The 55,935-nt window shown below is 70.5% G+C and carries 54 protein-coding genes (1 of these 54 only partly in view); 19 read left to right on the forward strand and 35 right to left on the reverse strand.

Annotated elements, in window-relative coordinates; genetic code table 11:
• Nucleotides 1-405: 405 nt before the first annotated feature.
• The gene (locus ACIPEK_RS23125) at nt 406-1,419 is read right to left on the reverse strand and encodes a GlxA family transcriptional regulator (protein WP_401999111.1); all 1,014 of its coding nucleotides are present in this window, start codon (nt 1,417-1,419) and stop codon (nt 406-408) included.
• A gap of 74 nt (nt 1,420-1,493) precedes the next feature.
• On the opposite strand from ACIPEK_RS23125, the gene ACIPEK_RS23130 reads away from it, so the two are divergent.
• Nucleotides 1,494-2,078 (forward strand): cysteine hydrolase family protein, encoded by a 585-nt coding sequence (locus ACIPEK_RS23130; RefSeq protein WP_383977930.1) that lies wholly within the window; start codon nt 1,494-1,496, stop codon nt 2,076-2,078.
• Between the two features lie 3 nt (nt 2,079-2,081).
• Here the strand turns inward: ACIPEK_RS23130 and proC are convergent, their stop codons facing one another.
• From proC to ACIPEK_RS23160, 6 genes are all read right to left on the reverse strand, one after another.
• Entirely contained in the window at nt 2,082-2,891 is an 810-nt protein-coding gene (gene proC, locus ACIPEK_RS23135; RefSeq protein ID WP_383067413.1) for a pyrroline-5-carboxylate reductase, read from the reverse strand.
• Nucleotides 2,892-2,983: 92 nt separating this feature from the next.
• Nucleotides 2,984-3,763 (reverse strand): ABC transporter permease, encoded by a 780-nt coding sequence (locus ACIPEK_RS23140; protein WP_401999116.1) that lies wholly within the window; start codon nt 3,761-3,763, stop codon nt 2,984-2,986.
• The gene (locus ACIPEK_RS23145; RefSeq protein WP_401999119.1) at nt 3,760-4,527 is read right to left on the reverse strand and encodes an ABC transporter ATP-binding protein; all 768 of its coding nucleotides are present in this window, start codon (nt 4,525-4,527) and stop codon (nt 3,760-3,762) included. Before ACIPEK_RS23145 ends, ACIPEK_RS23140 begins: the two co-directional genes overlap by 4 nt.
• Nucleotides 4,528-4,686: 159 nt before the next feature.
• A complete protein-coding gene (locus ACIPEK_RS23150) occupies nt 4,687-5,565 on the reverse strand; it encodes a class I SAM-dependent methyltransferase (RefSeq protein WP_401999122.1) in 879 nt (292 codons plus the stop codon).
• Nucleotides 5,566-5,650: 85 nt separating this feature from the next.
• The gene (locus ACIPEK_RS23155) at nt 5,651-6,238 is read right to left on the reverse strand and encodes a hypothetical protein (protein ID WP_401999125.1); all 588 of its coding nucleotides are present in this window, start codon (nt 6,236-6,238) and stop codon (nt 5,651-5,653) included.
• Between the two features lie 229 nt (nt 6,239-6,467).
• Complete coding sequence (locus ACIPEK_RS23160) at nt 6,468-6,800, reverse strand: SH3 domain-containing protein (RefSeq protein WP_401999128.1); 333 nt, start codon at nt 6,798-6,800, stop codon at nt 6,468-6,470.
• 123 nt (nt 6,801-6,923) lie between these two features.
• Here ACIPEK_RS23160 and ACIPEK_RS23165 point away from each other — a divergent pair, with 123 nt between their 5' ends.
• On the forward strand, nt 6,924-9,155 hold the full coding sequence (locus ACIPEK_RS23165; RefSeq protein ID WP_401999131.1) for a serine/threonine-protein kinase: 2,232 nt from the start codon (nt 6,924-6,926) through the stop codon (nt 9,153-9,155).
• Between the two features lie 48 nt (nt 9,156-9,203).
• Here the strand turns inward: ACIPEK_RS23165 and ilvD are convergent, their stop codons facing one another.
• The 4 genes from ilvD to ACIPEK_RS23185 form a co-directional block, all read right to left on the reverse strand.
• Entirely contained in the window at nt 9,204-11,054 is a 1,851-nt protein-coding gene (gene ilvD / locus ACIPEK_RS23170) for a dihydroxy-acid dehydratase (RefSeq protein WP_401999134.1), read from the reverse strand.
• Nucleotides 11,055-11,321: 267 nt separating this feature from the next.
• Nucleotides 11,322-11,963, reverse strand: a complete 642-nt coding sequence (locus ACIPEK_RS23175) for a TetR family transcriptional regulator (protein ID WP_401999137.1) — start codon at nt 11,961-11,963, stop codon at nt 11,322-11,324.
• Nucleotides 11,960-12,787, reverse strand: coding sequence for a sugar phosphate isomerase/epimerase (locus ACIPEK_RS23180; protein ID WP_351259788.1), 828 nt, complete (start codon nt 12,785-12,787; stop codon nt 11,960-11,962). Before ACIPEK_RS23180 ends, ACIPEK_RS23175 begins: the two co-directional genes overlap by 4 nt.
• Before the next feature lie 93 nt (nt 12,788-12,880).
• Nucleotides 12,881-13,837 (reverse strand): Ppx/GppA family phosphatase, encoded by a 957-nt coding sequence (locus tag ACIPEK_RS23185; RefSeq protein WP_401999140.1) that lies wholly within the window; start codon nt 13,835-13,837, stop codon nt 12,881-12,883.
• 40 nt (nt 13,838-13,877) lie between these two features.
• Between ACIPEK_RS23185 and ACIPEK_RS23190 the strand changes: the two genes are divergently transcribed.
• Nucleotides 13,878-14,747 carry a hypothetical protein gene (locus ACIPEK_RS23190; protein ID WP_401999142.1) on the forward strand — a complete coding sequence of 290 codons (870 nt, stop codon included), beginning with the start codon at nt 13,878-13,880 and terminating at the stop codon, nt 14,745-14,747.
• A gap of 186 nt (nt 14,748-14,933) precedes the next feature.
• Here the strand turns inward: ACIPEK_RS23190 and ACIPEK_RS23195 are convergent, their stop codons facing one another.
• The gene (locus ACIPEK_RS23195; protein WP_401999145.1) at nt 14,934-16,841 is read right to left on the reverse strand and encodes a hypothetical protein; all 1,908 of its coding nucleotides are present in this window, start codon (nt 16,839-16,841) and stop codon (nt 14,934-14,936) included.
• 210 nt (nt 16,842-17,051) lie between these two features.
• Between ACIPEK_RS23195 and radA the strand changes: the two genes are divergently transcribed.
• Both radA and disA read left to right on the forward strand, forming a co-directional pair.
• On the forward strand, nt 17,052-18,464 hold the full coding sequence (gene radA / locus ACIPEK_RS23200) for a DNA repair protein RadA (protein ID WP_266360532.1): 1,413 nt from the start codon (nt 17,052-17,054) through the stop codon (nt 18,462-18,464).
• 80 nt (nt 18,465-18,544) lie between these two features.
• Nucleotides 18,545-19,669: a DNA integrity scanning diadenylate cyclase DisA gene (disA, locus tag ACIPEK_RS23205; RefSeq protein ID WP_114245192.1), complete on the forward strand. Its 1,125-nt coding sequence runs from the start codon at nt 18,545-18,547 to the stop codon at nt 19,667-19,669.
• Between the two features lie 96 nt (nt 19,670-19,765).
• Here disA and ACIPEK_RS23210 read toward each other — a convergent pair whose 3' ends face one another.
• Nucleotides 19,766-20,587 carry a hypothetical protein gene (locus tag ACIPEK_RS23210; protein ID WP_401999149.1) on the reverse strand — a complete coding sequence of 274 codons (822 nt, stop codon included), beginning with the start codon at nt 20,585-20,587 and terminating at the stop codon, nt 19,766-19,768.
• 173 nt (nt 20,588-20,760) lie between these two features.
• On the opposite strand from ACIPEK_RS23210, the gene ACIPEK_RS23215 reads away from it, so the two are divergent.
• The 6 genes from ACIPEK_RS23215 (at nt 20,761) to cseC (ending at nt 26,107) form a co-directional block, all read left to right on the forward strand.
• On the forward strand, nt 20,761-21,405 hold the full coding sequence (locus ACIPEK_RS23215; RefSeq protein WP_401999152.1) for a phosphatase PAP2 family protein: 645 nt from the start codon (nt 20,761-20,763) through the stop codon (nt 21,403-21,405).
• Between the two features lie 145 nt (nt 21,406-21,550).
• Nucleotides 21,551-22,453, forward strand: a complete 903-nt coding sequence (locus tag ACIPEK_RS23220) for an A/G-specific adenine glycosylase (protein ID WP_401999155.1) — start codon at nt 21,551-21,553, stop codon at nt 22,451-22,453.
• Nucleotides 22,454-22,628: 175 nt separating this feature from the next.
• Nucleotides 22,629-23,279: a SigE family RNA polymerase sigma factor gene (locus ACIPEK_RS23225; RefSeq protein ID WP_401999158.1), complete on the forward strand. Its 651-nt coding sequence runs from the start codon at nt 22,629-22,631 to the stop codon at nt 23,277-23,279.
• Nucleotides 23,267-24,013 carry a hypothetical protein gene (locus ACIPEK_RS23230; protein ID WP_401999160.1) on the forward strand — a complete coding sequence of 249 codons (747 nt, stop codon included), beginning with the start codon at nt 23,267-23,269 and terminating at the stop codon, nt 24,011-24,013. The genes ACIPEK_RS23225 and ACIPEK_RS23230 overlap by 13 nt, the downstream gene beginning before the upstream one ends.
• 10 nt (nt 24,014-24,023) lie before the next feature.
• Nucleotides 24,024-24,728, forward strand: coding sequence for a two-component system response regulator CseB (cseB, locus tag ACIPEK_RS23235; RefSeq protein WP_401999163.1), 705 nt, complete (start codon nt 24,024-24,026; stop codon nt 24,726-24,728).
• Nucleotides 24,725-26,107, forward strand: a complete 1,383-nt coding sequence (gene cseC / locus ACIPEK_RS23240; protein WP_401999166.1) for a two-component system sensor histidine kinase CseC — start codon at nt 24,725-24,727, stop codon at nt 26,105-26,107. The genes cseB and cseC overlap by 4 nt, the downstream gene beginning before the upstream one ends.
• 139 nt (nt 26,108-26,246) lie before the next feature.
• Here cseC and ACIPEK_RS23245 read toward each other — a convergent pair whose 3' ends face one another.
• On the reverse strand, nt 26,247-27,812 hold the full coding sequence (locus ACIPEK_RS23245; RefSeq protein WP_401999169.1) for an MDR family MFS transporter: 1,566 nt from the start codon (nt 27,810-27,812) through the stop codon (nt 26,247-26,249).
• 124 nt (nt 27,813-27,936) lie between these two features.
• Here ACIPEK_RS23245 and ACIPEK_RS23250 point away from each other — a divergent pair, with 124 nt between their 5' ends.
• Nucleotides 27,937-28,521, forward strand: a complete 585-nt coding sequence (locus ACIPEK_RS23250; protein WP_401999172.1) for a TetR/AcrR family transcriptional regulator — start codon at nt 27,937-27,939, stop codon at nt 28,519-28,521.
• A gap of 36 nt (nt 28,522-28,557) precedes the next feature.
• On the opposite strand, the gene ACIPEK_RS23255 is transcribed toward ACIPEK_RS23250, so the two are convergent.
• Nucleotides 28,558-29,244 (reverse strand): M23 family metallopeptidase, encoded by a 687-nt coding sequence (locus ACIPEK_RS23255; protein WP_401999174.1) that lies wholly within the window; start codon nt 29,242-29,244, stop codon nt 28,558-28,560.
• Between the two features lie 489 nt (nt 29,245-29,733).
• Here ACIPEK_RS23255 and ACIPEK_RS23260 point away from each other — a divergent pair, with 489 nt between their 5' ends.
• The gene (locus ACIPEK_RS23260) at nt 29,734-30,081 is read left to right on the forward strand and encodes a trypco2 family protein (protein WP_401999480.1); all 348 of its coding nucleotides are present in this window, start codon (nt 29,734-29,736) and stop codon (nt 30,079-30,081) included.
• Between the two features lie 187 nt (nt 30,082-30,268).
• On the opposite strand, the gene ACIPEK_RS23265 is transcribed toward ACIPEK_RS23260, so the two are convergent.
• The gene (locus ACIPEK_RS23265) at nt 30,269-32,797 is read right to left on the reverse strand and encodes an ATP-dependent Clp protease ATP-binding subunit (RefSeq protein ID WP_093894034.1); all 2,529 of its coding nucleotides are present in this window, start codon (nt 32,795-32,797) and stop codon (nt 30,269-30,271) included.
• 428 nt (nt 32,798-33,225) lie between these two features.
• Here ACIPEK_RS23265 and ACIPEK_RS23270 point away from each other — a divergent pair, with 428 nt between their 5' ends.
• Nucleotides 33,226-33,834 (forward strand): SCO3374 family protein, encoded by a 609-nt coding sequence (locus ACIPEK_RS23270; protein WP_401999177.1) that lies wholly within the window; start codon nt 33,226-33,228, stop codon nt 33,832-33,834.
• Here the strand turns inward: ACIPEK_RS23270 and ACIPEK_RS23275 are convergent.
• From ACIPEK_RS23275 to ACIPEK_RS23320, 10 genes are all read right to left on the reverse strand, one after another.
• The gene (locus tag ACIPEK_RS23275) at nt 33,813-34,148 is read right to left on the reverse strand and encodes an Lsr2 family protein (RefSeq protein ID WP_093894032.1); all 336 of its coding nucleotides are present in this window, start codon (nt 34,146-34,148) and stop codon (nt 33,813-33,815) included. The genes ACIPEK_RS23270 and ACIPEK_RS23275 overlap by 22 nt on opposite strands.
• Before the next feature lie 144 nt (nt 34,149-34,292).
• Nucleotides 34,293-34,850 (reverse strand): amino-acid N-acetyltransferase, encoded by a 558-nt coding sequence (locus ACIPEK_RS23280; protein ID WP_327274511.1) that lies wholly within the window; start codon nt 34,848-34,850, stop codon nt 34,293-34,295.
• A 9-nt stretch (nt 34,851-34,859) separates the two neighbouring features.
• Complete coding sequence (locus tag ACIPEK_RS23285; protein WP_401999180.1) at nt 34,860-35,384, reverse strand: BlaI/MecI/CopY family transcriptional regulator; 525 nt, start codon at nt 35,382-35,384, stop codon at nt 34,860-34,862.
• Between the two features lie 110 nt (nt 35,385-35,494).
• Entirely contained in the window at nt 35,495-35,674 is a 180-nt protein-coding gene (locus tag ACIPEK_RS23290) for a hypothetical protein (protein ID WP_327274509.1), read from the reverse strand.
• Nucleotides 35,675-35,735: 61 nt separating this feature from the next.
• Nucleotides 35,736-36,314, reverse strand: coding sequence for a hypothetical protein (locus ACIPEK_RS23295; protein ID WP_401999483.1), 579 nt, complete (start codon nt 36,312-36,314; stop codon nt 35,736-35,738).
• A 138-nt stretch (nt 36,315-36,452) separates the two neighbouring features.
• Nucleotides 36,453-37,250, reverse strand: a complete 798-nt coding sequence (locus tag ACIPEK_RS23300) for a type III pantothenate kinase (protein ID WP_114245204.1) — start codon at nt 37,248-37,250, stop codon at nt 36,453-36,455.
• A complete protein-coding gene (gene nadC, locus ACIPEK_RS23305; RefSeq protein WP_383067361.1) occupies nt 37,250-38,293 on the reverse strand; it encodes a carboxylating nicotinate-nucleotide diphosphorylase in 1,044 nt (347 codons plus the stop codon). Before nadC ends, ACIPEK_RS23300 begins: the two co-directional genes overlap by 1 nt.
• A gap of 2 nt (nt 38,294-38,295) precedes the next feature.
• Nucleotides 38,296-40,041: an L-aspartate oxidase gene (locus tag ACIPEK_RS23310; protein WP_401999185.1), complete on the reverse strand. Its 1,746-nt coding sequence runs from the start codon at nt 40,039-40,041 to the stop codon at nt 38,296-38,298.
• The gene (gene panC / locus ACIPEK_RS23315; RefSeq protein ID WP_401999188.1) at nt 40,038-41,117 is read right to left on the reverse strand and encodes a pantoate--beta-alanine ligase; all 1,080 of its coding nucleotides are present in this window, start codon (nt 41,115-41,117) and stop codon (nt 40,038-40,040) included. The genes ACIPEK_RS23310 and panC overlap by 4 nt, the downstream gene beginning before the upstream one ends.
• A complete protein-coding gene (locus ACIPEK_RS23320; RefSeq protein ID WP_401999191.1) occupies nt 41,114-42,064 on the reverse strand; it encodes a Rossmann-like and DUF2520 domain-containing protein in 951 nt (316 codons plus the stop codon). Before ACIPEK_RS23320 ends, panC begins: the two co-directional genes overlap by 4 nt.
• A 199-nt stretch (nt 42,065-42,263) precedes the next feature.
• Here ACIPEK_RS23320 and ACIPEK_RS23325 point away from each other — a divergent pair, with 199 nt between their 5' ends.
• Entirely contained in the window at nt 42,264-43,478 is a 1,215-nt protein-coding gene (locus ACIPEK_RS23325; protein ID WP_401999486.1) for a threonine aldolase family protein, read from the forward strand.
• Nucleotides 43,479-43,551: 73 nt separating this feature from the next.
• Here ACIPEK_RS23325 and ACIPEK_RS23330 read toward each other — a convergent pair whose 3' ends face one another.
• Nucleotides 43,552-43,812 (reverse strand): hypothetical protein, encoded by a 261-nt coding sequence (locus ACIPEK_RS23330; protein ID WP_401999194.1) that lies wholly within the window; start codon nt 43,810-43,812, stop codon nt 43,552-43,554.
• A gap of 105 nt (nt 43,813-43,917) precedes the next feature.
• Between ACIPEK_RS23330 and ACIPEK_RS23335 the strand changes: the two genes are divergently transcribed.
• A complete protein-coding gene (locus ACIPEK_RS23335) occupies nt 43,918-45,030 on the forward strand; it encodes a DUF5937 family protein (RefSeq protein WP_401999489.1) in 1,113 nt (370 codons plus the stop codon).
• Between the two features lie 12 nt (nt 45,031-45,042).
• Here ACIPEK_RS23335 and ACIPEK_RS23340 read toward each other — a convergent pair whose 3' ends face one another.
• Genes ACIPEK_RS23340 through ACIPEK_RS23350 form a run of 3 tightly spaced genes read right to left on the reverse strand, consistent with a single transcriptional unit; the run spans nt 45,043 to nt 47,579 of the window.
• Nucleotides 45,043-45,651, reverse strand: coding sequence for an AAA family ATPase (locus ACIPEK_RS23340; RefSeq protein ID WP_401999197.1), 609 nt, complete (start codon nt 45,649-45,651; stop codon nt 45,043-45,045).
• 3 nt (nt 45,652-45,654) lie between these two features.
• Nucleotides 45,655-46,332 carry a response regulator gene (locus ACIPEK_RS23345; protein ID WP_401999199.1) on the reverse strand — a complete coding sequence of 226 codons (678 nt, stop codon included), beginning with the start codon at nt 46,330-46,332 and terminating at the stop codon, nt 45,655-45,657.
• A gap of 44 nt (nt 46,333-46,376) precedes the next feature.
• The gene (locus ACIPEK_RS23350; protein WP_401999202.1) at nt 46,377-47,579 is read right to left on the reverse strand and encodes a sensor histidine kinase; all 1,203 of its coding nucleotides are present in this window, start codon (nt 47,577-47,579) and stop codon (nt 46,377-46,379) included.
• Between the two features lie 96 nt (nt 47,580-47,675).
• Between ACIPEK_RS23350 and ACIPEK_RS23355 the strand changes: the two genes are divergently transcribed.
• Both ACIPEK_RS23355 and ACIPEK_RS23360 read left to right on the forward strand, forming a co-directional pair.
• Nucleotides 47,676-48,674: an SAM-dependent methyltransferase gene (locus tag ACIPEK_RS23355; protein ID WP_401999205.1), complete on the forward strand. Its 999-nt coding sequence runs from the start codon at nt 47,676-47,678 to the stop codon at nt 48,672-48,674.
• Between the two features lie 309 nt (nt 48,675-48,983).
• Nucleotides 48,984-50,126: an NADH-quinone oxidoreductase subunit D gene (locus ACIPEK_RS23360; protein WP_401999208.1), complete on the forward strand. Its 1,143-nt coding sequence runs from the start codon at nt 48,984-48,986 to the stop codon at nt 50,124-50,126.
• A 37-nt stretch (nt 50,127-50,163) separates the two neighbouring features.
• Here ACIPEK_RS23360 and ACIPEK_RS23365 read toward each other — a convergent pair whose 3' ends face one another.
• The 4 genes from ACIPEK_RS23365 to ACIPEK_RS23380 all read right to left on the reverse strand — a co-directional run bounded on the left by ACIPEK_RS23365 (nt 50,164) and on the right by ACIPEK_RS23380 (nt 53,740).
• Nucleotides 50,164-51,174 carry a hypothetical protein gene (locus ACIPEK_RS23365; RefSeq protein WP_401999211.1) on the reverse strand — a complete coding sequence of 337 codons (1,011 nt, stop codon included), beginning with the start codon at nt 51,172-51,174 and terminating at the stop codon, nt 50,164-50,166.
• A gap of 94 nt (nt 51,175-51,268) precedes the next feature.
• Complete coding sequence (locus ACIPEK_RS23370) at nt 51,269-52,246, reverse strand: ABC transporter substrate-binding protein (RefSeq protein WP_383067341.1); 978 nt, start codon at nt 52,244-52,246, stop codon at nt 51,269-51,271.
• Nucleotides 52,247-52,346: 100 nt separating this feature from the next.
• Nucleotides 52,347-53,021 (reverse strand): ABC transporter permease, encoded by a 675-nt coding sequence (locus tag ACIPEK_RS23375; RefSeq protein ID WP_327274498.1) that lies wholly within the window; start codon nt 53,019-53,021, stop codon nt 52,347-52,349.
• Between the two features lie 2 nt (nt 53,022-53,023).
• Nucleotides 53,024-53,740: an ABC transporter permease gene (locus ACIPEK_RS23380; protein ID WP_401999215.1), complete on the reverse strand. Its 717-nt coding sequence runs from the start codon at nt 53,738-53,740 to the stop codon at nt 53,024-53,026.
• A 128-nt stretch (nt 53,741-53,868) separates the two neighbouring features.
• On the opposite strand from ACIPEK_RS23380, the gene ACIPEK_RS23385 reads away from it, so the two are divergent.
• Complete coding sequence (locus ACIPEK_RS23385; protein ID WP_401999218.1) at nt 53,869-55,056, forward strand: ABC transporter ATP-binding protein; 1,188 nt, start codon at nt 53,869-53,871, stop codon at nt 55,054-55,056.
• 235 nt (nt 55,057-55,291) lie between these two features.
• Here ACIPEK_RS23385 and ACIPEK_RS23390 read toward each other — a convergent pair whose 3' ends face one another.
• Nucleotides 55,292-55,935, reverse strand: partial view of an alpha/beta hydrolase gene (locus ACIPEK_RS23390; protein WP_401999221.1) — the 3' portion only. Its footprint extends 478 nt past the window's final position; 644 of the gene's 1,122 nt are visible here — the last part of the coding sequence; its start codon lies beyond the right edge, outside the window — the gene reads right to left on this strand; its stop codon occupies nt 55,292-55,294.

Consider the following 55,935-nt stretch of genomic DNA (forward strand, 5'->3'; position numbering starts at 1 on the left):
TCACCCTCTCGGGCTTTCCTCCGGGCTTTTCCCTTCGGTCTTGCGTTTCCGACTCTATCAGACTCTTTCGTGTCCGATTCCCGGTCGAAGCGGGGCCGCTTTCCAGTTCTTCGCTTTCGCGTTTCCCTTTCCGGCGAGTCCGACTCTATCAGATCCTTTCGGGCCTGATTCCCAGTCAGCGGGGTTTGTCTTCCCGGCTGTTGGGCCGTTCCGACGAGTGAGACTTTAGCGAATCCTGGGCCCCGACGCTAATCGGGGTCACGCTCCTTCGAACGCGGATTCTCCATTTCGCAAATGCGCACAGAAAGTCTGACGACAGATGTCGCTGACCAGATGTGGTTACTGCGGAATGGCTGCCCGGGGACCGACCGGAGTCGGTGCTCACGTCGGACAACTCGGAGAACACTACGGATGTGGGCGTGTCGTGTCAACCTCGGGCCTGCCCGGGTTCCGATGGAAGGCCAGACGGTAGTCGCGGGGGCTGGTGGAGAGGTGGGTGGCGAAGTGCTGGCGCATGGTGATCTCGCTGCCGAAGCCGGTGCGGCGGGCGACCTCGGGGAGGGGCAGGTCCGTCTGTTCCAGGAGCTTCTGGGCTGCGGCGACGCGTTGGGTGATCAGCCACCGGAGCGGGGTCGTGCCGGTGCTGGCCTGGAAGTGGCGGGCGAAGGAGCGGGGGGACATTCCGGCGTGCGCGGCGAGGTCAGCGACCGTGTGGGGTTCGGCCAGACGGGTCAGGGCGAAGGCCCGTACCGAGGCGAGGGTGTCGGCGTCGCGGTCGGTGTGGGGCGTGGGGTGCTCGATGAACTGGGCCTGGGTGCCGGTGCGGAAGGGGGCCGTGACCATCGAGCGGGCGATTGTCGCGGCCGTCTCCGCGCCGTGGGCCGTACGTACGAGATGGAGGCAGAGGTCGATGCCGGCCGCCGTGCCCGCTGACGTCCAGATGTTGTCGTCGTGGAGGAACAGGGCGTCCTGGACGACCGTCACGTGGGGGTGGTGGGTGCGCAGGAGGTCGGTGAGGTTCCAGTGGGTGACTGCCTGGCGGCCGTCGAGGAGGCCGGCCTGGGCGAGGGTGAAGGCTCCGCCGCAGAGGGCCGCGATGGGGATGGCCCGTGCATGGGCGCGGCGCAGCGCTTCGAGGACCGGTTCGGGGGCCGGTGTCAGGTGGTCGTCGAGTCCGGGGACGACGATCAGGTCGGCACGGTTGAGCCAGGCGAGGGTGCGGTCGGGGGTGAGGGAGAGGCCGCCGCGCAGGGGGATGGAGGCCGAGTCGGTGGCGGTGCGGCGCAGGTCGAAGGATGGGACGCCGCGGTCAGTACGGTCCACGCCCCAGACCTCCGTGATGACGGAGACATCGAATGCGCGGATGCCGGCGAAGGAGACGAGCGCGATGCGGGTGGGCGGGCGGCCGGTCGTGGACATGGTGGCAGTAAAGCATCGATCGATGACTTTTTGACCTCTGGGCCACAGGGGTGCAACGCGACAGCATCGTTCGTATGGAGATCGCAGAGAACGCAGCGCTGGTCGTGGTGGACGTACAGGAAGGTTTTGAGGAAGAGGCGTACTGGGGGGCGCGGAACAATCCCGGGGCCGATCGGAACATTGCGGGGCTGATCGATGCCTGGCAGGCGAGTGGACGGCCCGTGGTGTTCGTACGGCATGACTCGCCCAAGCCGGATTCGCCGTTGCGGGTGGGGCAGCCGGGGAATGACTTCAAGGGGTACGTGGAGGAGCGGCGCGGGAAGGGTGGTGGGCCCGAGCTGTTGCTGACGAAGAGCGTGAACTCCGCCTTCTACGGGACGCCCGATCTCGGGGCGTGGCTGGATCGGGGCGGGGTGCGGCAGATCGTGGTGGCCGGGATCCAGACCAATATGTGCGCGGAGACGACGGCGCGAATGGGCGGGAACCTCGGGTACGAGGTGTTCTTCGCGCTGGATGCGACGTACACCTTCGACGGGGTCGGGCCGTGGGGGTGGACGCTGGGGGCGGATGAGCTGGCGCGGGCCACCGCCGTGTCGTTGCACGGCGGTGGGTTCGCGAAGGTGGTGCGCAGTGCGGAGCTGATCGAGGCTGCCGGGTAGCCGTCAGCCATTGCCGGAGGCGAGTTCGCGGCTGCGGTCGCGGGCTGCTTCGAGGGCGGCGATGAGGGCGGCTCGTACGCCGTGGTTCTCCAGTTCGCGGATGGCGCTGATGGTGGTGCCGGCCGGACTGGTGACGGCTTCGCGGAGCTTGACCGGGTGTTCGCCGCTGTCGCGGAGCATCACGGCGGCGCCGATGGCGGCCTGGACGATCAGGTCGTGGGCCTGGGCGCGGGGCAGGCCGAGCAGGATGCCCGCGTCGGTCATCGCCTCGACCAGGAAGTAGAAGTACGCCGGGCCCGACCCGGAGAGGGCGGTGGCCGCGTCCTGCTGGGACTCGGGGACGCGCAGGGTCTTGCCGACGCCGCCGAAGATCGCCTCGGCGGCGGCGAGGTGTTCGGTGGTGGCGTGGCTGCCCGCGGAGATGACGGACATGCCCTCGTCGACGAGGACGGGGGTGTTCGGCATGACGCGTACGACCGGGGTGCTCGCGCTGAGGCGGTCCTCGATGAAGGCGGTTGTGATGCCTGCGGCGGCGCTGATGACCAGGCGGTCGGCGGTGACGTGCTCGGCGAGCTCGTCCAGGAGCCGGCCCATGTCCTGGGGCTTGACCGCGAGGATGAGGATGTCGGCGCGCTTGGCGGCCTCGGCGTTGGTGACGGAATCGACGCCGTAGCGGGTGTGGAGCTCCTCGGCACGCTCGGAGCGGCGGGTGGTGACCAGCAGGTTCGCCGGGCGCCAGCCTGCCCGGATCATGCCGCTGAGCAGGGCCTCGCCGATCTTGCCGGTGCCGAGGACTGCAACTGTCTGGGTCATGCGGTTCACCCTCCGGGCGGTGCTCGCGCTTCTCGGTGCGTCGTGCTGACGGTTCTCGGTGCTCGTGTCCGTCATCCTCGCACCGGGGCCGGTCAGGCGGTACGTCGGCGGAGCGTGGCCGCGCCGAGGGCGAGGACGAGCAGGGCGCAGCCAGCGACGACCAGGACGTCGCGGATGAAGTCGCCGGTGACGTCGGTGTGGTGGAGCACCTCGTTCATGCCGTCGACCGCGTACGACATGGGCAGGACGTTCGAGATGACTTCGAGGACGGGCGCCATCCGGTCGCGTGCGATGAACAGTCCGCAGAGCAGGAGCTGCGGGAAGATCACGGCCGGCATGAACTGGACGGCCTGGAACTCGGATGCGGCGAAGGCGGAGACGAAGAGGCCCAGTGCCGTGCCGAGCAGGGCGTCGAGCAAAGCGACCAGGAGCAGCAGCCACGGTGAGCCGGTGACGTCCAGGCCGAGCGCCCAGACCGAGAGTGCGGTGGCCAGGAGGGACTGGGCGATCGCGACGGCGCCGAAGGCCAGGGCGTAGCCGCCGATCAGGTCGCCCTTGCCGAGCGGCATGGCGAGAAGGCGTTCGAGGGTGCCCGAGGTGCGTTCGCGCAGGGTGGCGATCGAGGTCACCAGGAACATCGTGATCAGCGGGAAGATGCCGAGGAGCGAGGCACCGATGGCATCGAAGGTGCGGGGGCTGCCGTCGAACACGTACCGGAGCAGCGTGATCATCACGACCGGGATCAGGAGGAGCAGCGCGACGGTGCGGGGGTCGTGGGTCAGCTGGCGCAGGACGCGGGCGGCGGTGGCGAGCGTGCGGGCGGGGCTGAGGGGCGGTGCGGCCGGGTGGGGCTGCGGGTGCGGGGTGCTCATCGGACGGCCTCCTGACGGGTGGCAGCTTCGTCGACCAGGTGGAGGAACGCCTCTTCGACGGTGGCGGCGTGGGCGGCGGTGCGCAGCGCCTCGGGGGTGTCGTCGGCGAGGATCTCGCCCTCGCGCATGAGGAGCAGCCGGTGGCAGCGCTCGGCCTCGTCCATGACGTGGGAGGAGACGAGGAGTGTGGTGCCGCGGTCGGCGGCGAGGGCGTGGAAGAGGTTCCACAGGTCTCGGCGGAGTACCGGGTCCAGGCCGACGGTCGGTTCGTCGAGGACCAGGAGTTCGGGGGTGCCGAGCAGGGCCACGGCGAGGGAGACACGGGTGAGCTGGCCGCCGGAGAGGGTGCCGGCCAGCGCGTCGGCGTGGCTGGTCAGGTCGACCTCGGCGATCGCGCGGGTGACGGCGGCGCGGCGGGCGTCCCGGTGGCGGTGGCCCGGCTGGAGGATCGCCGCGAAGTAGTCGAGGTTCTGCCGGACGGTCAGGTCGGTGTAGACGGACGGGGCCTGGGTGACGTACCCGATGCGCGGGCGGAGGGTGGGGTGTCCGGCGGGGCTGCCGAGCACGTCGAGGGTGCCGGTGACCTTGGCCTGGGTGCCCACGACGGCACGCATCAGGGTGGATTTGCCGCAGCCGGAGGGCCCCAGGAGGCCGGTGATCCTGCCGGGTTCGACGGTGAAGTCGAGGTCGCGGAGGACGGTGCGGTTGCCTCGTACGACGGTGAGGCCGCGGGCCGCGATGGCGACGCCCGAAGAATTCATCATGTGATGAATTTTGATCCTGGCGGTGTCTGTCCGTCAAGAGCACGACCGGGCCGTCGCGCTGGACCTCGGCGGGCTGCACCACACCGACCACGCATGCTCCGCGGCCCTGGAGGGCTGGACCGCGGAGCGGGAGGCGCGCGAGGCCCTTCGGCGTGCGGATCAGGAGCGCGGTGGGGCCGGGGTCGGGCCCGGGCGGATCGCCACGCTCAGGTCGACCACGTAACTCTCCTCGACCGTGCCGTCCGGGAAGAGCTCCGCCAGCCGGCCGCGCTCCTCATCGAGGAATCGGTGCGTGGGTTCCTCACCGAGGACGAGGAAGGCGGAGTGGCTGCCGAGGTTGGCGAGATGGGTGCCGAGAGACACCCGTCGGGTCCAGGGCACCACGCGGTGCACGAAGCCGAGCTCGGACGGCAGGTCGCGGGAGCGGACGGGCGAGCCGTGGGCGCCCTCGTCGGCACCGAAGAAGCGGCGGAGGCGGGCGTCCTGCTCGGCGATCCACGGGACGGAGTGGTCGGAGACATTCCACCAGAGGGCGAGTGCGCCGCCGGGGCGCAGTACGCGCCGGGCCTCGGGGGTGGCGCGGTTCCGGTCGGTCCAGTGCCAGGACTGGGCATACGTGATCAGGTCGGCCGACGCGGTGGCGAAGGGGAGGCGGTTGCCGTCGCCACGCACGACCGGCACGTACGGGAGTGCCCGGTGCAGTTCTTCCGCCATGCCGGGGCCCGGTTCGACTGCGGTGACCCACGCGCCCCGGTCGTGGAGAAGTCGGGTGGAGATACCCGTGCCCGCGCCGACGTCGATGGTGCGGGCGCCACGCAGGGGGCGGCCGGACAGTTCCTCGACGGTGTCGAAGAGGGCGGGCGGGTAGCCGGGGCGGGCCGCGGCGTACTGGGCGGCTGCGCGGTCGAAGGAGAGGGCGCGGGGTGGCGCCGGGGAGGCGGGTGAGGATGTGCGTGCCCGGAAAACGGAGTCGGATTCGGAGTCGGATTCGGAGCCGGAGCCGGAGCCGGAGCCGGAGCCGGAGCCGGAAGGAAGCATGGGTCCATCGTGGCCCGCGCGGGGGCCTTGCGCCGGTGCTCGCGGGACCTGACCCGCGCTCGTGGGGCCCTGCGCTCGTGGGGCGCTACTGGCGCTTGGGTCGCTTTCCCTTGGTGGTCTTGCGGGCGGCCGGGTTTCCGGTGCGGGCCGAGCGGCGCTTCGCGTAGCGGGCCAGGGCCGTCTCGTACTCCGTGCGTCGCAGTTGCTCGCCCGGTGCCTCCTTGAACGTACGGAGGAAGTACGCGATCAGTGAGCCGACGAAGCCAATGGTCTTGAGACCGCGCAGATTGGCCTCGCGCGCCGGATCGGCCGGGCGGCGGCTGAAGCCTTCCCACGTCTTGCGGAAGGCGATGGCGCTGCAGATGGCGAACATCAGGACGACCAGGATGCCGACGAGGTTGCCGACGTCGGCGATCTCCAGTCCCTGGAAGGCGAAGCGGAGTACGAAGCAGGCGGCGACCGCGGCCGCGAGGGAGCCCACCGCCGCCCCGACGCGTCGCAGCCCGTAGCCCCCGTCGTGGTCGACCCAGGTCGTACCGAAGAAGAGCAGGGGCTCGGGCTGCGGGCCGGGCGTGGTGGAGCCGGGCGTGGAGCCGGGCGTGGAGCCGGGCGTGGAGCCGGGCGTGGAGCCGGGCGTGGAGCCGGGGCCGGGGGCTTCGCTGTTCTCGCTCACGAGGTCGATTATCCCCGGGCGGTCCCGGTCCCGATCGCCGTCCCCGTCACAGCCCCGATCGCCGTCCCGTCGCGGTCCCGGTCCTGGTCGCCGTCCCGGTCCCGGTCGCCGTCCCGGTCGCCGTCCCCGTTCACGTCCCGATCGCCGTCCCATCGCGGTCCCGGTCGCGGTCCGGGTCCCGGTCGCCGTCCCGTCGCGGTCCCGGTCGCCGTCCCGGCCCCGGTCGCGGTCAGTCGCAGCGCGGGGCGATGTAGCCGTCGCTGCCCGTGTGGACGTAGGCGTCCGCCACGAACTGGCCGTTGGCGATGTTGTCCCAGAGGTTCGAGGTGCCGTACGGGCCGGTGACCCGCTCCCCCGGCTTCTGGCAGTAGACCGGAACCTTCATTCCGTACGGAAGCGTCCTGACGATGCCGTACTGGGTGCCCGGTCCCGTGCGGACGTTGACCCGGTAGCCCGGTGCGATGGGGTACCTGGTGACGTCGTCGGTGCCGGCGAGCGCGGCCACGTGCTCGGCCGCGTCGGTGGTGCCGGTGGTGATGTCGGTGTGCTCTTCCATGGCCATGAGGCCCTCCCCCGTTGAGAGACGGTGTGTACGACGCGCAGGCTACAAGCCCCGACCGTTTCGCACGCACCATCGACTAGGCTCCGTGCGTCGCGCTTGCGGACGAACACACGGGGGTGGGCGATGCCGCCGCTGCGAGGTACCGGAGCCAATCCGGAAGCGGAGCATCCGGATTACGCCGGTCACTACCGCCTTGAGGCATGTCTCGGCGCGGGTGGCATGGGTGTCGTGCACCTGGCGCGCTCCACCTCGGGACTGCAGCTCGCCGTCAAGGTGGTACACCGGCACTATTCGGCCGACCCTGAGTTCAGGGCACGCTTCCGGCAGGAGGTCGGGGCGGCGAGGCGGGTCAGCGGGGCCTTCACGGCGCCGGTCGTCGATGCCGATCCGGACGCCGCACGGCCGTGGATGGCCACTCTGTACGTGCCCGGCCCCACGCTCTCCGACCAGGTGAAGCGGAACGGGCCGATGGCCCCCGCCGAACTGCGCAGACTGACGGCGGGACTTGCCGAGGCGCTTCGCGACATCCATCGGGCCGGAGTGATCCACCGCGACCTCAAGCCGAGCAATGTGCTGCTCTCCGACTCCGGGCCGAAGGTCATCGACTTCGGGATCTCCCGGCCGTACGACAGCGATCTGCGCACCGAGACGGGCAAGCTGATCGGCTCGCCGCCGTACATGGCGCCCGAGCAGTTCCAGCGGCCGCGCGAAGTCGGGCCCGCCGCGGACGTGTTCGCCCTGGGGGCCGTGCTCGTCCATGCGGCGACCGGCCGGGGGCCCTTCGACTCCGACAGCCCGTACATCGTGGCCTACCAGGTGGTGCACGACGAGGCCGATCTGGCGGGGGTGCCGACGGATCTGGCGCCGCTGATCGGCCAGTGCCTGGCGAAGGACCCTGCGGAGCGGCCCACTCCGGACGACATCATGGCGGCGCTGCGCCCTCCTTCGTACGACGCCGCCGCGTTCATACCGTCGCAACGGCGGCCGGGTGCTGTCGAAGCCCCGGCGGTGTCCGGGCCTGAGATCGCGACGGAGGCGGATGCGGATGCGGACACGCATGTAGGCGCGGGCGCGGCGGCGCGGGGCAGGAAGGCGACCGCGAGCGGTGGCGGCAAGCGGCGGTGGCTGGCGGCCGCTGCGGTGCTGCTCGTCATGGGTGCCGGTGGGGTGTGGGCCGCCGGGGTGGTGGGCGACTCAGGTGGCTCGGGCGGGTCGGAAGGCTCCGGTGGGTCGGGTGAGTCAGGCGGCACGAAGGGCTCGGCAGCGGCGTTCGCGCCGTGGCGGACGCCGCTGCCGGCCTCGGGCAGCTCCACGCCGGTCTGTTCCTCGACGGGCGGTGCCGGCGAAGAGGCGTCCGGCCCGTCCGCCGCGCTGTACTGCGCGGCGGACGGTATCGGCGCCGCGCGGTTGGACCCTGCGGACGGCCGGGTGCTGTGGTCCCGCCACGGCCCCGCCGGGGACACCCCGTCGGTCGGCGTGGTGTCGGTCTCCGGCGGTCTGGTGCACACGGCGGTGCCGGGCGGGAAGCTCCGGGCGTACGACCCCGCCAAGGGCGAACAGGTCTGGAAGGCGGACCTCTCCCCTTACCTCGGCGCCCCCTTCGCCGCGGGTGACACGCTGCTGCTGGTCAGTGAGGACGGCACGACCGAAGCGCTCGACTCCGCGACCGGCGTGTCCCTCTGGCGGCATCCGCTCACCGGGCACCAGCGGCCGGACTACGCGCTGTACGACGAAGGATCGGGGCTGGCCTACGCATTCGAGCACTCGGCCTACGGGTCGACCACGCTGGTCACGGCCGTCGATGCGGCAACGGGGCACGCGGCGTGGCAGCGGCGGCTGGACGGAATGCTCACCCCGGTGGGGACCTCGGACGGTGCGCTCGTCCTGACATCCATGAACGGGGACGCCCAGACCGTCGGGCTCGTCCGCTACGACCCGGAACGGGGGCGCGTCGCACGGGTGGCGCTGCCGTTCCGGATGAACGAACCGGAGGTCGTGGTGGGCGGGGACACCGCGTATCTGCTGGCACACGGCGGGAGCCTGGTCGCCGTCGACACGCGCCCGGCGGACGACGGAGCTGTTCGCTGGCAGCTGGAGACCGCTGCCGGACGGACGTCGGCGCCCGTTCTCGCCACCGGGAACCGGCTGTACTTCTCGGCGGCGGACGGGCGGCTGCTCGCCGTGGACACCGAGCGCGGAACGCTGCTGGGCCAGACGAGCCCCCGGCTCCGGGACGGGAAGCTCACGTACGCATCGGCGCTGCCCGCCCCTGTCGCCGCCGGCCGGACCGTCTTCGGTACCGCGCCCGACGGGTCCGTGTTCGCCGTCGACGGACAGGACCCCGCTCACTGGTGAGAGCGGGGTCCGGCGGCAGCGTTCGCGGCTGCCTCGGTCAGCCTTTGTTCAGCCGAGCCTGGACACGTCCCGCACCGCGCCCCGGTCCGCGCTCGTCGCCATCGCCGCGTACGCGCGCAGCGCCGCGCTGACCTTGCGGTCGCGGTCCTTCGGCGCGTACACGCCGTTCAGCGCCTCGCGGCGGGCGGTCAGCTCGGCCTCGGGAACGAGGAGCTCGATCGAGCGGTTGGGGATGTCGATCCTGATCCGGTCGCCGTCCTCGACCAGCGCGATCGTGCCGCCCGACGCCGCCTCCGGCGATGCGTGGCCGATCGACAGGCCCGACGTGCCGCCGGAGAAGCGACCGTCGGTGACGAGCGCACAGCTCTTGCCGAGGCCGCGGCCCTTCAGGAAGGAGGTGGGGTAGAGCATCTCCTGCATGCCGGGGCCGCCGCGCGGACCCTCGTAACGGATGACGACGACGTCGCCCTCCTTGATCTCCTTGCGGAGGATCTTGTCGACGGCCTCGTCCTGCGACTCGCAGACGACCGCCGGGCCCTCGAAGGTCCAGATCGACTCGTCGACGCCCGCCGTCTTCACGACGCAGCCGTCCTCGGCGAGATTCCCCTTGAGGACCGCGAGGCCGCCATCCTTGGAGTACGCGTGCTCCAGGTCGCGGATGCAGCCGCCCGCCGCGTCCAGGTCGAGGGTGTCCCAGCGTTCGGACTGCGAGAAGGCCGTCGCGGAACGCACACATCCGGGGGCCGCGTGCCAGAGCTCGACGGCCACGGGGGACGGGGAGCCACCTCGGACATCCCAGTTCTTCAGCCACTCGCCGAGGGTGGCGGAGTGCACCGAGTGCACGTCCTCGTTGAGCAGACCGCCGCGGTAGAGCTCGCCGAGGATGGCCGGGACGCCGCCCGCCCGGTGGACGTCCTCCATGTAGTAGGTGCCGCCGGGGGCCACGTTGGGCGCAACCTTCGACAGGCAGGGGACGCGGCGCGAGACCTCGTTGATGTCATCGAGGTCGTAGGCGAGTTCGGCCTCCTGCGCTGCGGCGAGGAGGTGCAGGATCGTGTTGGTGGAGCCGCCCATGGCGATGTCCAGCGCCATCGCGTTGTCGAACGCGGCGCGGGTGCCGATGGAGCGCGGCAGGACCGTCGCGTCGTCCTGCTCGTAGTAGCGCTTGGTGATCTCTACGACCGTGCGGCCGGCGTCCTCGTACAGTGCCTTGCGGGCGGTGTGTGTGGCGAGGACGGAGCCATTGCCGGGGAGGGAGAGGCCGAGGACCTCGGTCAGGCAGTTCATCGAGTTGGCGGTGAACATGCCGGAACAGCTGCCACAGGTGGGACAGGCGTTCTCCTCGATACGGAGGATGTCCTCGTCCGAGACGTTCTCGTTGACGGCGTCGCTGATCGCGTTGATCAGGTCGAGCTTGCGGACCGTGCCGTCGACGAGGGTGGCCTGGCCGGCCTCCATCGGGCCGCCGGAGACGAAGACCGTCGGAATGTTCATGCGCATCGCGGCCATCAGCATGCCGGGCGTGATCTTGTCGCAGTTGGAGATGCAGATCAGCGCGTCCGCGCAGTGCGCCTCGACCATGTACTCGACGGAGTCGGCGATCAGGTCGCGGGAGGGGAGCGAGTAGAGCATCCCGGCGTGGCCCATCGCGATGCCGTCGTCGACGGCGATGGTGTTGAACTCGCGGGGGACGGCGCCTGCGGCCCGGATGGCGTCGGAGACGATCCTGCCCACCGGGGCGAGGTGGGTGTGGCCGGGGACGAATTCGGTGAAGGAGTTGGCGACAGCGATGATCGGCTTGCCGATGTCCTCGCTCGCTACGCCCGAGGCCCGCATAAGGGCGCGGGCGCCCGCCATGTTGCGGCCGTGGGTGACAGTGCGGGACCTCAGCTGGGGCATCGTCTCTCGCTCCTTCGACAGAAAAGACTGCTTCCGAGCCTACGCCTCCGGCTCCAAGATCTGGACGCGGTGTCCGGTATGCGGGATGGGGTGCTCGGTGGCTGGGCGAGGGGATTGGGGGTGCGGTGGGGGGGCACGGCGAGTGGGCCGCCGTGCGGGGCCGGCCCCTGCCCGTCCCTTCCCGCAACCGGGACTCCGTCCCGGGCCCCGCTCCTCCAGTGCCGGAGGGGCTGGATACAGCTGGGGGTGGCCGACGAGGCTGAGGTGTCAGGGTTGCGTCAGGTAGCGCTGCAGTGTCGGTGCCACCATCTCGATGATCTTCTCCGGCGGCGCCGAAGCAAGTGGTTCCGCCCGGATGACGTAGCGCAGCATCGCGATCCCGAGCATGTGCGAGGCAGCCAGTTCCGCGCGGAACGTCGCGTCCGGTACCTCCAGTGCCTCTGCGATGCGTTCCAGGAGGCGGCGCAGGACGAAGCCGCGGAGGACCTTCGCCGCCGCCTCGTGCGTCAGTGCGGACCGCATGATCGCCAGCAGGGGCGCCCTGGACGCCGGGTTCTCCCATACGGCGATGAAGTAGCGGGCCAGCCGCTCCCCCAAGCCGTCCGTGCCGCTGCCGAGGATGGCCGGGATCACCAGGGCCGGCTCGAAGGAGAGCTCGATGGCGGCCGCGAAGACCTCGTCCTTCGTACCGAAGTAGTGGTGGACGAGGGCGGAGTCGACGCCTGCCGCCTTGGCGATGCCCCGGATCGACGTCTTGTCGTAGCCGCGCTCCGCGAACTCGGTGCGAGCCGCCTCCAGGATGCGGGTGCGGGCGTCGGGGCCGGTGGTCCCGTCCGTACGGGAGGGGCGGCCGCGGCGCTTGGGGGCGGGACCGGTGGGACCAGTGGGATCAGTGTGGCCACCGGTCATGGGCGCGGCGCCTCGGCCGAGGACGACGCCAGGTGGAGCCGGGTGAAGGCCAGCGCCTCCGCCAGGTCGGCTTCGCGTTCGGCGGTGGACATGGCGCGGCGGGTGTTGACCTCGATGACGACATGGCCGTCGAAGCCGGTGCGGGCCAGGTGTTCCAGGAGTTCGGCGCAGGGCTGGTCGCCGCGGCCGGGCACCAGGTGCTCGTCCTTGTTGGAGCCCTTGCCGTCGGCGAGATGGATGTGGGCGAGCCGGTCGCCCATCCGGTCGACCATCGCCATGCCGTCCGTGCGGGCCGTCGCGGTGTGCGACAGGTCCACGGTGAAGTGGCGGTAGTCGTCGTTGGTGACGTCCCAGTCGGGGGCGTACGCCAGCATCTCGCGGTCCCGGTAGCGCCAGGGGTACATGTTCTCGACGGCGAACCGCACATCGGTCTCGTCCGCCATGCGCCAGATCCCGGTGACGAAATCGCGCGCGTAGTTGCGCTGCCAACGGAACGGCGGGTGGACGACGACCGTCGTCGCCCCGAGTTTCTCAGCGGCGGCACGGGCCCGCTGGAGCTTCACCCACGGATCGGTGGACCAGACGCGCTGTGTGATCAGCAGACAGGGCGCGTGGACTGCCAGGATCGGCACCTGGTGGTAGTCCGAGAGCCGTCGCAGCGCCTCGATGTCCTGGCTGACGGGGTCGGTCCACACCATGATCTCGACACCGTCGTAACCAAGACGCGCGGCGATCTCGAAGGCCGTCGCCGTCGACTCCGGGTAGACGGAAGCCGTCGACAGGGCGACCTTCGCATCCGGGATGCGCACCACTGGTTCTGCCACTGGGACAGCCTACGGGCAGTGTGACGCCGCACCGAGAGACCCGGGCGGAAAGTGAGGAGGGCCATGGCGGGCTTCCGGCCGCCACGGCGGTGCTCAGCTCGGCGCGGCCTGCTCCGTGGGCTCCGTCGGCATGTGGTCCAGACGGCGCAGGATGACGCCCTCGCGCAGCGCCCAGGGGCAGATCTCCAGCTCTTCGACCCCGAACAGATCCATGGCCCCCTCCGCCACCAGCGCCCCGGCCAGCAGCTGCGCGGCCCGGCCCTCGGAGACCCCGGGCAGGGTGCCGCGCTGCTCGACCGTCATCGCGGCCAGCTTCGGCACCCACTCCTCCAGCGCCTTGCGGGTGAGGGCGCGCTGCACGTACAGGCCGTCGGTGGAACGTGCGGCACCCGCGATCCTGGCGAGCTGCTTGAACGTCTTGGAGGTGCCGACGACATGATCCGGGCGCCCGAGGCGGGTGAACACCCCGACGCTCCGGGCGATCCTGGCCCGCACATGGCGGCGCAGCGCCTTCACCTCCGCCGGGTCCGGCGGATCGCCCGGCAGCCACCCGGCGGTGAGCCGGCCGGCCCCGAGCGGCAGCGACACCGCGGCGTCCGGCTCCTCGTCCATGCCGTACGCGATCTCCAGCGAGCCGCCACCGATGTCCAGGACCAGCAGCCGCCCCGCCGACCAGCCGAACCAGCGGCGCGCGGCGAGGAAGGTCAGCCGGGCCTCCTCGGCACCGCTGAGGACGGCGAGGTCGATGCCCGTCTCGTCCCGCACCCGGGCCATCACCTGGTCGGCGTTGCTCGCCTCCCGTACCGCGGACGTGGCGAACGGCAGAACGTCCTCGCACCCCTTGTCCTCGGCGGCCTGGAGCGCATCCGTGATCGTCGCCACCAGCCGGTCCACACCGACGGGGCCGATCGCCCCGTCCCCGTCGAGAAGTTCGGCCAGGCGCAGCTCCGCCTTGTGCGAGTGCGCGGGCAGCGGGCGGGCGCCGGGGTGCGCGTCCACCACCAGCAGATGCACCGTGTTCGAACCCACGTCGAGGACTCCGAGTCTCATACCAGGAACGCTACCGGGACCGCGGACTTACTCTTGGCGCGTGCCAAAGACGAAAAAGGCGAAGCCGGGCAAAATCACGAAGAAACAGAAAACGAAGCAGGAGATGCAGCAACAGGAAGTGAACGGGCCGAACCGGTCCGAAGACGAGACGGGGATCGACTTCGCACGTGCCTGGGTCGAGTTCCCGGACCCCGCGGACGACGAACAGGTCTTCCGCTGCGACCTGACCTGGCTGACGTCCAGGTGGACCTGCATCTTCGGCAGTGGCTGCCAGGGCATCCAGGCGGGCCGCGCGGACGACGGATGCTGCACGCTCGGCGCGCACTTCTCGGACGAGGACGACGAGAAGCGGGTGGCGAGCCATGTCGAACGGCTGACCCCTGATCTGTGGCAGTTCCACGATGTCGGTACGGAGACGGGCTGGGTCGAGGTCGACGACGACGGGGAACGCCAGACGCGGCGCTGGAAGGGTTCGTGCATCTTCCAGAACCGTCCCGGGTTCGCGGGCGGCGCGGGCTGCTCGCTGCACATCCTGGCGCTGCGGGAGGGCAAGGAGCCCCTGGAGACCAAGCCGGACGTCTGCTGGCAGCTGCCGGTCCGGCGTACGTACGACTGGATCGACCGGCCCGACGACACGCGTGTGCTCCAGGTCTCGATCGGCGAGTACGACCGCAGGGGCTGGGGTCCGGGCGGCCACGATCTGCACTGGTGGTGCACATCGGCGACCTCGGCGCACGGGGCCGGGGAGCCGGTGTACGTGTCGTACCGCCCGGAACTCATCGAGCTGATGGGCAAGAAGGGGTACGACCGGCTGGTCGAGCTGTGCGAGGAGCGCCTGTCCTCGCTGCTGCCGATGGCGCCGCACCCGGCGGATCCGGTCGATCCGGTCGATCCGGTCGATCCGTCGTGACGGCGTGACGGCGTGACGGCGTGACGGCGTGACGGCGTGACGGCGTGACGGCGTGACGGCGTGACGGCGTGACGGCGTGACGGCGTGACGGCTGAGGCGTAGCAACTGGGGCGTGCGGCTGAGGTGCCTTCCGGTGGCTCGGCCGGTCACGTCGCACGGACTGCCGCAGCCCCCGGACGGACTGTTTCAGCCCGTCGGTGTGGTGGTGCCCGTACCCGGGTCGGTCGGGGTCGTGGAGCCGGACGGTTCCGGGGACGGCGTCGGATCGGTCGGGGACGGGTCCGACGGTGATGGCGTGGGGTCGGTCGGCTGTGTGGGATCCGGCGAGGACGGGGGCGGATCCGACGGTACGGACGGGCCCGAGGGGGTGGAGGGGCCGGTCGTACCCGAGTGGCCGGGGCCGCCGGGTGACGGTGCCGTCGCCCCGGACCCCCGGATCGCCACGACCGAACCGGAAGGGGCGAGGGCGATGCGTGCGCTCCAGGGACCGGCGGGTTGCCGCAGGTGGTCCACGAGGACGCGGATCGTGATGCTCGCGCCTGCGGCGAGCGTGCCCGAGGAGCTGCTGAGGCGCAGCCAGGACGCATCCGCGCGGGCCGACCAGGCGACGGGTGCGCCGCCCGAGGCGGTCAGGCGGATGAGTGTCGTGCCGCCGGACGAGCGGGCCTCGACGGTGAGCCCGCCGATGCCGCCCCGCACCGGACCCGAGCTGATCACCTCGGCCGAGACGTCCGGGGTGTGGCCGTCCTTGAAGCGGGCGCCGGGCTGGGGACGGGCATTGCCCGCGTTCTCGTAATGGCCGTCCGGGGTGCCGTCGAGGTCGTGGCGGACGTCCGTCTCGGTCGCGGTGACCGAGGAGCCGTCGTGGCCCTCGCCGGTCTGCGGCGCGCCGCGGTAGGCCGTCCACAGCGCGATCACCGGGGCGGCGACGACCGTCGCCACCACCGTCGTCGTCACGACCCTGGCCCGCAGCCGGTCCCGGCGAGCGGCGTGGTCCTTCGGGTCCATGGGGAAGCCCGCCCGGTCGAAACGCGGGCCGGCGGACCGGTTCCGCCGGGCGTGGACCATCGCGACGTATGCGGAGGGCCGTGGCGCCTCGACGACCGGCAGCGCGGCGGCCGGGGTGACGGCCGCGCCCGGCCAGGGGCCCTCGGCGCCGGCCCGCTCGGCCGCCCGGCGGCAACGGGGGCAGTCGTCGACATGACGGACGAGTTCGCGGCGCAGGGTCGCGGAGAGCAGGACGCGGCGGTCGCCGGTGAGCCGTGCGACGGTGGGGCAGGTGCCGCTCTCGACGACGGCGAGGGCTGCGCGGGTGCGTTCCACCTCGCAGGCCGCGGCGGCCAGGAGCTCGCGGGCGGTCGCCGGTTCGAGGCCCAGGACGGAGGCGACGGCACGCGGGGCGAGGCGGTGGCGCACGGCGAGTTCGAGCGCTTCGCGCTGTTCGGGGGTGGTGCCGGCGGCCTCCGGCCAGGCCAGCTGAGCGAGTTCACGGCGGTGCGCCTCGGCGGCGGCTTCGGATTCGGGGGCGTTGCCCGCCAGGGCGCCCCCCGGCCTGAACGGGGCGGCCTCAGTGGCCTTCGCGACAACGGCCGGGGACGTACGGCGGCCCGCGCGCGCCCCCTGGGTGGCCGCCCCGCCCGGCTGCTTGCCCGGAGGTCCTCCTCCCGCCCGCTTCGCCTCGCGCTGTGTCTCCTGCTGGGCAGATCGTCTTCCCGACAGCTTCCCGGCATTGTGGCGGTGCGCCTGACGGCCCTGTTTCTGCTCGGCGAGCTTGCGCAGACACGTCCATCTGGCCAGCGCATACAGCCAGGATTTACGTTCCTCCTCACCCGCCGGGCACCGGCCGTCCTGCCGTTCCGCGATCGCGAGCACACCGCCGAGCGCCTCGGTGGCGGCATCGTGGTCGCAGAGCACGGAGAGGCAGTAGGTGAACAGGCCGTCGAGATGCGGCTCGTAACGTGCAGGCGGCCGCCGCGGCGAAGGCTGCGTCGAGGAGTGGGGCGCACGGCGCCGCGCCCGGTGTGCGCCGGTGATGTGCGTGGGGGGCTCCAGCCTGCTGCTCGTCACCTGGCGACCGTAGGCAGCACAGAGCATGCCTTTAGCGCCCCTTCGGCACTTTTAATCCTTACGGGTGAACGTATCGCTCAAAAGGGGACAGGGATCCCTGGTACAGGGGACGGAATCCCTGTTTTCGCCGGAGCGCCGGGCCGATCCGGGGGCCACCGGCGGGCGCGCGCCCGCGCCGGGCGGCGTCGGCGGACTGCGCCCGGCGGCATTGTCGGACCGCACCTATACGGTTGCGCCATGGCTGCCCGTACGAAATCCGCGAAGGACCGGCCGTCCTACCGCTGCACCGAATGCGGCTGGACGACCGCCAAATGGCTCGGCCGCTGCCCCGAATGCCAGGCATGGGGGACGGTCGAGGAGTTCGGTGGCGCCCCCGCCGTGCGGACCACTGCGGCCGGCCGGGTCAGCACCGCCGCGCTCCCCATCGGCCAGGTCGACAGCCGGCAGGCCACCGCCCGGTCGACCGGCGTCGGCGAGCTGGACCGGGTGCTCGGCGGCGGTCTCGTGCCGGGTGCCGTCGTGCTGCTCGCGGGCGAGCCGGGCGTCGGGAAGTCGACGCTGCTGCTGGACGTGGCCGCGAAGGCGGCGAGCGACGACCACCGCACGCTCTATGTCACCGCCGAGGAGTCCGCGAGCCAGGTCCGCCTGCGCGCCGACCGGATCCGGGCGATCAACGACCATCTGTATCTCGCCGCGGAGACCGACCTGTCCGCGGTCCTCGGCCATCTGGACGCCGTCAAGCCGTCGCTTCTCATCCTCGACTCCGTACAGACGGTCGCCTCGCCCGAGATCGACGGGGCGCCCGGCGGCATGGCACAGGTCCGGGAGGTCGCCGGTGCCCTCATCCGGGCCTCCAAGGAACGCGGTATGTCCACGCTGCTGGTCGGCCATGTCACCAAGGACGGGGCGATCGCCGGGCCGCGGCTGCTGGAGCATCTCGTCGATGTGGTGCTGTCCTTCGAGGGCGACCGCCATGCCCGCCTGAGGCTGGTACGGGGCGTCAAGAACAGGTACGGCGCGACCGACGAGGTCGGCTGTTTCGAGCTGCACGACGAGGGCATCACCGGCCTCGCCGACCCGTCCGGGCTGTTCCTCACCCGCCGCGACGAACCCGTGCCCGGCACCTGCCTGACCGTCACCCTGGAGGGCAAGCGACCGCTCGTCGCCGAGGTGCAGGCGCTGACGGTCGATTCCCAGATCCCTTCCCCCCGGCGCACCACCTCGGGTCTGGAGACGTCCCGGGTATCGATGATGCTGGCCGTCCTGGAGCAGCGCGGCCGGATCAGCTCGCTCGGCAAGCGGGACATCTACAGCGCGACGGTCGGCGGCGTGAAGCTCTCCGAGCCCGCCGCGGACCTCGCGGTCGCGCTGGCGCTGGCCAGTGCCGCGAGTGACACACCACTCCCCAAGAACCTGGTGGCGATCGGCGAAGTAGGTCTCGCGGGCGAGGTCAGAAGGGTTACGGGAGTCCAGCGCAGGCTGGCCGAGGCATACCGTCTGGGCTTCACGCACGCGCTGGTTCCGACCGACCCGGGGAAGGTCCCGGCCGGTATGAAGGTCACAGAAGTCGCCAACATGGGTGATGCACTGAGAGTGCTCCCGCGCCGGTCTCACGCACAGGCCCCACAGGAGGAGAACGCGCGCCGGTAGACTTTGCCCTGGTCTCGCCCGTCCGTACGAACGGTATGAGGGACGTAAGGGCACCGCAAACCTGTGACCGGAGGAGTGCAGTGGCAGCCAGCGACCGGGCAGCATCGCCCGGAAAGTCCGGCCAAGGCACCGGTAACGAGGCGCTGATGCGCGCCTCGTTGACCGCCGTCGCGCCTGGAATGGCCCTGCGGGACGGCCTGGAGCGCATCCTCCGTGGCAACACCGGCGGGCTGATCGTCCTGGGCATGGACAGAACCGTCGAGTCGATGTGCACCGGCGGATTCGTGCTGGACGTGGAGTTCACCGCGACGCGCCTGCGCGAGCTGGCCAAGCTCGACGGGGCGCTGATCCTCGACAAGGACATGACCAAGATCCTGCGGGCCGGTGTGCAGCTGGTCCCGGACGCCTCCATCCCCACCGAGGAGACCGGCACCCGCCACCGCACAGCGGACCGGGTCTCCAAGCAGTGCAACTTCCCGGTCGTCTCGGTCTCGCAGTCGATGCACCTCATCGCGCTGTACGTGGACGGGGAGCGCCGGGTCCTGGAGGAGTCCGCCGCGATCCTCTCCCGCGCCAATCAGGCACTCGCCACCCTGGAGCGGTACAAGCTCCGGCTCGACGAGGTCGCCGGTACCCTCTCGGCGCTGGAGATCGAGGACCTGGTGACGGTCCGGGATGTGACGGCCGTCGCGCAGCGGCTGGAGATGGTCCGCCGGATCGCGACCGAGATCGCGGAGTACGTGGTGGAGCTGGGCACCGACGGCCGGCTCCTCTCGCTCCAGCTCGACGAGTTGATCGCGGGCGTCGAGCCGGAGCGAGAGCTGGTCGTGCGCGACTATGTGCCGGAGCCGACCGCGAAGCGGTCCCGTACGGTCGCCGAAGCGCTGACCGAACTCGACGCGCTCTCCCACACCGAACTGCTCGAACTCCCCGTCGTGGCACGGGCGCTGGGGTACAGCGGCTCGCCGGAGACGCTGGATTCGGCGGTCTCGCCGCGCGGCTTCCGGCTGCTGGCGAAGGTGCCGCGGCTGCCCGGGGCGATCATCGACCGGCTGGTGGAGCACTTCGGCGGTCTGCAGAAACTCCTCGCCGCCAGCGTGGACGACCTCCAGACGGTGGACGGGGTCGGCGAGGCGCGGGCGAGGAGCGTGCGCGAGGGACTGTCGCGGCTGGCCGAGTCGTCGATTCTCGAGCGGTACGTGTAGCGGTACGCGCAGCAGACACAGGCGGCGCCGGGGCCCGGGAGACCGGGCCCCGAAGTATTTTCCCGGGCCCGGTCCCGCGGATTCCCGGCCCTCTTCTCAGTCCTTCGCGAGTACGAACGAGGCGCGCCGCACCGGCTCGCCCGGCGCCTTCGCCTCGACCAGGTACGTACCGGGCCCCGCAGTTTCCGCGGGCGGCGTCGCACACTGCGGGGTGCTCTTCTTGCGGTCCCACTCCACGGTGTGGACGACGGTCGAGCCTGCCGGGACCTTCAGCAGCAGGCTGCCCGCGCTGCGCGGGCAGTCCTTGGAGGACCACACCTGGCTGTCGTCGCCACCGGCCTCGGTGATGGTGAGCACCGCGCTCTTCGGCCCGAAGTCGGCCTTGCAGGTGGTGGACGAGGTGTTCTTGGCGATCAACCGGAACTTCGGCTTCTCGCCGGGGCTGTAGCTGACCTCGGTGCTCAGGCTCAACTGCAGTGCGCCGGTGGCGCAGTCGGGGAGCGAGGAGCCTGCCGGGACCTGTTCTCCGGGCGTCGCGCCGCTTCCGCTCACGCCGTCGGCTCCGGTGTCCGGTCCGCTGCCGGTGTCCGTGCCGCCGTCACCGTCGCCCGCGCCGCCGCCGGAGCCCGCTCCCGTACCGCTGTTGTCTTCGCCGCCGCTGCCCGAGTCGCCCGACTCGTCGCGCCCGCCCGGCTGTTGGCTGATGGCCGGACCCGACTGCGAGGGGCCGGGAGTGATCGAGCGCGCGGGACCCGATCCGCCGGGCCGGGAGTCGTCCGTGTTCCGCTTGCCGCCACCGGAGGTGACGGCCCACACGATCAGCAACGCGAGCAGCGCAACCAGCGTCGCCGCTACGGCCCTCCGTCGCCAGTAGATGGTGGAGGGAAGCGGCCCGATCGGATTACGCAAAGATCCCACGGCGCAAACTGTACGAGAGATCGGCGCCAACTCCCGCCCCACCCGCCGCCCAGCCCTGAAGTTTTGCGGATCATCATCTCGGGACGGCCTGCTCCAGCCCTGTACTTCAGCCGAGTTGGGCCCCGGGGACCGCCCAGGGTGACCACCCGGTTTTGTTGACTACCCTCTGTCACATGGATAGTTCATCTACTGCCCCGCTCTACCGGGACATCACCGACTTCGCGCATGACATGCCGTCATGGGTGCAACACCTGGCCGAGATATGGACGGAGCTCGGACTCCTGGTCTTCGGCGTCCTGTTCATCACCGGGTGGTGGCGTGCCCGACGGGCGGACGACGGCGCCCTGGCGCTGGCTGTGCTCGCACCCATCGCGACGGCCTTCGCCTATGTGGGCAGCGAGGTGCTCAAGTCGATAGTGGACGAGGAACGCCCGTGCCGGGCGGTCGTCGGGGCAGCGGCCTCGCTGGTGCCGTGTCCGCCGACGGGCGACTGGTCGTTCCCCAGCAACCACTCCGCGATCGCCGGCGCGGCAGCCGTCGCCCTGGCGATCGCCCGGCCCCGGCTGGCCTGGCTCACCGTGCCGCTGGCCCTGCTGATGGCCTTCTCGCGGGTCTTCGTCGGGGTGCACTATCCGCATGACGTGGCGGTCGGTCTGCTGCTGGGTGCGGCGGTGGCCGCCGTGACGGTCGCCGTGCTCTACCGGCCGGCACGGTCGCTCGTCCGGACCGTGCGGGGCAGCGGGGCGCCCCTGGCCGTCTGGGCATCGGGCCCGGGGGCGGCGGCCGGCCGGTCCAGGCGGCGGGGCAAACGGCACTGACGGCCCGGGGGGAGTCTGCTTGGGCCGGTTGCCGGATATCGCGGGGACAGACGGGTGGCAATATCACCCCAAGGGCCCTGAGGAGGAGCGACACCACCGTGCGCGGAGCCGTCCTCTGCCCTTCCGTGTCAGGATCGGCAATGCGATGACTGCCATGACTGCGACACAGACGCCCCCCGCCTCCCTCCACGCTCCCGTCATCGGGTGGTTCGAACAGCACGCCCGCGATCTGCCCTGGCGCCGCCCCGAAGCGGGCGCCTGGGGTGTGATGGTGAGCGAGTTCATGCTGCAGCAGACCCCCGTCAACCGGGTCCTCCCGGTGTACGAACAGTGGCTGGCCCGCTGGCCGCGCCCGGCCGATCTGGCCGCCGAGCCGCCCGGTGAGGCGGTCCGCGCCTGGGGCCGGCTCGGCTACCCCCGCCGGGCGCTCCGCCTGCACGGGGCCGCGCAGGCAATAACTGAACGGCACGGCGGCGACGTACCGAGCGAGCACGGTCAGCTGCTCGCACTGCCCGGGATCGGTGAGTACACCGCGGCGGCCGTGGCCTCGTTCGCGTACGGACAGCGGCATGCCGTACTCGACACGAACGTCCGCCGGGTGTTCGCCCGGGCCGCGACCGGCATCCAGTACCCGCCGAACGCGACCACCGCCGCCGAACGCAAGCTCGCCCGGGCCCTGCTCCCCGAGGAGGACGACCGGGCCGCCCGCTGGGCCGCCGCGACGATGGAGCTCGGCGCCCTCGTCTGCACCGCCAAGAACGAGGACTGCACACGGTGCCCGATCGCCGGGCAGTGCGCCTGGCGGCTGGCCGGAAAGCCCGCCCACCAGGGGCCCCCGCGGCGCGGTCAGACCTACGCCGGCACGGACCGGCAGGTGCGCGGACGGCTGCTCGCCGTGCTGCGCGAGGCCGTGGCACCGGTGCCGCAGTCGGCACTGGACGCGGTGTGGGACGAACCGGTGCAGCGAGCCCGCGCGCTGGACGGCCTGGTCGCCGACGGCCTGGTCGAGCCGCTGGCCGGCGGCCAGTACCGGCTGCCGCTGAGCTGAAGGTCCCTGCTGCCCTCTCCCCCGCTGTTACACAACCGATGGACAGCCGTGCGTCAGCGTATGGCTGCTCCGCACAGCCCCGTGACAACAGCTCCGTAGCGTCAGTGACGTCAGCCCGGCCGATCGATGGCTGACGGCGGTTCTACGGGGATCTACGGGGACGGAGGCGGTTGGAATGGCGCAGGGCGAGGTGCTCGAATTCGAGGAGTACGTACGCACTCGGCAGGAGGCACTGCTGCGCAGTGCACGCCGACTGGTCCCCGACCCCGTGGATGCGCAGGACCTGCTGCAGACCGCCCTGGTCCGTACGTACGGCCGCTGGGACGGCATCGCCGACAAGTCCCTCGCCGACGCATATCTGCGCCGCGTCATGATCAACACCCGTACCGAGTGGTGGCGGGCCCGCAAGCTGGACGAGGTACCCACCGAGCAGCTGCCCGACGCCAGCGTCGATGACGGCACCGAGCAGCGCGCCGACCGTGCACTGCTGATGGATGTGCTGGGCGTACTGGCTCCCAAGCAGCGCAGCGTCGTCGTGCTGCGACACTGGGAGCAGATGAGTACGGAGGAGACGGCTGCGGCGCTCGGCATGTCGGCCGGTACGGTGAAGAGCACGCTGCACCGTGCCCTGGCGCGACTGCGCCAGGAGCTGGAGAGCCGTGAGGCAGCGAGCAGGGAGGCCCGGCTCCGGGAGGAGCGGGGTCTGACGGCGGCCGACCGTGCTCCGGCCGTCGGCGCTCCGGTGCGTGCGCGGGCAACGGCGCAGGTACGGGCGCAGGCGGGCAGGCATGTGGACGAACGGGGGCGGGAGCGGTGCGCGGCCTGACAGCCAGCGATGACAGCGGTAACGGCGACGGCGACCGTGGCGGCACAAGAGACGGCGGTTGCCGCGGGGCCACCGCCGGTCGTGGCCGGGTCCTGACCGGCTGGGCGGCGAGCACCACGACCCTGGTCGGGCTCGCCGCTTTCGGGTTGCTCGCCGTCGGCTGCTCCACCGGCGGTACCGGCACCCGGGACGAGGGTCCGGCAGGCACCCAGCCGGTCGCCAAGGTCACGCCGAGCGCCGATCCGACGTCCACGGCGAAGCCCACGCCCCGGATCGATCCCGTGACGCTGCTCAAGCGGGACCCCAAGGTCAGCGAGCGGGTCAGGACGGATCTGAAGCCCTGCAGCGGCTCCGCGTACCCGGTGGACACCTCGTACGGCACCATGACCGGCGGCCCCTCGGCCGACGTCGTGGTGAACGTGATGACCTGCGGCGATTCGGTGGGCGTCGGAACCTATGTGTACCGCCAGCGGGGCAACGGCTCGTACGAGAACGTGTTCGCCATCGAGCAGCCCGCGGTGTACGGCACCATCGACCGCGGTGAACTGGTGGTGACGGCCCAGGTGTACGAGAAGAAGGACTCGGTCGCGTACCCCTCCGGCGAGGAAGTGATCACCTACCGCTGGGCGGACAACCGGTTCAGCGAGCACGACCGGGTGCACAACGACTTCAACCGAGCCGTCGGCAATGGGGAAGCCGGTCTTCCGGAATCCGCCGGACCGGCGGGGAACTGAGAGCAGTCCGATGGCCGAGACCCACGTCCTGTTCGTCGAGGACGACGACGTCATCCGCGAGGCCACCCAGCTGGCGCTGGAGCGCGACGGCTTCGCGGTCACCGCGATGCCCGACGGACTGTCGGGGCTCGATGCGTTCCGGGCCGACCGTCCCGACATCGCCCTGCTCGATGTGATGGTGCCGGGGCTCGATGGGGTCAGCCTCTGCCGTCGTATCCGCGACGAGTCGACGGTCCCGGTGATCATGCTGTCGGCCCGGGCCGACTCGATCGATGTGGTGCTCGGCCTGGAGGCCGGCGCCGACGACTACGTCACCAAGCCCTTCGACGGGGCGGTCCTGGTCGCCCGGATCCGTGCCGTGCTGCGCCGCTTCGGCCATGCGTCGGGTGGGCAGCCGGGCAACAGGGAGCCGGAGCCGCAGCCCGTCGGCGGGGTGCTGGTCTTCGGCGATCTGGAGATCGACATCGAGGGCATGGAGGTCCACCGGGGCGGCCGGCAGGTGGCGCTGACCCCGACCGAGATGCGGCTGCTGCTGGAGTTCTCCGCCGCGCCCGGCACCGTGCTCTCCCGCGACAAGCTCCTGGAGCGGGTCTGGGACTACGGGTGGGGTGGCGACACCCGGGTCGTGGATGTCCATGTGCAGCGGCTGCGCACAAAGATCGGCCAGGACCGGATCGAGACGGTCCGCGGCTTCGGCTACAAACTCCGGCCATGAAGCGGTTCGCCCTGCGGACGGGTGTCCGCTGGAAGATCAGCATCGCGATCGCGGCGGTCGGCGCGCTGACCGCGGTCGCGCTCAGCTTCGTCGTCCACAACGCCGCCCGGGTCTCGATGCTGGAGAACGCGCGCGAGGTCCAGCTGGAGCGGCTGACGTACGCACAACTGCTGTACGAGGCGAAGAAGACGCAGAAGGCCGACCCCCGGTTCGGAGCCAAGCTCAACGACCCGTTGATGCCGCGCAGCCTGCGCGCGGAGACCAACAGGAACCGGCGCGCCACGCATGTCGAGGAGACCAGGAACGGGGTGCCCGATGTGTGGGCGGCCGTGCCGGTCGGCAACGGCGATGTGCTCTCGCTGCACACCCGTTTCGCCGACCGCAGCGCCACGATCATGGGCGATCTCGACCGGGCGCTGATCATCGGCTCGGTCTCGGTGGTGTTCGGCGGCTGCGCGCTGGGCGTGCTGATCGGCGGGCAGCTGTCGCGCCGGCTGCGCAAGGCGGCGGCCGCGGCGGGCAGGGTCGCGCAGGGCAATACGGATGTCCGTGTCAGGGAGGCCGTCGGCGGTGTCGTCCAGGACGAGACCGATGAGCTGGCCCGCGCGGTGGACGCGCTGACGGACGCGTTGAACGAACGCATCGAGGCGGAGCGCCGGGTCACCGCGGACATCGCGCACGAGCTGCGTACCCCGGTGACCGGTCTGCTGACGGCGGCCGAGCTGCTGCCGCCGGGCCGCCCCACCGAGCTCGTACGGGACCGGGCACAGGCGATGCGCACCCTGGTCGAGGATGTGCTGGAGGTGGCCCGGCTGGACAGTGCGTCGGAGCGGGCCGAGCTGCAGGAGATCGCGCTGGGTGAGTTCGTCAGCCGGCGGGTCGCGCTGCTGGACCCGGATGTGCGGGTGCAGGTCGTCCACGAGTCCTGGGTCAGCACCGATCCGCGCCGGCTGGAGCGGATCCTCGGCAATCTGCTGGGGAACGCCGCCAAGCACGGTGCCACTCCGGTGGAGGTCACGGTCGAGGGCCGGGTGGTGCGGATCCGCGATCACGGTTCCGGGTTCCCGGCAGCGCTGCTGCGTGAGGGCCCGAGCCGGTTCCGTACCGGAAGCAGCGACCGGGCCGGACACGGACACGGTCTGGGGCTGACGATCGCGGCCGGTCAGGCGCGGGTCCTCGGGGCCCGGCTGACTTTCCGCAACGCGGCGCCGGAAGGGGCGGCGAAGGGCGCGGGCGGGGCGATCGCCGTGCTGTGGCTGCCCGAGCACGCACCGACGAACACCGGCAGCTTCCCGATCCTGCGCCTGTCCGAACAGCGCACGCCGGGCAGCGGCGACGGCCTGAGCACGGAGTCCGGCCGCATGCGGTCCGGCGGCTGAGTTGTGTACGAGGAGGCTCCCGGGGCGCGCCCCGGGAGCCTCCTCGTACACGGCTCGTACACGGCTCGTACACCGCTCGTGCGGCGCGAAGCGATCAGACGGCCTCGCGCTGCTTCGGGCCGGCGACCGCGGCCGACTCCTACGCACCGTCCGACGACACGGTTTCCGGGCCCGCTCCCCGCAGCGGGACCTCCTTGACGAACACCGACGCGAGCAGAGCGATCACTCCGACCGAGGCACCCACCAGGAACGCGATGTGGGTGCCGGACGACACCGCGAACTGGTACGCCTCACGCATCGCATCCGGCAGCTTCGCCAGGCTCGCCGCGTCCAGCTGCGCGGACTTCGCCGTGGCTCCCCCGCCGCCGCGGGCAGCCATCTCGTCCTGCACCCGCCCGGTGAACAGTGCGCCCATGATCGCGACACCGAAGGAGCTGCCGAGCGTACGGAAGAGGGTGGTCGCGGAGGAGGCGACTCCCATGTCCTTCATCTCGACGCTGTTCTGCGCGACGAGCATGGTGATCTGCATCAGGAAGCCCATGCCCGCACCGAGCACCGCCATGTAGACGCCCGAGGTGAACCGCGTGGTGCCGGTGTCCATCTGCGAGAGCAGGAACAGACCGGTCACCATCAGGACCGAGCCCACCACGGGGAAGATCTTGTACTTGCCGGTGCTGGTGGTGACCCGTCCCGCGATCAGCGAGACGACCATCATCGACAGCAGCATCGGCAGGAGCAGCAGACCCGAGTTGGTCGCCGACGCGCCTTGGACGGACTGCTGGAACAGCGGCAGGAAGAGCACCGCACCGAACATCACAAAGCCCGACATGAAGCCGACGACGGACATCAGGGTGAAGTTGCGGTTGCGGAAGATGTGGAGCGGAATGATCGGTTCTGCAGCCTTCGTCTCGACGAAGAGGAAGCCGACGAGCGAGGCGACACCGATCGCCATGAGCTCCATGATCACAGCGGAGTTCCAGTCGTACTCCGAACCGCCCCAGGTGGTGACCAGCACGATCGCGGTGATGCCGAGGGTCAGCAGACCCGCGCCGAGGTAGTCGACCTTCGCCTCGGTGCGCTCCCGCTTGGGCAGATGAAGCACGGCGGTGACCATGGCGAGGGCGACCGCGCCCAGCGGCAGGTTGATGTAGAAGCTCCAGCGCCAGCCGAGGTGGTCGGTTATTGTGCCGCCGACCAGCGGTCCGCCGATCATGGCGATCGCCATCACACCGGCCATCATCCCCTGGTACTTGCCTCGCTCACGGGGCGGCACCAGGTCGCCGATGATCGCCATGACGCCGACCATCAGGCCGCCCGCGCCAAGCCCCTGCACTGCCCGGAAGCCGATCAGCTGACCCATGTCCTGGGCCATTCCGCTCAGTACCGAGCCGATCAGGAAGAGCACGATGGACGTGAGGAAGATGCCCTTGCGCCCGTACATGTCGCCGAGCTTGCCCCAGATGGGGGTGGAGGCCGCGGTGGCCAGCGTGTACGCGGTGACGACCCAGGACAGATGTTCCAGGCCGCCGAGGTCGCCGACGATGGTCGGCATGGCAGTGCCGACGATCAGGTTGTCCAGCATGGCGAGCAGCATCGTGATCATCAGGGCGAGCATCACCACCTGGACGCTGCGCTGCCGCTTCTCGGGTTTCTCGGCAGGCCGGTCGTCCACCCTTCCGTCCGCCGCCTTCTTCAGGTCCGACATGGTCCCCACTCCCCTGATCCCCTGTACGTACCGGGCACTTACTTGCCGCCCGGCTAGTTGACTACACTGGGGAAAGTAGACCCGTAACTAGCCGGGCGTCAAGTAAGTATCGAGGGAGAGCGCCATGGGCAGCACACCGCAGCCGCGCCGGGGCAACACGCGCCAGCGCATTCAGGACGTCGCCCTGGAACTCTTCGCCGAACAGGGCTACGAGAAGACCTCACTGCGCGAGATCTCCGAGCGGCTGGATGTCACCAAGGCCGCGCTCTACTACCACTTCAAGACCAAGGAAGACATCCTGGCCAGCATCTTCGACGACCTGAACCGGCCTGTCGAGGAGCTGATCGAGTGGGGCAGGGGCCAGCCTCACAGCCTGGAGACGAAGAAGGAGATCCTGCGCCGCTACAGCGAGGCGCTGACCGCCGCCGCCCCGCTCTTCCAGTTCATGCAGGAGAACCAGGCGACCGTACGGGAGCTCAGCATCGGCAAGACCATCAAGGACCGCGTCGTCGGACTGGTCGATCTGATCAAGGAACCCGATGCCCCGCTGACCGACCAGGTGCGCTGTTTCACCGCGCTCTTCACGATGCACGCGGGCATGTTCGCCCTCAAAGACCTCGAAGGCGACCCCGAGGAGAAGCGCAAGGCCGTCCTCGAAGTCGCCTTCGATCTGGTCACCCGGGCACACAGCCCGGGGTCCGCCGAGTAGGGCCGGACAGGCCCCGAGGGGTGCGTCCCGGTCGGGTCAGACCATGACGCCTTGCTTGTGCAGGAACGAGACCGGGTTGATCGCGGAACCGTAGTTCGGCGTGGTCCGGATCTCGAAGTGCACGTGCGGGCCGCTGGAGTTTCCGGTATTGCCGGAGAGGGCGATCTTCTCGCCCGTCTTCACGGTCTGACCGATGTGCACATCGATCCGCGACAGGTGGGCGTACTGCGAGTACACGCCGTTGCCGTGGCTGATCACGACGGCATTGCCGTACGCGGGGCCGTCACCGCCGCCGTTCGGACCGGCCTTCACGACGGTGCCACTGTGCGCGGCCTGCACCTTGGTGCCGATCGGCACAGCGAAGTCCTGACCGGAGTGCTTGTGGGCCCAGCGGGCGCCGTCATTGCCGAAGCTCGCACTCAGCGCATAGTGGCGCACCGGGGTCTCCCAGGCGGCAGCCTTCTTCACAGCCACCTTCTTGACCGCCGCTCGTTCGGCCTTGGCCGCCTTGGCCGCCTCGGCCTGCACGGCCGCCTGCTTGGCGACCGAGTTGGCCGTACTGACGCTGATCAGGTTCGCGGCGTCGGGGGCACCCACCGTGCCGGCCGCGAACGCAGCGCCCACACCGAGAACCATCGACGTCCCCAGGCCGGCTGCCACGACGGCGCCACGGACACGGGACAGGGACGGGCGACGGGAGTGGAACGAAACGCGCTTCGACATAAGCGGAGAACCTCCGGAGATGACTGGACCCGACGCTTCCGCCGGGCTGGTCATCCCTTGGTAACCCGCACCCGCACCAATGCTCAAATACCCCATCTACGAACAAAAGCCGTAGTGGGAGCCTCGGGAATTCACCGGCGCAGGTTTCACGCGCCCCATTTCCGGACTCATCGAAACTCTTGTTTCGGACAGGTTTAACCCCAGCCCCAAACCGCTCTAATCGGACTAAACATAGTGATCCGGGCTTCTCTCCTCCCGCCCCCGAAAGCCCCTCTCCATGCAGGGGCAAAGGTCCCCTCCGCGATCACGGCGCCTGCCCCTAACACCGCTAGTAGGCCCGGAACGGGCTGTGCGCCTTGTCACTGGCGGCGGGACCCGAGGCCGTCCGATTCAGGACCTTCGGCTTGCAACCTGACTACGCTGACACGGCGACCAGCTCAGCTCCCGGGGGACAGACCATGGCCTGTGACGCCGGCAGGCACCAGCGATATGGACGGCATCGAGCTCGCCGATGCCGTCGAGTCGATCCGCAACCAGCTCATCGACGCCGCGGACCGTGGCACCGGTCGCCCCGTGGCCTTCGAGGTCGGCGACATCCAGATGGATTTCACCCTCGAACTCCGCAAGGCGACCAAGGGCGGCGCCAAGGTGAAGGCCTGGGTGGTCGGCGCGGGCGCCGATGCGTCCCGTACGACCGGCCGCACCCACAAGGCCGCGTTCGCCCTGAAACCGCGCGATGCCACGACCGGCGAGCCCTGGCGGGTCGGCCACGAGGACGGGGGCAGCAAGGTGCAGTTGGGGCTGCTGCCGAGGCGGAACGAGGACCTGCGCCACTGACGGCAGCACCGCGGGCACGACGGGCACCGCGGGCACGGCAGGCACGGCAGGCACGGCAGGACGGCAGGACGGCAGGACGGCTGCACAGCGGCACGGCGGCACAGCGGCACGGCAAAAGGGGCTGCCCCGGACCGTTCTCACGGTTCCGGGGCAGCCCCTTCAGATACTCAGGCGCTCGGGAGCGTCCTTACACGTCCTTCGACATGTTCGGGCCCGCGCCGCCTGCCGCCTGCTCGATCGGGGGGACGTCGGGCAGAGCCGACTTCTCCTCGCCGCGGAAGGTGAACTTCTTCTCCTCACCCTCACCCTCGGTGCCGACGACCACGATGTGACCGGGGCGCAGCTCACCGAAGAGGATCTTCTCGGAGAGGATGTCCTCGATCTCGCGCTGGATCGTCCGGCGCAGCGGCCGGGCGCCCATCACGGGGTCGTAGCCCTTCTTCGCCAGGAGCGACTTGGCTTCCGAGCTCAGCTCGATGCCCATGTCGCGGTCCTTCAGGCGCTCGTCCACCTTGGCCAGCATGAGGTCGACGATCTGGATGATGTCTTCCTCCGTGAGCTGGTGGAAGACGACCGTGTCGTCGACACGGTTGAGGAACTCGGGGCGGAAGTGCTGCTTGAGCTCTTCGTTGACCTTGTTCTTCATCCGCTCGTAGCCGGTCTTGACGTCGCCCTGGGCGGCGAAGCCCAGGTTGAAGCCCTTGGAGATGTCCCGGGTCCCGAGGTTGGTCGTCATGATGATGACCGTGTTCTTGAAGTCCACGACCCGGCCCTGGGAGTCGGTCAGGCGACCGTCTTCCAGAATCTGGAGAAGGGAATTGAAGATATCGGGGTGGGCCTTCTCGACCTCGTCGAAGAGGACGACGGAGAACGGCTTGCGGCGCACCTTCTCGGTGAGCTGGCCACCCTCTTCGTAACCCACGTAGCCGGGGGGAGAACCGAAGAGGCGGGAAACCGTGTGCTTCTCGCTGAACTCCGACATGTCGAGGGCGATCAGCGCGTCCTCGTCGCCGAAGAGGAATTCGGCGAGCGTCTTGGAGAGCTCCGTCTTACCGACACCCGACGGGCCGGCGAAGATGAACGAGCCACCGGGGCGCTTCGGGTCCTTCAGACCGGCTCGCGTACGGCGGATCGCCTGCGAGAGGGCCTTGATGGCATCCTTCTGGCCGATGACGCGCTTGTGGAGCTCGTCCTCCATGCGCAGCAGACGGGAGGACTCCTCCTCCGTCAGCTTGAAGACCGGAATGCCGGTCGCGGTGGCCAGGACTTCGGCGATCAGCTCGCCGTCGACCTCGGCCACGACGTCCATGTCGCCGGCCTTCCATTCCTTCTCGCGCTTGGTCTTCGCGGCGAGAAGCTGCTTCTCCTTGTCGCGCAGGGACGCGGCCTTCTCGAAGTCCTGCGAGTCGATCGCGGACTCCTTGTCGCGGCGGACGCCCGCGATCTTCTCGTCGAACTCGCGGAGGTCCGGCGGCGCGGTCATCCGGCGGATGCGCATCCGGGAACCGGCCTCGTCGATCAGGTCGATCGCCTTGTCCGGCAGGAAGCGGTCCGAGATGTACCGGTCAGCCAGCGTCGCGGCCTGGACCAGCGCCTCGTCCGTGATGGAGACGCGGTGGTGGGCCTCGTAGCGGTCGCGCAGACCCTTGAGGATCTCGATGGTGTGCGGCAGCGACGGCTCCGCGACCTGGATGGGCTGGAAGCGGCGCTCGAGAGCGGCGTCCTTCTCCAGGTGCTTGCGGTACTCGTCGAGCGTCGTGGCACCGATGGTCTGCAGCTCGCCGCGGGCCAGCATGGGCTTGAGGATGCTGGCGGCGTCGATCGCGCCCTCGGCGGCGCCCGCACCCACCAGAGTGTGGAGCTCGTCGATGAACAGGATGATGTCGCCGCGGGTGCGGATCTCCTTGAGGACCTTCTTCAGGCGCTCCTCGAAGTCACCGCGGTAGCGGGAGCCGGCGACCAGCGCACCGAGGTCGAGGGTGTAGAGGTGCTTGTCCTTGAGGGTCTCGGGCACCTCGCCCTTGACGATGGCCTGCGCCAGTCCTTCGACGACCGCCGTCTTGCCGACGCCGGGCTCGCCGATGAGAACCGGGTTGTTCTTGGTACGGCGGGACAGCACCTGCATGACCCGCTCGATCTCCTTCTCGCGCCCGATGACCGGGTCGAGCTTGGATTCGCGAGCGGCCTGGGTGAGATTCCGGCCGAACTGGTCGAGCACCAGGGACGTGGAGGGCGTGCCTTCCGCGGGGCCGCCCGCGGTTGCCGCCTCCTTGCCGCCCGAGTAGCCGGAGAGCAGCTGGATGACCTGCTGCCGCACCCGGTTCAGGTCGGCGCCCAGCTTCACGAGGACCTGGGCTGCGACGCCCTCGCCCTCGCGGATCAGGCCGAGCAGGATGTGCTCGGTGCCGATGTAGTTGTGGCCGAGCTGGAGGGCCTCGCGGAGCGACAGCTCCAGGACCTTCTTGGCCCGGGGCGTGAAGGGGATGTGCCCGGACGGGGCCTGCTGGCCCTGGCCGATGATCTCCTCCACCTGCTGGCGGACCGCCTCGAGCGAAATCCCGAGGCTCTCCAGGGCCTTAGCGGCGACACCCTCACCCTCGTGGATAAGGCCCAGGAGGATGTGCTCGGTGCCGATGTAGTTGTGGTTGAGCATCCGGGCTTCTTCCTGAGCCAGGACGACAACCCGCCGCGCGCGGTCGGTGAACCTCTCGAACATCGTTAATCGCTCCTCAGAGCGGTCAGGCAGTAAGGGGTCGGTCCCCTCCCTGTCCTTCCGCAGCTTAGTCCCGCAAGCGGGGACCGCTCATTCCAACTGCCGACACCGTCCTTGGCCTCCTGCCCCGAACGCCGACATCTGCTCCAACCCGATGGTGCGAGACGATGTTCCCGCAGGCCAGGCAGATACCCCTTTCACCAGTACGCCGATGGCGAACGTGAGATGCCCGGGTCTGCGTGTCGCCCCTCCCCACTAGGGATGTCTTACCCGCAATTACAGACAGTCCATGCGGCGCACGCCGGTTCCCTCCGCTACGGGCGAACATCTTCGCGCTCCCGAATGCGTCCCTACGCCCCCATCTCGGACACACCGAGCACTTGGCCGCAGACTCTGCGTAACCCCTGGGGTGACTCTGCCGTTCTCCCGACATGGCCATCACCGCCCCGTCCACCCTGCCGTCGGTCGCCGACGAGCAGGAGGGCCACGCCGAGAGCGCACGGTGGGCGCAGTGGTACGAGCGCGAGCTCGGCTGGGCAACGGAGGGCACCACACCGGTGCGGTTGCCGACCGGGCTGCGGTTCGACGTCCTGGAGGTACCTGCGGCCGCCGGCCATGCGGCGCTGCGGCGGGTGGGCCGCACCGGACCTGTGGCGCTGACGGGCTCGCGGATGAGCCTGCTGGTGGCAGCGGGAAGCGCCGACGAGCTGCCCGGGCTGCTCGACTGGCTGGAGTGGGGCGGGGTCACCCTCTCGCTGACCGCCATCGGTACGGGCGGTCGGATCACTGCGCCGACGCCGCCCGGTCGGGTGGCGGGCCGGTCGGGGGCCGCCGTATGGCTGCGGCCCCCCGGGCTGCGGCACGAGGGAGAGCCGGAGCTCCCGGCCCTCGTCGGCCTCGGGAGCAGGGGTGGGGATGCTCCCGATCTCGTACGGCTCGTGGACACGGTGGCGACGGAATGCCACCGGGTCCGGTTGATGCGCGCCCGAACGGGGCGGTCGACCGATGAGTCGACAGCTCAGCCGTTGGCCTTCTCGTAAGCCTCACGGATCTCCGCGGGAACACGGCCGCGGTCATTCACATTGTGGCCGTTCTCGCGCGCCCACTTACGGATCTCCGCGGTGTCCTTGTTGCCACCCGTAACGGCACGGCCCTTGCCACGGCCGGCCGCTGCACGGCCACCCGTACGCCGGCCACCCTTGGTGTACGGCTCAAGAAGACCACGGAGCTTGTCCGCGTTGCTCGTGGTGAGGTCAATCTCGTACGTCTTGCCATCCAGAGCGAACGTCACTGTCTCGTCCGCCTCGCCACCGTCGAGGTCATCGACAAGAAGGACCTGAACCTTCTGTGCCACCGGATTTCCTTTCATCGAAAATGCAGTACGCGGAAAGGAAACCGCTTTTCCCCGGAAAACACAAACCCCCGGGAGAGGTTCAGGATCCTGAGAAGACGGGAAACATGTGCGATTCGGACATAGGGCCACGGCTTCTTGTGGCGGTCACAGGTGCAGAAGCATCCGACTGTTGCCCAAGGTGTTCGGCTTCACTCGTTCGAGACCCAGGAACTCTGCTACACCCTCGTCATAGGAACGCAGCAGCTCGCTGTAGACATCTCCGTCGACCGGTGTCTCTCCGATCTCCACGAAGCCGTGCTTCGCGAAGAAGTCGACTTCGAAGGTGAGACAGAAAACCCGCCGTACGCCCAGCCAACGAGCGGTCTGCAACAACTTGTCCAGTACTTGATGCCCGACTCCGGCACCTCTGATGCTGTGATCGACCGCGAGAGTGCGCACTTCGGCGAGGTCTTCCCACATCACATGGAGTGCACCGCAGCCGATGACCCGGGCGTCCTCGTCGCGTTCTGCGATCCAGAACTCCTGGATGTCCTCGTAAAGCGTCACCGTTGCTTTGTCGAGCAGGATGCCTTCGCGTACGTACCCGTCGAGGAGACGGCGGACCGATGCCACATCACTGGTCCTGGCACGACGGACTGTGATGGCCACGTTTATAACCGACGGCTCGGTACGGAAATCGGTATGCGGAAGCTCTGAGGACATACCCAGACGCTATCGCCCGGTCTCCGGGGCCGCGCCATCGGCCGGATCTCCGGTCGCTTCTCCGGCCGGTTCATCAGTCGGTTCATCGCGCGGTTCATCGACCTCTTCATGGGTCGCTTCACCCACCGCTTCATCCGCCGCTTCATCGGACGGCGGCTCGGCGGCCCCGTGCAGGTTGGGCAGAACGATCCGCATGGCGTCCTTGAGGGCCTCACGCTGCTCGGCGGACATCATGCCGAAGAAGGCGACGAGAGCGGCGGCGGGGTTGTCACTGCGCGACCATGCTTCGTTCATCAGTGCGGCCGAGTAGGCGGCGCGGGTGGAGACCGCCGTATATCGATATGCGCGGCCGTCAACTTCCCTGCGCACCCAGCCCTTCTGATGGAGATTGTCCATTACCGTCATGACGGTGGTGTAGGCGATGGAGCGTTCCTGCTGAAGGTCCTCAAGGACTTCCCGCACGGTGACCGGACGGTTCCATTGCCAGACCCGTGTCATCACGGCGTCTTCCAGATCTCCCAATTGGCGGGGCACAATGTCACTTTAGTGCCAGATGCCGGGAATGCTCGGCTATTTACGCAGCAAAAGGGCGCACGACTCCTGACAAGTCGCGCGCCCTTCGCGTGCTGCGAGGTCCGGGGAAGTCAGACGCCGTCGGTACGTGGCGCCTGCTGGACCGACTCGGCACGGCCGATCGCCATGTCCACGGCTGCGTCCTCCTTGGCCTTGTTGGGACCGCCCTGGCTCTTGACGATCGTCACGACGAGGCCGATGAAGAAGGCGGCCATCACCACGGGGGGCACGAGCGCGGATACGTAGTCCATGGCATCCAGAGTAGCGAGACCGGTACCGACTTCCGCGCGCCCCCTCCGCGTTGCGCCGGGGTTATCCCGCGGCCCACTGCTGCGGTGGCGGGACCGGGCGGCGGGGCGGGAAGACCTCCGAGGGCTTCGGTGCCGGACGCTCGGACGGCGGGGCCGGCCGGGGCGGGGCCGCCGGGGTCTTCGGCCGTTCGGGTTCGGCGTCGGCGGCCCGGCCGCCGGGCAGGGCGAGGAGTCGGCTGCGGGGCGCGGGGGCCGCCGACGGCGCGGAACGTCCGGCGAGGCGGGCCCGTACCGACCGCTCCGCGAGCACCTGGCAACGCTCCAGGAGCGCCGCGGCCACCGGTCTGTGGCGCAGGGCGCGCAGCGCGGCAAGGTCATCGGGACGGGGGTCGTATCCGCCCGCCAGGGCGTCCTGGAGAAGCTCCAGATAGCCGCTGACGGAGCCGGGGAGGGCGTTGCGGTAGCGGACGAGGTCGGCAAGGAGGAACGTGCGCAGCCGTCCCGCCTCGCCGACCGCCTCGTCCACGGCGCCTGCCAGCCGCAGGCAGTCCTGAACGTCCTCGTCGGGCAGGGGCGTGGGGTGAAGGGCGGTGGAGAGGGCGCGTCGGAGCACACGCAGCTCGTCCGCGCTGAACGCCATACCGCCGCGTGATCCGTAAGGCGTGGGCATGACGCGACAATACGTGCTAAATGGACAAAATCGGCTTAACTGGCCGTTGGCGGCGCGGCGGCGGCCCCCGTTCCGCCGAACCGTTCCCGCAGGTACGCCCCGTACCCGCTACATCCGGGACACGTTCCGCTCGTACACCAGACGCAGACCGATGAGGGTGAGCCAGGGCTCGTGCTCGTCGATGACGGAGGACTCGCCCAACACCATCGGCGCAAGGCCGCCCGTCGCGATGACGGTGACGTCGTCGGGGTCGGCCGCCAGCTCCTTCTTCATCCGTGCGACAACACCGTCGACCTGGCCCGCGAAGCCGTAGATGATGCCCGACTGCATCGCCTCGACCGTGTTCTTGCCGATCACGCTGCGCGGCCGGGCCAGCTCGATCTTGCGGAGCTGGGCGCCCTTGACGCCCAGTGCCTCGACCGAGATCTCGATGCCGGGGGCGATGACACCGCCGGTGTACTCGCCGCGGGCGGAGACCGCGTCGAAGGTGGTGGCCGTGCCGAAGTCGACGACGATCGCCGGACCGCCGTACAGATCGACGGCGGCGACCGCGTTGATGATGCGGTCCGCGCCGACCTCCTTCGGGTTGTCCATCAGGATCGGCACCCCGGTCTTGATGCCCGGCTCGACGAGGACTGCGGGGACGTCGCCGTAGTAGCGGCGGGTCACCTCGCGCAGCTCGTGCAGGACGGCCGGGACCGTGGAACAGATCGCGATGCCCTCGATGCCGTCGCCCAGCTCCTCGCCGAGCAGCGGGTGCATGCCCATCAGGCCCTGGAGCAGCACCGCGAGCTCGTCCGCGGTGCGGCGGGCGTCGGTGGAGATCCGCCAGTGCTCGACGATCTCCTCACCGTCGAACAGGCCGAGGACGGTGTGGGTGTTGCCGACGTCGATGGTGAGCAGCATCAGACGCCGGCCCCGTCGGTGTCACGGAAGTCCAGGCCGATGTCGAGGATCGGCGAGGAGTGGGTGAGCGCGCCGACCGCCAGGTAGTCGACGCCCGCTTCCGCGTAGGCGCGTGCGGTGTCGAGGGAGAGCCGGCCGGAGGACTCCAGGACCGCGCGGCCGCCGACCAGGGCAACCGCCTCGGCCGTCTGCAGCGGGGTGAAGTTGTCCAGCAGGATCAGATCGGCGCCCGCCCCGAGGACCTCTCGGACCTGCTGCAGGGTGTCGACCTCGACCTCGATCGGTACGTCCGGGAACTCATCGCGTACGCGCTTGAAGGCCTCGGCCACGCCGCCCGCCGCGACAACGTGGTTGTCCTTGACCAGCGCCGCGTCCGACAGCGACATGCGGTGGTTGACGCCGCCGCCGCAGCGCACCGCGTACTTCTCCATGGCGCGCAGGCCCGGGGTGGTCTTGCGGGTGTCGCGGACCTTGGCCTTCGTGCCTTCGAGCACATCGGCCCAGGCACGGGTGGCGGTCGCGATGCCGGAGAGCCTGCACAGCAGGTTGAGTGCGCTGCGCTCGCCGGTGAGCAGGTCACGGGTGCGGGTGGTGACGGTCAGCAGCTTCTGGCCGGGGGCGACGCGGTCGCCGTCCTCGACATGGCGCTCGACCGCGAACTCGTCCGTGCAGACGATGGACAGGACGGCCTCGGCGACGCGCAGACCGGCCACGACACCCGCCTCACGGGCGGTGAAGTCGCCGGTGGCCACGGCGTCCTCGGCCACGGTCGCGACGGTGGTGACGTCGACACCGCCGTCGAGGTCCTCCTCGATGGCGACGTGCGCGACGTCCTCGACCTGGACCGGGTCCAGGCCCGCCTCGGCGAGGAGCTGGGCGAGGTCGGGGTCGAGGCCGCACTCCAGGGGGTCGAGCTCGTAGAACTCGTCCCCGCCGCAGCCGCAGCCGTCCCCGCAGCCGCCCGCGGACGGTGCGGGCGCGCCGATCTGGATCAGCGGTACGTCCACGGGTGTGGGGCGCGGATTCTCTTCGGGCGTGCTCACGGTTACGGCTCCTCGGTGACGTCGGCGGGGTGAATCAGTGGTGCTGCTGCTGCGCAGTCTGGTGCCTGCGTCGGGCGTACGGGCCCGAATGCCTCGGTCTCCGTCCGACGGAGGACCGGTTGACGCTCCGGGGTGAGCCGGACGACGAGGTGGCGGCGCCAGTTCTCGTCGTCGCGCTCGGGCCGGTCCTCGCGCCAGTGGCAGCCGCGGGTCTCCTCGCGCCGGCGGGCGGCGGCGACCAGGACACGCGAGACGAGGAGCAGGTTGGTGGCCTCCCACGCCTCGACACCGGGCACCGCGACCTTCGGCTCGGCAGCCCCGGCGGCCTCGGCAGCGCTGTTGTGCAGGGCCTCCAGCTCCTCGGAGGCGACGGCCAGGCTCTCGGCGGAGCGCAGGACTCCGGCGCCCCGGGTCATGATCCGCTGGATCGTGGCGCGTGCCTCGGGGGCGAGCAGCGGCGAGGGGGCGGGAAGGGTGCCGGCTGTCGCGGCGCCCGCGCTGGGCCGGTCCTCGATGATGTCCGCCGCGATGCGCTCGGCGAAGACGAGGCCCTCCAGGAGGGAGTTGGACGCCAGCCGGTTCGCGCCGTGCACGCCGGTGCAGGCGACCTCGCCGCAGGCGTACAGGCCGGGCACGGTCGTACGTCCCCGCAGGTCGGTGCGGATGCCGCCGGAGGCGTAGTGCGCGGCGGGGGCGACCGGGATGGGTTCGGTGATCGGGTCGATGCCGTGTGCGCGGCAGGCCGCCAGGATGGTGGGGAAGCGCTGTTCCCACATCCGGGCGCCGAAGTGGCGGGCGTCGAGATACATGTGCTCGGTGCCCTGCAGCTCCATCTGACGCGTGATGGCCTTGGCGACGATGTCGCGCGGGGCCAGTTCCGCCAGTTCGTGCTGCCCGGTCATGAAGCGCGTACCGGACGCGTCGACGAGATGGGCGCCCTCGCCCCGTACCGCCTCCGACACCAGGGGCTGCTGGCCCTCGGAGCCGGCGCCGAGGAAGAGGACCGTCGGGTGGAACTGGACGAATTCGAGGTCGGAGACCTCCGCACCGGCCCGCAGCGCCAGGGCCACACCGTCGCCCGTGGAGACCGCCGGGTTGGTGGTGGCGGAGAAGACCTGGCCCATGCCGCCGGTGGCGAGGACCACCGCGGGGGCGCGGACAGCGCCGACACCGTCGTGCTGCCCCTCGCCCATGACGTGCAGGGTGACGCCCGCGGTACGGCCTTCGGCATCCGTGAGAAGGTCCAGGACGAGGGCGTTCTCGACGGTGTGCAGGGCGGCTTCGCGGACCGCCTCGACCAGGGCGCGGGAGATCTCGGCACCCGTCGCGTCACCGCCCGCGTGGGCGATACGGCGGCGGTGGTGGCCGCCCTCGCGGGTCAGCGCGATGTCGCCGCTGTCCGTGGTGTCGAAGTGGGCGCCGGTCTCGATCAGCCGGCGTACGGCGTCGGGGCCCTCGGTGACCAGGGTCCGTACCGCGGCCTCGTCGCACAGGCCCGCGCCCGCGACCAGGGTGTCGTCCAGATGCTGTTCGGGGGTGTCGCCGTCGCCGAGGGCAGCCGCGATGCCGCCCTGCGCCCAGCGGGTGGAGCCGTCGTCGAGGCGGGCCTTGGTGACCACGACGGTGGCGAGACCCGCGGCTGCGCAGCGCAGCGCGGTGGTGAGACCGGCCACGCCGGAGCCGACCACCACGACGTCGGCGTCGATGGACCAGCCGGGGGCGGGGGCGGTCAGCCGTATTCCGGTCACGTGGTGGCTCCGAAGGTCAGCGGGATGTTGTCGATCAGGCGGGTCTTGCCGACCTTCGCGGCGATGGCGAGGATCGCGTCACCGGTGGTGCGGTCGTCGGGGATCTCGGTGAAGTCGGCCGGGTCCACCAGCGCGAGGTAGTCCAGGGCGAGCGGCGGCTGTTCGGCGGCCGCGTCGTCGAGGATCAACTGCGCGGCGGCGCGTACCGCCGCGGGTCCGTCCACGGGGCGGGCCAGCGCCACCGCCTGGGTGTCGGCGGCCGCGCGGGTCTCACCGAGCGCGGTGAGCGCGGCGGCCCTGCCGGTGGTCGCCGCGGTGGTCTGCGCGCGGGCGTGCAGCGCCTGCTGGGCGGCGAGCCTGTCCCGCGCGGCGAACAGGGCCCGGGACAGGGCGAGGGCGGTGTGCCGTTCCTCGACGTCCAGGAAGCGGTTGCGGCTGGAGAGCGCGAGGCCGTCCGGTTCGCGGACCGTCTCCACGCCGACGATCTCCACGGGGAAGTTCAGATCGCGCACCATGCGGCGGATCAGTGCCAGCTGCTGGGCGTCCTTCTGCCCGAAGAACGCAGCATCGGGGCGGGTGAGGTGCAGCATCTTGGCGACGACGGTGAGCATCCCGTCGAAGTGCCCGGGGCGGGAGACTCCTTCGAGCCGCTCGCCCATGGGGCCCGCCGAGATCCGGACCTGCGGTTCGCCGCCGGGATAGACCTCGTCGACGGACGGTGCGAAGACGGCGTCCGCCCCGGCGGCGCCGGCCACGGCGAGATCGGCGTCGAGGGTACGGGGGTAGCGCTCCAGGTCGGCGGCCTCGCCGAACTGGAGCGGGTTGACGAAGACGGTGACGACGACCTGGCCGTCCGTGCCCACGGCCGCACGTGCGGTACGGATCAGGGTGGCGTGGCCCTCGTGCAGAGCGCCCATGGTCATGACGACGGCCCGCTGCCCCTTGAGGGGGGCGAACGCGGCGAGTTCGGCGGCCGTACGGAGAAGGGTGGCCGCGGGGGCGGTGCCGGGCGTGCGGGGCGGGGCGGCGGTGCGGGACGTGCCGGACGTGCCGGGCCTGCCGGTCCTGTTTGTCATCGGGACTCCTGTGATCCGGTGCCGCCCGTGGTGCCGGCGCCGTCGGCCAGGACTCCGAGCAGGTCCTCGGCCCGCTCCGGCTTGAGCATGCCGTGGGCGAGCGCGCGGTCGGCGGTGGCGCGGGCCATCGCGACATAGCCGGCCACGGCCTGCGGAGCGTGCCTGCGCAGCTCGCCGATGTGCGCGGCGACCGTGCCCGCGTCGCCGCGGGCCACGGGGCCGGTCAGCGCGGCATCGCCGGAGCGCAGGGCATTGTCGAGCGCGGCGCCCAGGAGCGGGCCGAGCATCCGGTCGGGGGCGGCGACCCCGGCCGTACGCAACAGCTCCATCGACTGGGCGACCAGGGTGACCAGGTGGTTCGCGCCGAGGGCGAGCGCCGCATGGTAGAGCGGGCGGGACTCCTCCGCGATCCATTCGGGCTCGCCGCCCATCTCGATGACCAGCGCCTCGGCCGCGAGCCGCAGCTCCTCGGGGGCGGTCACGCCGAAGGAGCAGCCTGCCAGCCGCTGGACGTCGACCGAGGTGCCGGTGAACGTCATCGCCGGGTGCAGGGCGAGCGGCAGGGCGCCGGCCCGCAGAGCCGGGTCCAGCACCTTCGTCCCGTAACGCCCCGACGTGTGGACGATCAGCTGTCCCGGCCGCACGGCGCCGGTCTCGGCGAGGCCCTCGACCAGGCCGGGCAGGGCGTCGTCGGGAACGGTCAGCAGCACCAGCTCGGCGCGCGCGAGGACTTCGGCGGGCGGCACCAGCGGTACGTCGGGGAGCAGGGCGGCCGCTCTGCGCACGGACGCGTCGGAGACGCCCGACACGGCTACCGGTCGGTGCCCGGCGAGCTGCAGGGACGCGGCGAGAGCAGGGCCGACACGGCCCGCGCCCACGACGCCGACCGTGAGGCGGGCGGGGCGGTCCCTCGCGTCGAGGGGCTCCTTGGGGGTTGTTGCATTCACGCGGCGGTGGCCTTCCGTTCCAGTCCGCGGGGGGTACCGGACGATTTCTCTGCATGCTACGCCAGCGTTTCGTCCTGGCTCCTGGCTGTCCACAGCCTGTGGGAAAAGTCCGGGCGGGGACGCGGCCCGTGGCCCGGGTGAACCCGGAAATCGTTCGGGCCCGAGCTGCACTCTGCGTGATGATCGTCCCATGACAGACATGGCGGACAAGGACGAGCAGGCACAACAGCAGCAGGCGCGGCACGGGGCGCGGAGCGACGCTCAGAAGCCGGAGCGGTCGAAGGAGGACGCGCAGCGACTGCGCAGGACAAATGCCTGGCGCGCGGCCGAGCGGGTCCTGATCAGGCCGCCCATGAACCTCTCGCTCGGTGAACGGCTGGCCGCGCTGACGGCGGGGGCCGGGTCCGTCACCGACCTGGAGCGCCCTGCGGACATCTACGGCGACGGCGTCGTCACCGAGCTGGAGGGGCGGATAGCGGGGCTGCTGGGCATGGAGGCCGCCGCGTTCTTCCCGACGGGGACGATGGCCCAGCAGGTCGCGCTGCGGTGCTGGGCCGGGCGGACCGGCAATTCCACGGTGGCGCTGCATCCCCTGGCGCACCCCGAGATGCACGAGCGCGGCGCGCTCGAGGCGGTGAGCGGGCTGCGTACCGTCCATCCGACGTCCGAGCCCCGGCTGCCCACGGCGCAGGAGATCCGTGACTTCGCCGAGCCGTTCGGCACGATGATGCTGGAACTGCCGTTGCGCGATGCCGGTTTCGTCCTGCCGACGTGGGAGGAGCTGGAGGCCGTGGTGACGGCCGCACGGGAACGCGATGCAGTGGTGCACGTCGACGGCGCGCGGCTGTGGGAGTGCGCCCCCCATTTCGGGCGGGAGCTGCCGGAGATCGCGGCGCTCGCAGACAGTGTGTACGTGTCGTTCTACAAGACCCTCGGCGGAATCTCCGGGGCCGCGCTGGCCGGTCCCGAGTCGCTGATCGAGGAGGCCCGCACCTGGCGTCACCGGTACGGCGGGCAGCTCTTCCAGCAGTTCCCTGCGGCACTCGCCGCACTGATCGGCCTGGAGCAGGAACTGCCGCAGCTGCCGTCGTACGTGGCACAGGCGAAGGTGGTGGCCGGGGCGATGGCCGAGGGCTTCTCGGCGGCGGGCGTCGGTTGGTTCCGGGTGCATCCGGAGCCGCCGCACACGCACCAGTTCCAGGTGTGGCTGCCGTACGAGGCGGACGTCCTGGCGGAAGCGTCGGTGCGGCAGGCGGAGGAGACGGGCGTGGCGCTCTTCCGCGTCTGGCACCCTGCGGCTTCCGGGCCGCCCGGGGTGTCGTTCACCGAGGTCACGGTGGGGCGGGAAGGGCTGGAGTGGACGGCGCAGGACGTACGGGCGGCGGTGCGGGAGTTCGTGAAGCGGCTGGCCTAGCGGGGGTCGGCCGGACCGCGACGGGGGTGCCGGACACGTTTGCCCCCGGGGCCCCGCCCGGACGGTTCCGTCCTCAAACGCCGGACGGGCTGGAGTTGCCGCACCGGCTGGGGACGCCGGGCCGGGCGGTGCGCCGGCGCCGGGTGAACAGGGCCCGTAGCGCCGTCCATCGGCGGCGGCGCGCCGGGCGGCCCGCGATCACCGCGTCGAAGCGGCGCCGGTCGCGTGCCTCGCGCACCACCCTCCAGTCGTGCCGACCCGGCGATGGCGGCGGCAGTTCCCCGTGCTGAGCTGCGCGGTAACTGTCGATCATGTGCTGCTGAATGGCGTCCATGGCCTCAGCGTGAGCCTGTCCCGGCCGACCCGGCCCGTCGATTGACGACCACCGTCAAACGGCGCGTGACCTGCTCCGCGCACCCCGCACTATGGACGGGTGAGCGTGCACATCGACATCGCGGGGCTGGCGCCCGAGCGCATCGTTTTCGAGACCTCCCCCCTCGCCGAGCTGGGGCTGGCCCTGCACGCCCTCTCCGAACCGGGACACCACCCGGGCCTGCACGGCTGGGCGACGGCGACCGCCAGCGCGCTGGAGCCCGATCTCGCCGACCGGCTGCACGAGGCCGACTTCCTGTGGCGCCACACGTTCTCGGACGTCTTCATGCCGTTCGCCGGGGTCCGTGGCGGCAACGGCAGGACGGGAGCGAATCTCGCCGAGGACCTGGACATCCTCGACCGGCTCGACGACGAGCGGTTCGTCTCCGCCGCCCTGGAGTTCACCTGCCACAGCCTGTACGGGACGGGCGCGCCCTCGCCGCTCAGCGACGCCACGATGCGCGCCCGCGCCCTGGACATGGCGGCGACGCGCGGCCCCCACCAGGTGGAGTTCACCAAGCAGCTGCTGGCCGACCCCATCTCCGTACGTCGCTGGATCCGGCGCCTGTTCGAGGACTGCGACCAGGCGTTCTTCGCCGACACCTGGCGGCGGGTGCAGGTCCAGCTGGTCGCCGACGCCCGGCACAAGACGGATCTGCTGCGGCGCAAGGGGCTCGGCGAGGCGGTGGGCGCGGTGTCCCCGGCCCTGTCGCTCGACGAGGCCGGGTCCCGGATCAGCGCCGACAAGCTGACCGAGGGCCGGACCGACGCGGCCGACCCCGCCGTCGGCCCCGGGCTCACCCTCATCCCGTCCACCTTCGGCTGGCCGCACCTGAATCTGCTGCACGCGCCGGGCTGGCGTCCGGTGATCCACTACCCGGTGCACCACCCCGAGCTGCCCTCCCCCGCCTCCGTGGAGCTGCTCCAACTGCGCATGGAGGCGCTGGCCCACCCGATGCGGATGCGCCTGTGCCGCCACCTCGCCCGATCCGCGCACACGACCGGTGAACTCGCCGACACGCACGGCATCACGGCGCCCGAGGTCTCCCGGCACCTCGCGGTGCTGAAGAAGGCCGGCCTGGTCACCACGCGGCGGCGCGGCCGGTACGTGCTGCACCAGCTGGACCTGACGTTGGTGGCACGGCTCGGCAGCGACTTCCTGGAGGGCATCCTGCGCTGAGCCGTGGCCGGTTCAGTCGAAGCGGATGTGCTTGATCCCCGTCCAGGTACGCCGCACCCGGTGCCGCAGCGCGCTGTCCCTGTCCGGCAGCACGGCCAGCCCCGCCGATCCGGCGATCCGGTCGGCGACCTGCGGGATCGTCAGCCGGTCGGTACGGAGGTGCTCGGCGAACTCCGGCTCCGCGAGCCGCTCCAGGCAGTGATCCAGCTTCTGTACGGCGAAACTCTCCCGCTTCAGCCCGCGCCCGAGCCCGCGTTCGCTCAGCCGGCGCAGCACCGTGGCCCGCTCGGCGAGCAGTGCGAAGTGGTGCACCGTGTGCCCGTCGTCGCGCAGCCGCCCGATGATCTCGGCGAAGTAGCCGGGGTCGACGAGTGTCATCGGAACGATCACCTGCCCCGGATGACCCCGCAACGCCAGTTCCAGCACCTCGCGAACGCCGTCGCGCCAGGCCGTCAGATCCTGGAAGTCACCGCGCAGTCCGGGCGGCAGCATCCGGTGCAGCCCGAACCCGACGTGCTCGGGGTCGCAGACCACGCTGCCGGGCAACCGCCGATTCAGCTCATACGCCGTTTGCGTCTTGCCGCCGCCGAACGGTCCGTTGATCCAGAGCAGCGCGCCCACGGGTCAGCCCGCCCCGCCGCCGCCGGCCCGCACCAGCCCCGTCTCGTACGCGAGGACGACGACCTGCACCCGGTCGCGCAGGCTCAGCTTGGTGAGGATGCGGCCCACGTGCGTCTTCACGGTCGCCTCGGAGAGCACCAGGCGGGCCGCGATCTCGCCGTTCGACAGGCCCTGCGCGACCAGCAGCATCACTTCGCGTTCGCGTTCGGTGAGCTTTCCGATGCCCTTGTGCTGCGGTTCGCTGTTGCCGCTCGGCAGCATCGGTGAGAAGCGGTCGAGCAGTCGGCGGGTGGTGGACGGGGCGACGACGGCGTCGCCGCTGTGCACGGAGCGGATGGCGGCGAGCAGTTCGGCGGGCGGCACGTCCTTGAGCATGAAGCCGCTGGCCCCGGCCTTCAGCCCGGAGAAGGCGTACTCGTCGAGGTCGAACGTGGTCAGGATGAGCACCTTGGGCGCATTCGGCTGCGCACAGATGCGACGGGTGGCCTCGACGCCGTCCAGCCTCGGCATCCGGACATCCATCAGCACCACATCGACGGCGGTGGAGCGCAGGATCTCGATCGCCTCCGCTCCGTCGCCGGCCTCGGCCACGACCTCCATGTCCGGCTGGGCGGCGAGCACCATCCGGAAGCCGGTGCGCAGCAGCACCTGGTCGTCGACGAGCATCACGCGGATGGCCATGAGGTGTCCTGTCTCCTGTCTGTCCTGCAAAAAAATCCGAAACCCTAGTGGGCCGGCTTGAGCGGCAGCAGTGCGCTGATCCGGAACCCGCCGCCGGGCCGCGGCCCGGCGTCCAGGGTGCCGCCGACCATGCCGACCCGCTCGCGCATACCGATCATTCCGTGGCCCGCGCCGTCGGCGCCGCCGTCCTCGTACAGCTCGTGCGCCGCGCCCCGCCCGTCGTCCTCGACCAGCAGCCCGAGCCCGTCGTCGAAGTAGACCAGCCGGACACTGGCCCCGGCGTCCGGGCCGCCGTGCTTGCGGGTGTTGGTCAGGGCCTCCTGCACGATGCGGTACGCGGTCAGCTCGACCCCACTGGGCAGCGGGCGCGGCGTGCCCTCGATCTTGAAGTCGACGGTCAGTCCGGTCTGTCTGACCTGCTCGATCAGGACCTCGATCTGGTCCACATCGGGCTGCGGGACGTACTCCCCGCTCTCCTGGCTGTCGCCGGTCCGCAGCACCCCGAGCAGCCGCCGCATCTCGGCGAGGGCCTGCCTGCCGGTGCTGGAGATGGTCTCCAGGGCCTGCCGGGCCTGGTCGGGAGCCGCGTCCATGACGTACGCGGCACCGTCGGCCTGCACCACCATCACCGAGACGTTGTGCGCGACGACATCGTGGAGTTCGCGTGCGATACGGGCCCGCTCGGCGGCCACCGCGACCTTCGACTGCGCCTCACGCTCCCGCTCCAGCCGGGCTGCGCGCTCCTCCAGTTGGCTGAAGTAGGCGCGCCGGGTCCGCATCGAGTCGCCGAGCACCCAGGCGAGCACGAACGGCACGGTCATCACGATGACGATGAAGACCTGCTGGGGCCAGCTGGTCTGCGGTACGTCCTGCGGCCAGCGCAGCTGGGAGACACCGGCCGCGCACAGGGCGCAGACCAGCGCGAGCCGGGATGCCCAGCGCTCCCCGAGGGTGGCCACGGTGAAGACGATCACCAGCATCGCGAAGTTCGCGACGCCCGGTTTGACCCCGAACACCAGCTGCGCGACGCCCATCACGATGGTGAGCAGCAGCATCTTCTCCGGAGCGCGTCGGCGCAACGCGACGACGGTGCAGAGGCCGACGATGATCAGCAGGGCGACGAGCCGCTCACCGGTGCTGCCAGCACGTACCACCATGGACAGGCCGGAGAGCCCGAGGAGGCAGACAGCCCAGAAGCTGTCGACGCCCGTCGGGTGTCTGCGGATGAAGTCGTAGAGGCGCTGCACGAAACCCAGCGTAGGGACAGGCGGGAGGTGCATGGGTCAGCCGAAGGGCCGATCCAGCTGCTGGGACCGTACTCCCCAAGGTGGAGACTTGGAAACGTGACGGGTGAGTGGCGTGGGTGGCAGGAGGCGGCAGAGACCGCTTTGTACGGAGACGGGGGGTTCTATCGGAGCCCCGAAGGACCGGCGGGCCACTTCCGTACCTCCGTCCACGCTTCCGCGCTGTTCGCCTCCGCCGTCGCCCGGCTGCTGGTCAGGACGGCGCGGGAGCTGGGCACGGACTCGGTCGACCTGGTGGACCTGGGGGCGGGGCGGGGCGAACTGCTGACGGGGGTGCTGGCGGCGCTGCCGGCCATGGGCGCCGACGGTCTCGCCGTACGGACGTACGCCGTGGAGATCGCCGCCCGCCCGGCCGGTCTGGACCCCAGGATCGAGTGGTGCACCGAACCGCCGCAGGGGACGCACGGTCTGCTGTTCGCCAACGAGTGGCTGGACAACGTCCCGACCGACGTCGCCGAGACCGACGCGGACGGTGTCGACCGGTATGTCCTCGTCCGGACGGCGGACGGTACGGAACGGCTGGGCGAGCCGGTGACCGGGGCGGACGCCGAGTGGCTGCGCCGCTGGTGGCCGTCGGCCGGACCGGGCAGCCGCGCGGAGATCGGCCGACCGCGCGACGAGGCCTGGGCACGAGCGGTGTCCACGCTGTCCGGGGGGCTCGCGGTGGCGGTGGACTACGCCCACGCAAGGCAGGCACGGCCTCCCTTCGGCACGCTGACCGGCTTCCGGTCCGGCCGCGAGGTGCGGCCGGTGCCGGACGGCAGCTGCGACCTCACCTCGCACGTGGCGCTGGACGCGTGCGCGGCGGCGGTGGACGCCGGGGCCGGCGCACCGCCCGAGGTGCTGACGCAACGCGAGGCGCTGCACCACCTCGGCATCAACGGCGAGCGCCCACCACTGACCCTGGCGTCGACCGACCCGGCCGGATACGTACGGGCCCTCGCCTCGGCGGGCGAGGCAGCGGAACTGACGGCCCGGGGCGGCCTGGGCGACTTCGGCTGGCTGCTGCACCGAAAAATCAGCCCCGCCAGGGTTTGAGGCGCGGAGCGAAATCGCGGAGCGAAATCCAGCCCCTCCGGCGTTTGGAGGGGTGGGGCCCGGGGTGGAGCCCTGGTCAGAACCAGCCCCGCCGGCGTTGAGGCGCGGGGCCCGGGACGGAGCCCTGGTCAGAACCAGCCCCGCCGGCGTTTGAAGCGCGGGGCCCGAGACGGAGCCCTGGTCAGAACCAGCCCCGCCGGCGTTTGAAGCGCGGGGCCCGGGACGGAGCCCTGGTCAGAACCAGCCCCGCCGGCGTTTGAAGCGCGGGGCCCGGGACGGAGCCTCGGACACTCAGGGAATACTGGCCGTATGACGGAGACGACAGTCGGCATCGGCGGCGCAGCGGAGAGCACCGACATGGTGCTCAACATCGGCCCCCAGCACCCCTCCACCCACGGCGTGCTCCGTCTGCGCATCGTCCTCGACGGCGAACGCATCCAGCACGCCGAACCGGTCATCGGTTACATGCACCGCGGCGCGGAGAAGCTGTTCGAGGCCCGTGACTACCGGCAGATCGTGATGCTCGCCAACCGCCACGACTGGCTGTCGGCGTTCTCCAACGAGCTGGGCGTCGTGATGGCCGTCGAGCGCATGCTCGGCATGGAGGTCCCGGAGCGCGCGGTCTGGACGCGCACCCTGCTCGCCGAACTGAACCGGGTCCTGAACCATCTGATGTTCCTCGGTTCGTACCCGCTCGAGCTTGGCGGGATCACCCCGGTGTTCTACGCCTTCCGCGAGCGCGAGGAGCTCCAGGCCGTGATGGAAGAGGTCTCCGGCGGCCGGATGCACTACATGTTCAACCGGGTCGGCGGCCTCAAGGAGGACCTCCCGGCGGGCTGGCTCGGCCGCGCCCGGGACGCCGTCGCCTCGGTCCGGTCCCGGATGGACGTGTACGACGACCTGGTGCTCGGCAACGAGATCTTCCGGGGCCGCACCCGCGGTGTCGGCGTGCTGTCCGCCGACACCGTGCACGCTTACGGGGTGTCCGGGCCGATCGCCCGCGCCTCGGGGGTCGACTTCGATCTGCGCCGCGACGAGCCGTATCTCGCCTACGGGGAGCTCCAGGACACCCTCAAGGTCGTCACCCGCACCGAGGGGGACTGCCTGGCCCGCTTCGAGTGCCTGCTGGAACAGACGCACAATGCCCTGGATCTGGCGGACGCCTGCCTGGACCGGATGGCCGGCCTCGCCCCCGGCCCGATCAACCAGCGGCTGCCAAAGGTGCTGAAGGCCCCCGAGGGCCACACCTACGCCTGGACCGAGAACCCGCTCGGCATCAACGGCTACTACCTGGTGTCCAGGGGTGAGAAGACCCCGTACCGGCTGAAGCTCCGATCCGCCTCGTACAACAACATCCAGGCGCTCACCGAGCTCCTGCCGGGCACGCTGGTCGCCGACATGGTGGCGATCCTGGGCTCACTCTTCTTCGTCGTCGGCGACATCGACAAGTAGGCCGGCACCCAGCCCGACCCGCGCAGCGCCTGCGCGCCTACGAGATCGCGCTGCGCAGTTCCACCACGTCCAGCTGCTCGGTCTCGTCGTGCGCGGTCAGGTCGATGACCTTGCCGACGGCCCGGTTCTCGGCCGTGCCCGTGCGGTGCGCGGCCAGCGCCTCCTCGCCCACCACGTCCGCGAGGTCCTCGTTCTGCACCGACTCGATCGCGGCGCGCGCCTTCTGCGTACCGAAGAAGTCGAAGCTTCCCTGCGGCACCAGATGACGACGGGACGCCGCGTACGGAGCGACGGCGCTGGCGGCCGGCACGGTGCGCGCCGCGGGCAGCGCGGCGGACGGCAGGGTCGCGGGAAGGGCGGTCGGCGGGCGGAGGTGCTGTGCTCCGGACGCGTCCGCGGCCGCCGCGTGCTTCCCCTGCCGCTCCTGCGCCTCCCGGGCCCGCTCCGCGAGATCCCGCTTCCTGGCCTGCTCGGCGGTACGGCGCGCCTCCTGGAGCGCCCCGTTGCGCGAGAGGTCCTCCAGCGCCCGGGCGGCACGCAGATAGGCGGCCGGTGTCGGTGTACTGCGTGCGGCGGGCAGCTCCCGGGGAGCGGCGGCTTCGAGCGCGAGTTGTCTGCGGCCCTCCAGCGCGCTGGCCCGCTCGGTCTCGGCGTTGGCGTACCGCCGCAGCAGCGCGGCGTGCTCCCCGCGCAGACCGGCGAGCTCCACCCGCTTGCGGCGCAGCTTCGTCTCCAGCCGTACGCGCAGCTCCCGCGACTCCTCCAGGTCGGCCTCGAGCTCGGCCACGCGCTCCTCGGCCCGCCATTCGTCGCCGGCGCGGGCACGCGTCAACTCCGCGACACGACGGCCCGCTTCGCGGTCCCAGCTGCGCATCAGATACGCACCGGTCACGGCAGCGGCCGCCGCGGCGGCCACCAGACCGCGCAGGACCAGGGGCTCGGCGAGCAGCCAGGCGCCCGCGGCACAGAGGATCGAGACTCCGACGACGGCCGAAGACGGAAGGATTCTGTGCAGAGGTGGCGAATGGCGATGACGTCCACGTGGCATGGCCTGAAATTTACAGTGCGTACGGGGCGCTTGGGGGGCCGCCCGCCAATCTGTTCCCGGCCGGTTACCTGACGGACCCCGATCCCCCCAATCCCTACTTCTTGATGAGGCCCTTCGACTGCAGATAGTTCTTGGCCGCATCGGCGGGCTTTGCGCGCTCGGCGTCGACCTTGCGGTTCAGTTCCGCCAGATCCTCGGTCGTGAGGGCCTTGGTGAGCTTGCCGAGTGCGTCGGCAATGTCCTGGGAACCCGCGTCCTTGGCATTGACGACCGGCAGAACGTTGTCCGCGTTCTGGAGCTTCTTGTCGTCCTCCAGGAACACCAGGCCGTAGCTGTCCAGCACCGCGTCCGTGGTGGTGGTGAGGACCAACTGGTCCTTGCCGTCCTTCACGGCCTGCTTGGACTGCGGCGTACCGACTCCCTTGGGGTCGATACCGGTGACATCGATGCCGTACGTCTGCTTCAGACCCGGTGCGCAGAACGGCCGCACCTCGCACTCGTCGCCCGCCGCGATCTTCACTTCGGCCTTCGACCTGCCGAGATCCGAAAGGGTCTTGAGCTTGTTCTCGGCGGCGAATTCCTTGGTCACCGCGAAGGCGTTCTGGTCGACGGCCTCGCCGGCCGGGAGCACCTTCAGTCCGCGCGGGGTGGCGAGCTTCTCCAGCGCCGCGACCGTGGCGGCAGCGTCACCGGAGGCGACCGGCTTCTTCTCGGCCTCCTTCGCTCCGTTCACCTTGGCATTGAGGAATTCGGCGATCGTCGCGGCATATTCGGGGACGACATCGATCTCGCCCTTCTCCAGGGACGGTTCGTACAGTTCCCGGTTGGCCACCGTGGTGACCGAGGTGCTGTATCCGGCGTCGCCCAGGATCTGTGCGTACAGCTCCGCGAGCACCTTGGACTCGGTGAAGGAGGCCGCGCCGACGACGAGCGAGCCCTTCTTGCCGGAGCCGCCGGAGGATGCCGGGCCCCCCTTGTCCTTCTCCAGGCTGTCGCCACCGCAGGCGGCGAGCGAGCCGGCCAGCGCGACCATGCCGATGACCGCGCCCGCTATTCGCGAGGTCTTGCTCATGAGTTGTTCTCCGTCCACAGCAACAGGGTCTGTTTGAGATGGGATCCGGGGATCGAGGGGGTGCGATGAAGTGGGCCCGACGGGCGGTCGTGCCGCGCCGTCATGCCGTCCTGCGGCGGCGCAGCGGTGACAGCATCCGGTCCAGGCCCACCAGCACCGCCTCCACCAGCAGGGCGAGCACGGCGACCAGCAGCGCCCCCGCGACCACCTGCGGCGTGTTGTACGTGTTGAACCCGGCAGTGATGATCCGGCCGAGTCCGCCCTGGCCGACCATCGCGGCGATCGTCGCCGTGGCGACCACCTGGACCGCGGCCGAGCGCAGCCCGGTCATGATCATCGGGTAGGCCAGCGGGAGTTCGACCCGTACGAAGAGCTGGCCCCCGGACATTCCCATGCCCCTCGCCGCCTCGGTCACCGACCGGTCGACCTCCGTCATTCCGACATAGGCGTTGGTGAGCAGCGGCGGCACGGCGAACAGCACCAGCGCGGTGATCGTCGGCACATATCCGGCGTTGCGCAGCGGCGAGACCATGAAGAGGGCCAGCACCGCGAAGACCGGGATCGCCCGCCCCACATTGGAGATGTTGACGGCCAGCGCGCCCCCCTTCCCGATGTGTCCGAGACAGAGCGCGATCGGCAGGGCTATGGCGCAGGCCAGGGCGAGCGCGACGCCGCTGACGTACAGATGCTCACCGAGCCGGTGGGCCGCCCCGTTCTCCCCCGACCAGTTGGCGCCGGTGGTGAGCCAGGTCCAGGCCTCGCCGAGAACTCCCATGGTCAGACCACCTTTGCCGTGGCGCCCGCGACCGCACCCGCGCCTGCGGCGCGTATTCGGGTCCAGGGGGTCAACAGCCGCTGGAGGCCCAGCAGCAGCAGATCGGCGACGACCGCGAGCAGTACGCACAGGACCGAGGCGGTGAGCACCTGGGCCTTGAAGAAGCTGGGCAGAGCGTCCCCTATGAGGTTGCCGAGGCCGCCTCTGCCGATGATCGATCCGACCGTGGTCAGCGCGATCGTCGAGACCGTCGCGATCCGCACCCCGGCCATCAACGCGGGCATGGCGAGGGGAAGTTCGACCTCCCACAGCAGCCGGACCGGCCCGTACCCCATTCCCTTGGCGGCTTCCTTCGCCTCCTGCGGAACCGCTTCGAGGCCCGCCAGGATGTTCCGTACGAGGATGGTCAGCGAATACAGCACCAGGCCGGTGACGACCAGCGCCGCGGAAAGTCCGAACAGCGGCAGCAGCAGCGAGAACATGGCGAGCGAAGGCACGGTGTAGAGCACCGTCGTCAGCCCGAGGACCGGTCCGGCGAAGCGGCGGCTGCGGCGGGCGAGGAGCGCCAGCGGAAAGGCCACCAGGAGTCCGATCAGCACCGAGACCGCGGTGATCCAGATGTGCTGGACCGTCGCATCGGTCAACTCCTGGCTGCGGGAACGGAGATACTCCCCACAGATCCAGTCGTTCGTCACCATGCAGTTCTGTGCGGCAGCCATCCGTCCCCCCTCCGATTACCGCCTCGTACCGACGTTCTAGTGACCCTATCCTCGACCACTGACAATCGCCGAGGCCGTTGTATTCCAGCAACATGTCCTTCACAGAACACGCGCGACAATGGGGAACCATGATCCGTTTCGAGCATGTCACCAAGCGGTACGCGGACGGCACCACCGCCGTCGACGACCTTTCCTTCGAGGTCGCCGAGGGTGAGCTGGTCACGCTCGTCGGACCGTCGGGCTGCGGCAAGACGACCACCATGAAGATGGTGAACCGGTTGATCGAACCGACCGAGGGCCGGATATTCCTCGACGGGGACGACATATCCGCCATCGACCCCGTCCGACTGCGCCGCCGTATCGGCTATGTGATCCAGCAGGTGGGGCTCTTCCCGCACCGTACGGTCCTGGAAAACACCGCGACCGTTCCCCATCTCCTCGGCTGGAAACGGGGAAAGGGCCGTGAGCGCGCGGCGGAACTCCTCGACCTTGTCGGACTTGACCCTTCCGTTTATGGCGACCGCTATCCGGAACAGCTCTCCGGCGGTCAACGTCAACGCGTGGGCGTGGCAAGGGCACTGGCCGCGGATCCGCCGGTGCTTCTGATGGACGAACCTTTCGGCGCGGTCGACCCGGTCGTACGGGAACGGCTGCAGAACGAATTCCTGAAACTCCAGGCACAGGTCCGCAAAACCGTGCTGTTCGTCACGCACGACATCGAGGAAGCGGTCCGGCTCGGTGACCGGATCGCCGTCTATGGACAGGGCTCCATCGAGCAGTTCGACTCCCCGGCGACCGTGCTCGGCGCCCCCGCCACCCCCTATGTCGCGGACTTCGTCGGCGCCGACCGCGGCCTCAAGCGGCTCTCCGTGACCCCCGTCGAGGAGGGCGACCTCGACCAGCCGCCGGTCGTCCACCTCGACGACTCCCTGGCGAGGGCGACCGAGCGGCTGCGGGCCGAAGGAGCGCGCTGGGCCGTCGTACTGGACGGCGAGGACAATCTGCACGGCTGGATCCCGGCCGACGGCTTCACCACCGGGACCAAGGACACAGTGCGCGTCCACGCCCGCAGGATGGAGGCGTGGCTGCCCGTCGGCGCCCCGCTCAAGCAGGCGTTCGCCACCATGCTCCAGCACGACGCGGGCTGGATCGCCGTCATCGACAAGGAGAGCAACGGCCGCTTCCTCGGCGTACTCACCCCGGCCCGGCTCCATGAGGCGCTGCGCCGCTCGATCGACGCGGACGCCCAGGACGTCCCGCGCGCCGAGGTGGCCGTCGAGACGGTGGAGAGCGTCACCAAGACCGCCGCACGGTGAGCCGGTGAACGGAAGCCGGGAAGCGGGCCCTGCACCGGGTCCGGCTCAGACCGACCGGCACATGAGGGGTGGGAGAAGGAGCGGGGCTGGGTGCGTGCAGCTGCAAGGCGGAGGGGGAAGCAACGCGGAGCGTTGTTGACCGACGACAACGCCGCAGGGGGTCCCCCTGGCCCTTAAGGCCCTGGGGGAGTGCGTACCCAGCCCCGCGACGCCGCCCCCCATGTGCCGGTCGGTCTCAGTTCTCGCTCAGTCGGCTGCTCATCCAGTCCAGCGCCGAAGGGATCTCGCGCCGCCAGGTGTTGAAGTTGTGCCCGCCGCTGTCGAGCACGATCGACGAGACCTGGGCGGGCGGCTTCACCTTGGCGATGAACTGCCGCGTGGTGCGGTAGTTCCCCTCGCCGTGCTTGGAGGTCGTGACGAGGAAGGACGAGTCGGGCTGCGGCAGATTGTCCAGGCTCCACATCAGATCGGAGCGGTCGCGCGCCCCCTGGTCGCCGTGGAAGAGGTCGCCGGTCGTCGGGTCCTCGGCCGCCTTGTAGTACGCGGAGAGCCCGGCGCTCGCGGCGAACCGGTCCGGATGGTGGAGCCCGATCTTCAGCGCACAGTAGCCGCCGGTCGAATTGCCCATGATGCCCCAGTTACGGGCCAGCTTGCCGACCCGGTACGTATCCGAGACCGCCCGCGGCAGATCCTCGGCGAAGAACGTCTCGGTCTTCGGTCCGCCCTTTATGTCCACACACTCGGTGTCCCGCGGCGGCGCCACCGTCGGCCGCAGCATCACCAGGATCATCGGCTGCGAACGGCCGGCCTTCACCCGCTCCTGCGCCGTCCGCGGGTACCGAAGGCCCTTCAGAAGGTTCTCCGAGACACCCGGGTAGC

The organism is Streptomyces sp. NPDC088246 (assembly GCF_044741025.1).
Taxonomy (GTDB): domain Bacteria; phylum Actinomycetota; class Actinomycetes; order Streptomycetales; family Streptomycetaceae; genus Streptomyces.

Bases quoted from the DNA above. Each gene is read 5' to 3' on its own strand.
- ACIPEK_RS23125 (WP_401999111.1), bottom strand. From the start codon at position 1,419: ATGTCCACGACCGGCCGCCCGCCCACCCGCATCGCGCTCGTCTCCTTC.
- ACIPEK_RS23130 (WP_383977930.1), top strand. From the start codon at position 1,494: ATGGAGATCGCAGAGAACGCAGCGCTGGTCGTGGTGGACGTACAGGAA.
- proC (WP_383067413.1), bottom strand. From the start codon at position 2,891: ATGACCCAGACAGTTGCAGTCCTCGGCACCGGCAAGATCGGCGAGGCC.
- ACIPEK_RS23140 (WP_401999116.1), bottom strand. From the start codon at position 3,763: ATGAGCACCCCGCACCCGCAGCCCCACCCGGCCGCACCGCCCCTCAGC.
- ACIPEK_RS23145 (WP_401999119.1), bottom strand. From the start codon at position 4,527: ATGATGAATTCTTCGGGCGTCGCCATCGCGGCCCGCGGCCTCACCGTC.
- ACIPEK_RS23150 (WP_401999122.1), bottom strand. From the start codon at position 5,565: ATGCTTCCTTCCGGCTCCGGCTCCGGCTCCGGCTCCGGCTCCGGCTCC.
- ACIPEK_RS23160 (WP_401999128.1), bottom strand. From the start codon at position 6,800: ATGGCCATGGAAGAGCACACCGACATCACCACCGGCACCACCGACGCG.
- ACIPEK_RS23165 (WP_401999131.1), top strand. From the start codon at position 6,924: ATGCCGCCGCTGCGAGGTACCGGAGCCAATCCGGAAGCGGAGCATCCG.
- ilvD (WP_401999134.1), bottom strand. From the start codon at position 11,054: ATGCCCCAGCTGAGGTCCCGCACTGTCACCCACGGCCGCAACATGGCG.
- ACIPEK_RS23175 (WP_401999137.1), bottom strand. From the start codon at position 11,963: ATGACCGGTGGCCACACTGATCCCACTGGTCCCACCGGTCCCGCCCCC.
- ACIPEK_RS23185 (WP_401999140.1), bottom strand. From the start codon at position 13,837: ATGAGACTCGGAGTCCTCGACGTGGGTTCGAACACGGTGCATCTGCTG.
- ACIPEK_RS23195 (WP_401999145.1), bottom strand. From the start codon at position 16,841: ATGCTCTGTGCTGCCTACGGTCGCCAGGTGACGAGCAGCAGGCTGGAG.
- radA (WP_266360532.1), top strand. From the start codon at position 17,052: ATGGCTGCCCGTACGAAATCCGCGAAGGACCGGCCGTCCTACCGCTGC.
- ACIPEK_RS23215 (WP_401999152.1), top strand. From the start codon at position 20,761: ATGGATAGTTCATCTACTGCCCCGCTCTACCGGGACATCACCGACTTC.
- ACIPEK_RS23220 (WP_401999155.1), top strand. From the start codon at position 21,551: ATGACTGCCATGACTGCGACACAGACGCCCCCCGCCTCCCTCCACGCT.
- ACIPEK_RS23225 (WP_401999158.1), top strand. From the start codon at position 22,629: ATGGCGCAGGGCGAGGTGCTCGAATTCGAGGAGTACGTACGCACTCGG.
- cseB (WP_401999163.1), top strand. From the start codon at position 24,024: ATGGCCGAGACCCACGTCCTGTTCGTCGAGGACGACGACGTCATCCGC.
- cseC (WP_401999166.1), top strand. From the start codon at position 24,725: ATGAAGCGGTTCGCCCTGCGGACGGGTGTCCGCTGGAAGATCAGCATC.
- ACIPEK_RS23245 (WP_401999169.1), bottom strand. From the start codon at position 27,812: ATGTCGGACCTGAAGAAGGCGGCGGACGGAAGGGTGGACGACCGGCCT.
- ACIPEK_RS23250 (WP_401999172.1), top strand. From the start codon at position 27,937: ATGGGCAGCACACCGCAGCCGCGCCGGGGCAACACGCGCCAGCGCATT.
- ACIPEK_RS23255 (WP_401999174.1), bottom strand. From the start codon at position 29,244: ATGTCGAAGCGCGTTTCGTTCCACTCCCGTCGCCCGTCCCTGTCCCGT.
- ACIPEK_RS23260 (WP_401999480.1), top strand. From the start codon at position 29,734: ATGGACGGCATCGAGCTCGCCGATGCCGTCGAGTCGATCCGCAACCAG.
- ACIPEK_RS23265 (WP_093894034.1), bottom strand. From the start codon at position 32,797: ATGTTCGAGAGGTTCACCGACCGCGCGCGGCGGGTTGTCGTCCTGGCT.
- ACIPEK_RS23270 (WP_401999177.1), top strand. From the start codon at position 33,226: ATGGCCATCACCGCCCCGTCCACCCTGCCGTCGGTCGCCGACGAGCAG.
- ACIPEK_RS23280 (WP_327274511.1), bottom strand. From the start codon at position 34,850: ATGTCCTCAGAGCTTCCGCATACCGATTTCCGTACCGAGCCGTCGGTT.
- ACIPEK_RS23290 (WP_327274509.1), bottom strand. From the start codon at position 35,674: ATGGACTACGTATCCGCGCTCGTGCCCCCCGTGGTGATGGCCGCCTTC.
- ACIPEK_RS23295 (WP_401999483.1), bottom strand. From the start codon at position 36,314: ATGGCGTTCAGCGCGGACGAGCTGCGTGTGCTCCGACGCGCCCTCTCC.
- ACIPEK_RS23300 (WP_114245204.1), bottom strand. From the start codon at position 37,250: ATGCTGCTCACCATCGACGTCGGCAACACCCACACCGTCCTCGGCCTG.
- panC (WP_401999188.1), bottom strand. From the start codon at position 41,117: ATGACAAACAGGACCGGCAGGCCCGGCACGTCCGGCACGTCCCGCACC.
- ACIPEK_RS23325 (WP_401999486.1), top strand. From the start codon at position 42,264: ATGGCGGACAAGGACGAGCAGGCACAACAGCAGCAGGCGCGGCACGGG.
- ACIPEK_RS23330 (WP_401999194.1), bottom strand. From the start codon at position 43,812: ATGGACGCCATTCAGCAGCACATGATCGACAGTTACCGCGCAGCTCAG.
- ACIPEK_RS23345 (WP_401999199.1), bottom strand. From the start codon at position 46,332: ATGGCCATCCGCGTGATGCTCGTCGACGACCAGGTGCTGCTGCGCACC.
- ACIPEK_RS23360 (WP_401999208.1), top strand. From the start codon at position 48,984: ATGACGGAGACGACAGTCGGCATCGGCGGCGCAGCGGAGAGCACCGAC.
- ACIPEK_RS23365 (WP_401999211.1), bottom strand. From the start codon at position 51,174: ATGCCACGTGGACGTCATCGCCATTCGCCACCTCTGCACAGAATCCTT.
- ACIPEK_RS23370 (WP_383067341.1), bottom strand. From the start codon at position 52,246: ATGAGCAAGACCTCGCGAATAGCGGGCGCGGTCATCGGCATGGTCGCG.
- ACIPEK_RS23375 (WP_327274498.1), bottom strand. From the start codon at position 53,021: ATGGGAGTTCTCGGCGAGGCCTGGACCTGGCTCACCACCGGCGCCAAC.
- ACIPEK_RS23380 (WP_401999215.1), bottom strand. From the start codon at position 53,740: ATGGCTGCCGCACAGAACTGCATGGTGACGAACGACTGGATCTGTGGG.
- ACIPEK_RS23385 (WP_401999218.1), top strand. From the start codon at position 53,869: ATGATCCGTTTCGAGCATGTCACCAAGCGGTACGCGGACGGCACCACC.